Below are 57671 nucleotides of genomic sequence, written 5' to 3'. Positions count from 1 at the left end.
GTGCATGAGACGGACCCGCTAGGCGAACTCTCCGACTCCGAGCTTGATTACCAAACCTCCGACGAGGAGATCCTATACTCCCTCGCCATGCACATTCATCACGGGCCTGACCGCGGCAAGATGGTGCTGGTTCGCACCACCGCGGCCCACCTCAGCGTTTCTAAGCAGCGCGTTCTCAAGCTCCTGGAAGCGCATACCGGCGACGACCCGCAGAAATATTGTTGGCGCAAGGTCGTCCAAGCTCGAGGTCTCCACTCGTTCGCGCTGCATGGCGACGTCCCTGACCCTCCAGCCTGACTTTCCGGCCGGGGCGGCGGCAGCGTCCAGTTTTCAGTTTTTCGGGACCTGGACGCTCCGCCGCTTGGGATTGTTATCCCCTTGGAAAGTTTTAGGACTAAGCGAGCGCGACGTACCGCTACCCTCCTTCGCTGGTCCAGAAGCGTTCCACCCTGCTCGTGCGGCTGATCAAGTTGCCCGCACGCCCCGCTGCACCTCGTGGGCGGGATTTTCGAACCCCAGGGCGCGGATTGCGCCGCTTTGTACCCACCCCCCCGACCGCCGCCGGGCGCCCGTCTGCGCGCCTGCGCCGCCGGCCTTCCAGAAGGATATGCCGACATGCCAGTTTTGAAATTGGACGCCGCTACTGTCCAAGGACTCTATTGCCCACCCGGCAAGGCCAAGGAGGTCTTCCGGGACGAAGCTATCACGGGCTTCTGCGTCGAGATGCACCGCAGCGGCGCGGCCACCTACGCGCTCAAGTACCGCGACCCGAACGGCACCCAGCGCCAGTACAAGATCGCCAACGTCGCGGACCTCTCGTTCGCAGAGGCCAAAAAGGAGGCGATCCGCATCCGCTCGCGCGTGGTCGTAGGCAAGAACCCGGCAGAGGAGCGAAAGGTCGAACGCATCGTTCCGACCCTCAACGAACTGGCCGCGCGCTACCTCGACTACGTGAGGACGTACAAGCGCAGCCACGACATCGACGCGCGCTACCTCAAGCTGCACCTGCTGCCCAAGTTCGGCCGCCGCCGGATCAACCAGCTGGACCAAACCGAAATCATGGAGTGGCTAAACGACAAGGTGCGGAGGGACGGCTACGCGCAGGCGACCGTCAACCGCTGGCAGGTAATCCTCGGGCACATGCTGCGGATGGCGAAGGTGTGGGGCGTCCCCGGAGCGGAGGTCAACCCGCTTGAGGGCGTGAAGCAGAAGGACCCGAACAACAAGGTGGAACGGTTTCTAACGCCCGCCGAAACGCAGCGGCTCAAGCGCGCCGTGGAGGACAGCCCAAACCCGATGCTAGCGCCGATCGTCGCGCTGTTGCTGATGGCCGGCTGCCGCAAGCGCGAGCTGCTGGACGCCAAGTGGGAGGAGTTCCGGCTCGACCAGCGCTTGTGGCGCATACCGACGAGCAAGACGGGCAAGCCTCGGCACGTCCCGCTCAGCGAAGATGCGGTGGCGGTGCTGCAGTCACTGCCGCGGGTGGAGGGTTGCCCCTATGTCGTCCCGAACCCGAAGACCGGTCTGCCTTTTACTTCCATCTACAACTCGTGGAACACCGCCCGCATCGCGGCGAAGCTCCCCGACGTCCGGGTCCATGATCTTCGTCACAGCATGGCGTCGAACATGGCCAACTCGGGCCAGTCGCTGCTGGTCATCGGCGAGATACTCGGACACGCGCAGCCGAAGACGACCCTTAGGTACGCGCACCTGAGCAACGAAGCGCTGCACCGCGCCGCCAACGCCGCTTCCGCCGTCAGCGGTTGGGGAAGCTGACTACAGGCCGGCCTCTCGGGTGACCTAGCGGTCGCTCGGGAGGCCGGCATCCCTTCGCCAACCAATTTTTTTGCATTCTCCGCTACGTCGCTTACGCTCGATGCCCATAGAGCGTCGGTAAGCGACCTCAATTCTGCAAAACCTACGCGCAAGGGGGATGAGTTGGCGTCGCTGCAAGAAAAGTTTCCTCACGAAATCGACCGCGCCACTACCAGCCTTTCAGCTTCTGAGGATAGCTGGCAGCTGTACTGGACGTTGCACGGGCCAGATAGACGGTACAACTCGCGCCAGCTTACGATCCTGCCCGCTGGCCACAAGTACCAATCACTTTGTGGATTACCGGGATACATCTCACTTGAGAAGCTTGAGGAAGCCTGCCGCGCCGCTAACGACAAGCTGAAGCTGCTACTAAGTGATACCGACTTTAAAGACAGTGAGGTCGATCTGCCCATTGCGGACGGCATCATGGTGCGAATGGGTAGGTTTAAAAACGGGGTTTTTTACAGCTATCATTGTCTGTTTGGTCATAATGCGGGTTTCAACGCACTTATGAGTGCGTTCGCTTGGGCGCGGGAGCGCGGCCCAGTACTTATGAAGAAATGTCATCTTCTCAGCACCTGAAAAGGTAAGATAAATCTTCCATGTGCGCGACAGGTCTTTGCTGATGCTCTCACCCGTAACTCCGCGAGCAGTCCGGTACGTCAAGCTCGGCGAAGGCGGCATGTGGGAAAGCGACTGCTTCGCTCGCGGTGTGCTTCGAATGGGGTTCGGGTCTGATGCCGATCGTGGATTTGCCCTCTGCGAAGCTCGCGACTGGGACGGTTTTGCGGCGATGTGGCGCGAGTACGGGAAGGCTCCAGGCGTCGCGACACGCTTCGCTAATGAGACACGGCACTTTGTGGAAGACGACGGCTCGATCCTCTGGATCACGTTTTCGGGCCAGCGGCTGCTATGGGCGACATTAGAGCCCGGGAGTCCTCTACAACGCACCCACGACGGCGACAGCACGGCGCGTCCCGTGGTCGGCGGATGGCGCGACACAGACATAAATGGCCTGCCGCTCATCAAGGGAAACCTCGCCGGCGATCTCGTCAGCCTCGCCGCTTACCGGGGCACGTCGTGCAGCGTCCCGCGTGAGGATTATGTCGTCCGCAAGGTCAATGGGCGCCGAGCGGACGAGGTTGAAGCCGCCGAAATAGCCCTGTCTGCAATGCGCGATGCGACGCTCGCGCTGATCCGAAGCCTCCAGCCAGACGATTTCGAATTGCTTGTGGACCTCCTCTTCACGCAGAGCGGCTGGCGACGGGTCGGCATTCTCGGCCGCACGCAGAAGACGCTGGACCTCGATCTCGTTCTCCCGAGCACCGGAGAGCGAGCAATGGTCCAAGTGAAATCGCGCACCGACTCTCGAGAGTTGGCCGATTACGTCGCACAGCTCGAAGTGGACGGCCCGCACAAGCGGCTGTTCTATGCTTTCCACTCTGGCGAGGCGTTGACGGCTGACCCTCGGGTCAACGTGCTCGGCCCAGACAGAATCGCCGATATGACCCTCGACGCAGGCCTGATGCGCTGGGTCATGGAAAAGGTGGGCTAGACGCTCGCCCGATCGGAGTGGCCGGCGGGAGGCTGGATTTCGGCAGCCGATCAAGCCAAAGCGCCTCCGCTAGGAAACTCCGCCGCGGAGGCTTCAGCTAAAAGTGGGAGATCGTTAGGAGTGCGAGGAAGTCGTCACCGTAACGGACACAACTCATTGTTTTATATGAGATTTCTTTTCTCGCCGCAGGCTCTGTTCATGCTGGTATCGGCGCTGATGGGGCGGGAGCGGATGCAGGCGGCCTACGCGCATGCCATCGGACACGGCTATCGTTTCTATTCCTACGGGGATGCGTCGCTGTTGCTGCCATAGCGGTTGCCTCGCGCGGCCAGTCATGGGATCGATTGCGCGCGCCGATGATCGTGGCGCGGGAAGGACGGGGCCTTGTCCAAGCCGAGGAATCTGGCGGATATCGCGGTGCTCGCGGGCGTATCGACCGCGACGGTTTCGCGCGCGCTCGCCGATCATCCGTCGGTCAGGGCGGCGACGCGCGAACGCATCCTGGCACTGGCGCGCGAACATGACGTCCGCCCCAACCAGCTCGCGCGCAACCTGAGGCTGCGCCATACCGGCGCGATCGGGCTCGCCATGCCGCTCGGCCATGCGCGTACGCAGCATCTGACCGATCCGTTCTTCCTCACGCTGCTCGGCTTCCTCGCCGACGGGCTCGTCGAGCGCGGCTACGACATCCTGCTGTCGCGGGTGATCCCGAGCTGCGACGACTGGCTCGACCGGCTGGTCGACAGCGGTCGCACCGACGGGCTGATCCTGATCGGCCAGTCCGACCAATATGACACGATCGAGCGCGTCGCCGAACGCTATGCGCCGCTGGTCGTCTGGGGCGTCCACCGCGACGGGCAGAGACAGCTGACGATCGGATCGGACAATCACGGCGGCGGGCGCCTCGCCGCGGAGCATCTCGCCGCGCAAGGCCGGCAGCGGCTGCTGTTCGTCGGCGACCCCGCGCCGCCCGAATTCGCCGATCGCCTTGCGGGCTTCCGCACCGGTGCCGCCGCCGCGGGGGGCACGGTCGAGGTGCTGGCGACCGCGATGACCCCCGATCAGGCGCTGGCGGGCGTGCGCGCGCGGATCGCGGCGGGGGACGTGCCCGACGGCATCTTCGCCGCCTCCGACGTCGTCGCGATGAGCGTGCTGCGCGCGCTCGCCGAGGCGGGCGTCGCGGTGCCGGACGAGGCGACGGTGGTCGGCTATGACGACGTCACGCTCGCCGCGCAGACGGTGCCGCCGCTCACCACGATCCGTCAGGATCTGGCGAAGGGCGCAGGCCTGATGATCGAGGCGATGATGCGCCGCATCGCCGGCGAGCCCGCGACCTCGACTGTGTTGCCCCCCGAACTGATCGTCCGCGGATCGAGCCTGTCATGATGCTATTGCCCCTGCTGCTGCAAACCGCCGCGCCATTGCCCGCCGGCGCCGTCCCCGCCGCCCCGGGCCAGCCGCCCGCGACGCTGGTCGTCGCGCCGGTGGCGATGGCGATCGCCGCCTTCGACGCGAACGGCGACGGCCGCACCACCCGTGCCGAGCTGGAAGCGGGCGTCGCACGCAGCTTCGCCGCGATCGACACGGGCGGCAGCGGGTCGCTCGGCTATATCGCCTTCGCCGACTGGGCGGAGCGCTGGCTCGGCGACCGCAACGCGCTGCCCAGCCCGTTCGAGGTCGACACCGATGGCGACAACCGCATCACGCTCGCCGAACTGCAGGCGGCGTTCGCGCGCGTCTTCGCGCGCCTCGACGTCGACAAGGACGGCAGCGTCACGCGCAAGGAGGTGCTGACGATCCGCGCGATGGCGCCGCGCGAGCCCATCGATCGGGGGAAGAAGAAGCGGTAGCACCCCGTTTCACCGTCGCCGCGCTCACCCTCACCCTTCGCCGCCTCCGGCGGCTATTCCCTCTCCCGGCGGGAGAGGGAGGGAGCGGCATAGCCGCGGAAGGGTGAGGGCGATCGATGCATTTCATCCGGCTCGACACCGCCCGCCGCCTCCGCCAAAGCCCTCCCATGTCCCGTTTCGCCTTCACCATCGCCGCCACCGACGGCCGCGCGCGCACCGGCGCGATCGAAATGCAGCGCGGCACGATCCGCACCCCTGCCTTCATGCCGGTCGGCACCGCTGCCACGGTGAAGGCGATGAAGCCCGCCGACGTCGCCGCTGCCGGCGCCGACATCATCCTCGGCAACACCTATCATCTGATGCTGCGTCCCGGTGCCGAGCGCGTCGCGCGGCTGGGCGGGCTGCACGGCTTCATGGGATGGGAACGGCCGATCCTCACCGATTCGGGGGGGTATCAGGTGATGAGCCTCGCCGATCTCACCAAACGCTCCGAAGAGGGCGTGTCGTTCAAGTCGCACCTCGACGGCACCCGCCATCTGCTCAGCCCCGAACGCTCGATCGAGATCCAGCGGCTGCTCGGGTCCAACATCGTCATGGCGTTCGACGAGCTGGTGCCGACCACCTCGACGCGCGAGGTGCAGGCCGCCGCGATGGAACGCTCGATGCGCTGGGCGAAGCGCAGCCGCGATGCGTTCGACGCGGGCGGCGAGCATGCCGCGAACAACGCGATCTTCGGCATCCAGCAGGGTGCGCTCGACGAAGGCCTGCGAAAAGCGAGCGCCGACGCGCTGATCGACATCGGCTTCGACGGCTATGCGGTCGGCGGCCTCGCGGTCGGCGAAGGGCAGGAAGCGATGTTCGGCTGCCTCGACTTCGCGCCGAACCAATTGCCCGCCGACAAGCCCCGCTACCTGATGGGCGTCGGCAAGCCCGACGACATCGTCGGTGCGGTCGAGCGTGGCATCGACATGTTCGACTGCGTCATGCCGACGCGATCGGGGCGCACAGGGCAGGCGTTCACGCGCGAAGGGCCGATCAACCTGCGCAACGCGAAGTTCGGCGAGGATCGGGGGCCGCTCGACCCGGCATGCGACTGCCCGGTCTGCGCCACGTGGAGCCGCGCCTATATCCACCACCTCGTCCGCGCCGGCGAGATCCTCGGTGCGATGCTGATGACCGAACACAATATCCGCTTCTACGAGGCCTTGATGGCGGACCTGCGACACGCCATTGCGGCGGGAGAGTTGACCTCGTTCGCCGCCGGTTTTCGCGCGCGTTATCAGCGGGGCAAGGGAGAGTAAGCATGTCCGACCAGCCCAACGAGATCCTCGAAGCCGCCGCCGCCGCCAAGGCGCAGCAGGACGCCGCCAAATCGCGGGAACCTGCGAAGAAGAACCACTGGCCGATGCGGATCATCGGCGTCGGCATCGGATCGGCTGCGGTGGCGGCGGCGGTGCTGTTCGCCAATTCGGGGAAGACGAAGGACTAAGGGCCGCTCGTCACCCTCACCCTTCCCACTGCCTTCGGCAGCGGGCCCCTTCCCTCTCCCATCGGGAGAGGGAGGGAGGCGCGAAGCGCCGGAAGGGTGAGGGTGAGAGGGCCCCGTGATTGACACCGCCCCCATCCTCCGGTTCAACCCCGCGCATCCTTCGTTCCAAGCCGGAGCCTCCCATGCGCCTCGTCCGTGCCGCCCTTCTGCTCGGGGCCGCGCTCCTGCCCCTTTCCGCCACCGCCCAGACCGCGCGGCCCAACACCGCGGCGGTCAAGCCGATCGCCTATACCGAACGCACGCTGGCGAACGGCCTGCGCGTCTATGCGCTGCGCGACACGACGACGCCCAACGTCGCGGTGCAGGTGTGGTACGATGTCGGGTCGAAGGACGACCCGCAGGGCCGCTCGGGCTTCGCGCACATGTTCGAGCATCTGATGTTCAAGGCGACGCGCAACCTCGTCAGCGAACAGATGGACCGGCTGACCGAGGATGTCGGCGGCTATAACAACGCCTCGACCAACGACGATTACACCAATTATTACGAGGTGATCCCCGCCAACCACCTCCAGCGCCTGCTGTTCGCCGAGGCCGACCGGATGGCGAGCCTCGTCGTCGAACCCAAGAGCTTCGCCTCCGAACGCGACGTGGTGAAGGAGGAGCTGCGCCAGTCGACGCTCGCCCGCCCCTACGGCAAGCTGTTCTCCACCTATCTGTCCGCCGCCGCCTATACGACGCACCCCTATGCGCGCTCGACGATCGGCAGCATCGAGAATCTCGAGGCCGCGTCGATCGATGACGTCCGCGGCTTCCACGCGACCTATTACCGGCCCGACAATGCGATCCTCGTCGTTTCGGGCAATTTCGACGCGGCACAGCTGAACGCCTGGGTCGACCAGTATTTCGCCAAGATCGCCAGGCCCGCCACCGCGATCCCGCGCGTCGCCGTCACCGAACCGCCGCGCACGAAGGCGGTGAGCTACACCGTCTACGAACCCAACACGCCGCTGCCCGCGGTGCTGATGAGCTGGCACGTCCCCGCCGACCGCGATGCGGACATTCCGGCGCTGACCGTGCTCAACACGATCCTGTCGACCGGCGAGAGCAGCCGGATGTACGAAAGCCTCGTCTACCGCGACCAGCTCGCGCAGGACGCCTCGTCCTTCCTCGACAGCAAGCAGGGCACCGGCAACCTGATCGCCTACGCGATCCTCGCCGGCGGCAAGACCGTCGATCAGGGCGAGGCGGCGTTGAAGCGCGAGATCGCGCGCTTCCGCGACGCGCCGGTCAGCGCCGCCGAACTCGCCGAGGCGAAGAACGAGATCCTGACCGCGACGATCAAGAGCCGCGAGACCGCGGAGGGCAAGGCGCGCACGCTCGCCTCGTCGGTCATCATCGACGGCGATCCCCGCGCCGCCGACCGCCAGCTCGCCGCGATCGCACAGGTGACCGCCGCCGACGTCCAGCGCGTCGCGCGCAAATATCTGGCCGAGAACCAGTCGGCGACGATCCGCTACCTGCCCGACACCGCCAGGCCCGCGGGGCAGAGCGGCGACACGATCGCCGTCGCCTCCACCGTGCAGACCTCGCCGCTGAAAGCGCCCGCCCAGATCGCGATCGTCACCCCCGCGCCCGAGGGCCAGCGCGTCCAGCCCCCCGCCGCCGCCGCGCCGGTCAGGGCGAACCTGCCGCAGCCGGTCGAGACGCGGCTCGCCAACGGCCTGCGCGTCATCACCGTCGAGCGGCACGATCTGCCGATCGCCACCGCCTACCTCGTCGCGACCGGCGGGCAGGCGCTCGATCCGGCGAACCGCTCGGGGGTCAGCAACCTCGCCGCCGGCCTGATGACCAAGGGCACCACCACCCGCTCGGCGACCGAGATCGCGCGGCAGGTCGAAAGCCTCGGCGGCTCGATCGGCGCCGGTGCGGCGAGCGAAGGCGGCACGGTCGAAGTGACGGTGAAATCCGACCAGCTCGCGCCCGCGATGACGATCCTCGCCGACGTCGCGCAGCACCCCGTCTTCGCGCCGGAGGAACTGGAACGCGCCCGCGCGCAGCAGGTCGATGCGGTCACCGTCGCGTTCAAGAATCCGGCGCAACTCGCCGCGCTGGTCGCCGACCGTGCCGCCTTCGGTGCCTCGCCGCTCGGCGCGCCGGGCAGCGGCACGCCCGCGTCGCTGAAGGCGATCGTCCGCGGCGACGTCACCGCCGCCTATGCGCGGACGTGGCGCCCCGATCAGGCGGCACTGATCCTCGTCGGCGACGTCACCGCGGCACAGGCGAAGGCGCTCGCCGAGACGCAGCTCGGCGGCTGGAAGGCTCCCGCCGGTGCCCCCGCTGCGCTGCCCGCCTTCGGTACGCTCCCCTCGCCGCGGACGATCGTCGTCGACATGCCCGGCGCAGGGCAGGCCGGCGTCGTGGTCGAGCGGCCCGCGATTCCGCGCTCGGACGCGCGTTACTATCCGTTCGCGGTCGCCAATACCGTGCTCGGCGGCGGCTTCTCGTCGCGGCTCAACCAGGAAATCCGCATCAAGCGCGGCCTCGCCTACGGCGCGTCGAGCGGCGTCGATGCGATGCGCGGCACCGGCAGCATCGCCGCACGCACCCAGACGAAGAACCAGACCGCGGCGGAGGTCGTCACGCTGATGACCGCCGAAATGGCGCGGATGGGCGCCGCCCCGGTGCCCGAGGCGGAGCTGGCGACGCGCAAGGCGGTGCTGGTCGGCAACTTCGGCCGCACGGTGGAGACGACCGACGGCATCGCCGGCATCCTCGGCGAATACGTCCTCGACGGCGTACCGCTCGCCGAACTGCAAAGCTACACCGCCAAGGTCGAGGGCGTCACCTCGGCGGCGGTCCAGTCCGCGTCGGCCGCGCTGCTCGATCCCAAGGCAGCGAGCGTCGCGATCGTCGGCGACGCCAAGCAGTTCATCGCCCCGCTGAAGGCTGCACGGCCGGAAACGGAGACGCTGACCGAGACGCAGCTCAATCTCGATAGTGCGACGCTGAAATGATCGGCTGATCCCCTCTATTCGTCATCCCCGCGAAGGCGGGGAGCCATAATCACGACGGCCGCGGATAGAACCGTACCGTCAGCCAGTATGGATTCCCGCCTTCGCGGGAATGACGATCGTGTAGGGGAAGCGACGGCCCGCATATTCGGTGGGCTTCGACGAAACCCATCGTGCTCCCGCGACGGCGGGAGCCCAGGAGTCCCGCATACCACGGTCGCGGTCCTGCTGGACTCCTGGGTTCCCGCCTTCGCGGGAACACGATACCGGGTCCGGGTAGAGAGTAGAGCGCTCCACCACCCATTCCCTACCACCACCCCCATCCGTACCATCGCGGGACGCCGCCGAATCCGGGGCGGACGCTACACCTCTCATAAGCTATGCGGCGGCTATGCGGGTGCCGATGCAGACGATCCGGACGATGACGCGCGTGTGGGCGGCGCTGGTGGCGATCGGGCTCGCGCTCACCGTCGCGCTGTCCGCGCAGGCCGCGTGGCGCGCGATCGCCGCACACGGAAGCATGTCCACGCCGCCGCTCCCCGCCCCCGCCGGCTACGAAGCGGAGGAGCATTTTCCGGGCGCCGCGCTGCTCTACGCCGATTTCACACCCCCGGCGACGCAGGATGCCGCAGCCCCGGCGCAGGGCGTCACCGGCACTACCGCCCTCCCCGCACTCCCGGTATCGCTCGCCGCGGCCAGCGCCGCGCTGCGCGCCGATGCCGGCAGCGTCGCCGCCGCGCCCTTTTCGATGAAGACGGCGAGCGGCCTCGACCGTGCGCGCGCGCTCGAATGCCTGACCGCGGCGATCTATTACGAGGCGGCGTCCGAACCCGACGCCGGCCAGTCCGCGGTCGCGCAGGTCATCCTCAACCGCGCGCGCCACCCCGCCTTCCCCGCCACCGTCTGCGGCGTCGTCTATCAGGGGTCGGAACGGTCGGGCTGCCAGTTCAGCTTCGCCTGCGACGGTGCGATGGCGCGCGTGCCGTCGCGCACCGCCTGGGCACGCGCCGCGCGCAACGCGAGCATGGCGCTGGCGGGTTACGTCTACGCGCCGGTCGGCCTCGCGACGCATTACCACACCTATGCGGTCACCCCGGCGTGGAACCGCAGCCTGGTAATGACCGACGTCGTCGGCGCGCACCTGTTCCATCGCTGGAAGGGCTTCTGGGGCACCAGCGCCGCCTTCCGCCAGAGCTATCGTGGCGGCGAGCCGCTGCCCGGCCCGCACACGCCGGTGCTCCAGCCGCCGGTCGCCGCCAGCCCCGCGCTGATCGCCGCAGCCGCGCCGCTGCCGGTCGCGCCGGTGACGCGCGCCGCCGACGTCCGTCCCGCCTATGCCGAAAGCGGTAGCTACGTGACGCCGCCGCCCGCGCCCGCGCGCGCGCACGACAATCTGCCGCCTGCCTCGACCGTGCTCGACAAGTGGAAGGATTCGGGCAAGCCGCTGTTGTAGGACTGCGGAAGATCAAACCCGTTCGTGCTGAGCCTGTCGAAGCACAGGGGTCCACAAGCAAGCGCTGTATTGGCGGCGCGCTGTGCTTCGACAGGCTCAGCACGAGCAGTAAAAAGGGCGGTCGAACGTCAGGCATTCGTTTGAGCGAACGCTATGTCGTCGCAAACATTATTCCGCCGCCACAAGGACATCGTCACCCCGGACTTGTTCCGGGGTCCACCCGTCCGCAAGCCCGAACGTTCATGCTCGCGGAACGGTGGATGCCGGAACGAATCCGGCATGGCGACGATAACGACGGCGGCCCCGGTTACTTCGCCGCCTTCACATATTTGTCGAACCACGCGATCGCCCGCTTGCGCACGTCCGCCGACTGCTCCGGCCCGGTCACGCAATGGCCGGCGTCGGGATAGATCACGAGGCTCACCGGCACGCCTTGGTCCTTCAGCGCATGCCACCATTCGATCGACTGCGTCGGCGGCACCTCGATATCGCGTTCGCCGACGTAGATGAAGGTCGGCGTCTTCGCCTTCTTCGCCTGATAGACCGCAGACACGGCCTCATACGCCTTGATGTCGTCGTACATCGACTTGCCGAAGAACGGCAGCAGCCACTGGTCGATGCCGTTGGTGCCATAATAGCTGACCCAGTTGGACAGGCCGGCACCCGCGACGATGCCCTTGAACCGGTTGGTCTGCGTGTTCGCCCACATCGTCATGAACCCGCCGTAGCTGCATCCGCCGAGGCCGAGCCGGTTGCCGTCGACCGGCGCCACCCGCTCGACCGCGTCGATCCCGGCGAGAATGTCGCGCAGGTCGCCGCCGCCGAAGTCGCGCCGGTTGGCGACGGTGAACGCCTCGCCCTGTCCGAAGCTGCCGCGCGCATTGGGCAGGAAGACGTAATAGCCCGCCTTGACCAGTTCGCCGTTCATCGAATGGGGCGCGACATAGCCCGGCACCGATGCGGACGACGGCCCGCCATGGACCATCGTAATCATCGGCGCCTTGCCGCCCGCCGGCGCATCGCGGGGGCTGAGCAGCCAGCCCTGCACGTCATAGCCCTCGTTCTTCCAGCTGATGCTGCGCGCGGTGGCGAGCGCCGGCGCAGCGTCGTTGTCGTGGGTGATCTGCCGCACGCCGGCGATCGGCCCGGCATAGATGGCCGGCGCATGTTCGTAATCCTGCACCACCGCCGCGACGACGCGGCCGTCGGCGGAGAACACCGCGCGCCCATCGCCCGCAGCCGCGCTGGCCGGCTTGGCGAAGCCCGGCACCACCGGCTGGCCCGGGGTCAGCGTACCGAACTGGAGGCGGTCGCCCGCCAGCGTCACCGTGCGCAGCCCGCCCGCGGTCCAGTCGACCGTGGTGACCGTCGACTTCGCGCCCGCGGTGACGTTGGTCGGCGTACCGCCGGCGATCGGCACCGTGAAAACGTCGCCGCCGATCGAGCCGAAATCGCTCATCAGCCCGCCGACATAGGCGACCGTCCGCCCGTCCGGCGAGACACGCGGCTGGTTGAGCTGCGTCGTCGGCTTGGCTATCGATCGCACCGCGCCGGTCGCGGCGTCGATAGCGTCTAGCGTCGCCACCCACCAATTGTCGTCGCCATTGCCGAGCGCCGTCGTCGCGACGAAGCCGCGCCCGTCCGGCGTCCAGTCATATTCGTAGACGTAGCGTCCGGCGGGCGACAGCGGCGTCACGCTCGTCGCCGGGGTGGCGATATCGAACACCGCGAGACGCTGTTCGTCGTTCTTCTCGCCGATCTCGCCGATCATCCGCACGCCCGCCTGCGTCGCGCCCGCTTCCTTGGCGGCGCCCAGCGTCACCAGCAGCGCGATGCGCTTGCCGTCGGGCGACACGCGCGGCGTCTGCGCGATGCCGGGGATCGTCGCGATCGTCCGCGTCGTGCGTGCATCGGCATAGGTCAGCCGCACCGTCGCGCCATCACGCGCGAGGAAGACGAGGTCGCCGTTGGGCGCGAAGGTCAGCCCGGCATAGCTGCACGTCGGGCACGGATCGATCGTCCGCAGCACGCGCCCGTCGGCGACGCTGCGCAGCGTGACGACGCCATGGCCGCCCGCGCTCTCGATCGCCGCGACGCGGTCGCCGGTCGGCGCGATCGCCAGCGCACCATATTGACGAAGCCCCTGCGCGTTCGCGGGAAACGCGGTGGCGGCCAGCAGCAGGGCGGTGGCGAGGGTATGGCGCATCGGAACTCCGAAGAAAGACAAATCGTGGCGGGAGCTTAGCGGCTGGCCTGCCCGCCGCAAGCGGAACGGCAGGACGGCCCGGCCCGTTCATGCCTGCAGAGGAGCCTGCCATGACCGATCCCAAGACCGACGCCGACGCCCCGACCACCGAGACCCGCGACCCCAATCTGTCGACCGAGCATCAACGTCCCGGTGACGCGCGCCGCCCGAGCGAGACGCTCGACAAGGGCCAGCCGCAGGGCGAGACGATCCCGCGCAAATCCTCGCTGCTCGGCAACGACTGACGCGAAAAGGGGTGCGGGACCGATCGATCCCGCACCCCTTTCGTTTACGCTTCGGCGCGTGGCGTCAGCGACAGCGCACGTTGTTGCGATCGACCGACCGGCCGACCGCGGCACCCGCCGCGCCGCCAAGCAACGTGCCGAGCAGGCCCGACCCGCCCGGCGCGATGATGTTGCCGAGCACGCCGCCCGCGACGCCACCGACGATCAGCCCGGTCGTACCGTCGTTGCGGCGGCAATAGTAATTGCCGTTCTCGCCGCGATAGACGCGATCGCGGCTCGACAGCCGCCGCTCGCGATAGCGCGGGCCATCGACATAATAGCGATCGGCATAATAGCCGTTATAGGACGGATCGACGCGGTTGTAGTCGTAGGCCGAATAGCCGCGATAACGGCTGTCTGTGCCATACGTCGAACAACCGGCGAGCGTCGCCGCGGCGGCAACGGCCGCGATCATAGGTATCCGCATTGCATCCTCCCTGTAGCGGCAGCGCCGACGGGTATCGCCGCCGCTGCTGTGGTCATGACAGGAGAATGCCTGCCGCCGGTTATGGTTGCAGACCCGCGATCACGCCGCCCCTGCCGCCTCGCTGAAGCCGCTGCCGCGATCGGCGACCAGCGTCGGCGCAGGGCCGGTGGCGGGGCGCAGCGACTCCCTTTCAGCATCGGTCGGCACCGCGGTCGGATCGGGGCGGAACGCCTCGGCGGCGCGATCGCCGCTGCCCGGGTGCGTGTCGCCCATCAGGTCGGTCGGGACATGCTCGGCGGCAGGATTGCCGGCCCGCTCCTCGAAATGCTTCTCGGTTTCCGCCATGCCGACCGGCGCGGCGGCCATCGTCGCCGGCCGCGGCGTGACCGGGCTGGTCGTGCTGTCGCCCGGCACTGCACCCACGCCGTCGTCATCGCTCGACGCAGGCCGGCGCGCGCCCGGCTTCGGCCCGAACGCCGCCGTCGCCGCGGTCCATGCCGCCGCACCCGCCGCGAAGGCGCCGAGGCCGAAGCCGATCTTCCTGTAATCCATGGCTTTGTATCCCGATTGCTGGCTGTCGCTCCCCAACGGTGCGGCTCCGCGGCGGTTCCGGTTCACACACGATCGAGGTCCACGGCGCGACGGCGTCATTTCGCGTCGGGTGTCGACCCACGCGGCGGGGAACAATCGGTCGCCGCGCCCTCGTCGCGCATCCGCCGGACGGCGGCGGAGGCGATCGTGCGGCAACGGTACAGCTGGAACCGCACCTTCTTCGCGCCGAAATCGAGCGACACGCGGCGAAAGCTGCCCATCAGGTCGGTGCCCAGCAGCATCGCCGGCCGGTCGCGCAACCCGAACAGGCGGAACGGTGGCAGATCGGCGAAGCCGACGCGCACGCCACGCATCACGATGCCGCCGATCCGCAATTCGGGCACGATGGCGACCGGCACCGTCATCGCCTCCCCCGTCACGCTCACCAGCGTCGCCGACACCATCGGCGGCAATCCGCGGCGGAACAGCGCGTCGCGCAGCGCCAGATTACCCACCGTGATCTGCGATCCGGTATCGACAACCGCACGCACGCCGATGGTGCCGGCGCGCGCCTGCGTCAGGATCAGCTGGCCGCCGCTGCGCCGCGCGGTCACGACGATCTCGTCGGCCTGCGTCGTCACCGGCTGGCGCGTATCCTCGATCGTGATCGCCTGCGTCTCGAAATCCAGCCGCAGCCGCTGCCCGCGCAGCGCGTCGATCCCCACCAGCCCCTGCGCGCCGAGATAACGTTCGGGAAGCGTCGGTGCGGCGACGTCCGCCACCACGCTGCCGCCGATCCCCAGCCGCGCGATCCGCACCGTCGCCCGCGGACTGGCACCGGCGACGCCGTGCAGCGTCACCATCGGCCCCGCCGGCAGCCGCAGTTGCATCGCGAGCGCGCCGCCGATCACGCTGCGGTCGGCGCCGCTGTCAACGACGAAGCGATACGGCCCGTGCCCGTCGACCGTCACGTCGACCGCCATCCGCGTCTCGACCTGCGCGCCCGCGACGCTGTCGCCGGTGACCTCCAGCGTGTCGTCGAGCGTCGCTTCCTCGGGCCGGATCGTCGGCGCGCGTTGTGCCGGCGGCACCTCTTGCGCGGCGAACAGCAGCAGCGCGACCGGGACGAGGGCGGACGGGGCGACCATGACCGACGATAGCATCGCTGCCCGCCGGCGCCAGACCCTGCCCCTTGCCAAATCCTCCCCTTGCCAAATCGCTGGCCCGCCATATACTAACATCATTGTCAGTAAGGATCGGTTCGATGGCTCAACTGCCCCCCTTCCCCGGCACCACCGGCAAGCGCGCGTGGCGCACCGCGTTCGACGCGCTCGGCAAGCTGCTCGCCAATGGCGACGACACGGGCCAGGTGTTCCGGATCATGCGCGCGCTCAACGTCGGCGACACCGTGCACGCTTACGGCCGGCTGCTCGCGACCAGCGATGGCGGGCGGATCGCCTATGAGCGTATCGAACTGGCGCAGCGCTTCTCGGATCGCGACTGGGTGGCGGGCTTCGCGCCGGGCACGGTCGGCGCGGCGTATCGCGACTTCCTCGCCACCACCGGCTATTCGGCCGACGGCCTCGTGGAGGTCAGCCGCGTCGATCCCGGCGAGACCGACGTCGTCCACCCCTACGCCTGGATGGGCCGCCGCACCCGCGACGTCCACGACATCTGGCACGTCCTCACCGGCTACAAGGCGGACGAGACGATGGGCGAGGCATGCCTCGTCGCCTTCTCCTATGCGCAGACCCGCGGTCTCGGCTGGGCGTTCATCGCCGGCGGTGCGGCGCTCAAATCGCTGCGCGTCACCGGCGGCACGCTGTTCGCCAGGGCGGTGCGCGAAGGCTATCGCAACGGCAAGCGCGCCCGCTGGCTGCTCGGCGAAGATTACGAGGCGCTGATGCACGAACCGATCGACGCCGCCCGCGCCCGCCTCGGCATCGCCGAACCGGTGGTGTACAAACAGGCGCAGGCCACGCTCGGCGCGCAACTCGCCTCCTACGCCTCGGCGCAAAAGGAGCGCGCGCAGGCGGCACTCGCCTGACCGCCTCCCCCCGTTCGCTCTGAGCCTGTCGAAGGGCCTTGAGTCTCCGGCCGGATCGACATGCGGCGTCAGGTCGATCCGGGTTAAGAAGCAGGGATGGTTCACGCGGAGGCGCGGAGGGCACGGAGATGGATCGCACGGGGCAGCGGCTTCCCGTCATTCCTATGGCAAGATGGGGAGCGCCGTTGGCGCGGCAGGCGCGACACCTCTGCGTCCTCCGCGCCTCCGCGTGAACAAAAACGTTCGTTCGATCCGTACGCTTATGGCGCTCCACCCCAGGACGCTTCCATGGCAAACCGGCGAGCGGATTTTACTGCCCGCCACTTTGCTATAGGCGACCGCGATGCTTTCGCGCCTCGTCCTCACCGATTTCCGCAATCACGCGGGTCTGGTGCTGACCCCGGGTCCGGGCTTCGTCGTGCTCACCGGCGAGAACGGCGCGGGCAAGACCAACGTATTGGAAGCCGTGTCGCTGCTCGCCCCCGGCCGCGGTCTGCGTCGCGTGGCGCTTGCCGAGATGCAGCGACAGGGTGGCCCCGGCGGCTTCGGCATCGCCGCGACGCTGGCCGCCGAAGGGGGCGACGTCGAGATCGCCACCGGGACGATTGCCCCCGCGCCCGAACGCCGCCAGCTGCGCATCCAGGGCGCCGCCGCCACCGCCAACACGCTCGCCGAGTGGCTGACCGTGCTGTGGCTGACCCCGGCGATGGACCGGTTGTTCGTCGAGCCGGCGGGCGAGCGCCGCCGCTTTCTCGACCGCCTCACCCTCGCACTGTCGCCCGCCCACGCGCATCACGCCGCACGCTACGAAGCGGCGATGCGCGCGCGCAACCGGCTGCTCGCCGCCGACGAACCCGCCGACCCCGAATGGCTGACCGCGCTCGAGGCGCAGATCGCGCATCACGGCGGCACGATCGACGCCGCGCGCGCCGACACCGTCGCGGCGCTGGGCGAACGCCTCGCCGATCAGCCCGACGGCCCCTTCGCCCGCGCGGCCTTGGCACTGGAGGGCTGGCGCGGCGATGCCGGCCGGCTCGCCGCCGAACTGCGCACCGGTCGCGCCCGCGACGCCGCCGCCGGCCGCGCGCTCGCCGGGCCGCACCGCGCCGACCTCGCCGTCACCCATCTCGGCAAAGGCCAGGCCGCCGCACTCGCCTCGACCGGCGAACAGAAGGCGCTGCTGCTCGGTATCGTCCTCGCCCACGCTGAACTGGTCGCCGGCCGCACCGGCCACGCGCCGATCCTGCTGCTCGACGAAATCGCCGCGCACCTCGACCCCGTCCGCCGCGCTGCGCTGTTCGATCGCCTCGGCCACCACGGCCAGGTGTGGATGACCGGTACCGAACCCGCGCTGTTCGCCGGTATCGACGCCGCCGCGACGCGCATCGCGCTCGGCTGAACGCCGCCTGTCGGCGCGCGTCACGGAACGTTCAAGCGGCCCGCGCCATTCCACCGCCATCGGGCGGGGGAGATGGAGACAGACGATGATGAAGTCCTTCGTATTGGCCGCCGCTTTGGCCGGCACGCTTGCCACCCCCGCGCTGGCGCAGGATCGCTGGGACTGGAGCCCGGGGGATCGCCCCTATCGCCTCGTCGGCGCCGGCGTACAGGGCCTCTATCCCGAACTGCGCGGCACCCCGCGCGGCCGTGCCTTCGTGATGCGCAACTTCGACCGCAACCGCGACGGCCGCATCTCGCCACGCGAAGCCGCCGATGCCAACGAAGCCTTCGCGCAGATCGCCGGCCCACGCCGCGACCGCTTCGACTGGGCCGCGCGCGACCGCACCGTCGTGGTCGAGACGCGCGAGGTCGTCCCCGTCGGCCAGTGGGATCGCCGCGCGATGCACGATTACGGCTTCCGCCAGACCCCACGCGGCGCGACGCTGACCCTTTCGGAAGACGTGCTGTTCGCCACCGACAGCGACGTGCTGCGCCCCGGCGCGATCGACAAGCTGCGCCCGCTCGCCGGTTATCTGCGGTCCAACCCCGGCGTCCGCGTCGCGATCGACGGCTACACCGATTCGCGCGGGACGAATGCGCACAACCAGGACCTGTCCGAACGCCGCGCCGCCAGCGTCCGCGCCGCCTTCGACGCGATGGACGTCACCCGCGCGCGCTTCAGCGTCGCCGGCCACGGCGAAGCCAACCCCGTCGCTACCAATGCCACCGCCGCCGGCATGCGCCAGAACCGCCGCGTCGAGGTGACGCTGCTCGGTCGCCGCGCGACGGAGTTCGCGCGCTACTGACCCTTACCTCCTCCCTCGGCGACGCCGGGGGAGGACTTGGGCAACCCATTTCGCTTTCGTTACAGGCCGCCAATCCCTATATCGCCTGGATGGCAGAACCCCAGAATACGAACGACTACGGCGCCTCCTCGATCAAGGTGCTGAAGGGCCTCGACGCCGTGCGCAAGCGGCCGGGCATGTATATCGGCGATACCGACGACGGATCGGGCCTCCACCATATGGTGTTCGAGGTCAGCGACAATGCGATCGACGAGGCGCTCGCCGGCCATTGCGACCGGATCGATATCCAGCTCAACGCCGACGGCTCGGTTAGCGTCACCGACAACGGCCGCGGCATCCCGACCGGCATCCATCCTGAAGAGGGCGTCTCGGCAGCGGAGGTCATCATGACCCAGCTCCACGCCGGCGGCAAGTTCGAGAACACCAGCGACGACAACGCCTACAAGGTGTCGGGCGGCCTTCACGGCGTCGGCGTCTCGGTCGTCAACGCCCTGTCCGAATTCCTCGACCTCACCATCTGGCGCGACGGCGAGGAGCATTACATGCGCTTCGCGTTCGGCGACGCGGTCGCGCCCTTGAAGGTCGTCGGCAAGGCCGAGAGCAAGAAGGGCACGCGCGTCACCTTCCTGCCGAGCCCCGCCACCTTCAAGATCACCGAATTCGACTTCGACAAGCTCGAGCATCGCTATCGCGAGCTGGCGTTCCTCAACTCGGGCGTCCGCCTGTTCCTCACCGACGCGCGTCACGACGAGCCCAAGACGGTGGAGCTCTACTACGAAGGCGGCATCGCCGCGTTCGTGAAGTGGCTCGATCGCGCCAAGACCCCGCTCTTCCCCGAGCCGATCGCGATCAACGGCACCCGCGACGACGTGACGATGGACGTCGCGCTGGAGTGGAATGATTCGTACTACGAAAACGTCCTCGCCTTCACCAACAACATCCCCCAGCGCGACGGCGGCACGCACATGGCCGCGTTCCGCGCCGCGCTGACCCGCACGCTCAACAATTACGCCGAAAAGTCCGGCCTCCTGAAGAAGGAGAAGGTGACGCTGACCGGCGACGACATGCGCGAAGGGCTCACCGCGATCGTCTCGGTCAAGCTGCCCGATCCCAAGTTCAGCAGCCAGACCAAGGACAAGCTCGTCTCCTCCGAAGTCCGCCAGCCGCTCGAATCGCTGATGGCCGACAAGCTCGCTGAATGGCTCGAAGAAAACCCCGCGCACGGCAAGTCGATCGTCGGCAAGGTGATCGACGCCGCCGCCGCGCGCGAGGCCGCCAAGAAGGCGCGCGAGCTGACCCGCCGCAAGGGCGTGATGGATATCGCCAGCCTGCCCGGCAAGCTCGCCGACTGCCAGGAGAAGGACCCCGCCAAGTCCGAACTGTTCCTCGTCGAGGGCGATTCGGCCGGCGGCTCGGCCAAACAGGGCCGCGACCGCCATTTCCAGGCGATCCTTCCCCTGCGCGGCAAGATCCTCAACACCGAGCGCGCCCGCTTCGACCGGATGATCTCCAGCCGCGAGATCGGCACGCTGATCCAGGCGATGGGCACCGGCATCGGCCGCGACGACTTCAACGCCGACAAATTGCGCTATCACAAGATCGTCATCATGACCGACGCCGACGTTGACGGCGCGCATATCCGCACGCTCCTGCTCACCTTCTTCTACCGCCAGATGCCCGAGCTGATCGAGCGCGGCCACCTCTTCATCGCCCAGCCGCCGCTCTACAAGGCGACGAAAGGCCGGTCGGAGGTGTACCTGAAGGACGACGCCGCGCTCGACGAATATCTGGTCGAGGCCGGCGTGGCTGCGATGGTGTTCGAGACGCCGGGCGGCCCGCGCTCGGGTGCCGACCTGCGCCAGCTGGTCGATCACGCCCGCCGCATGCGCACGTTGATGCGCTACGTGCCGCGTCGCTACGACCCGGTCATCATCGAGGTGCTGGCATTGGCCGGCGCGCTCGACCCGAGCTTCACCCGCGACCAGCGCGCCGCGACCGTCGCGGAGGTCACCCGCCGCCTCGAATCGGGCGACGAGGAGGCACGCTGGTCGGCGCGGCTGACCGAGGATGGCGGCATCCATTTCGAGCGGCTGTGGCGCGGCGTCACCGACCACCACATCGTCGAGGCGACCTTCCTCGCCAGTGCCGAGGCGCGCAAGCTCCACGGGCTCGCCAGCGAACAGGCCGAAAGCTTCGCGCAGGCCGGCAAGCTGATGCCGAGCAAGGCCGCCGCCGCGGCCGCCGAAGCCGACACGCCGCCCGAGGCCACCGGCGAGGCCGGCGGCCAGATCGGCAGCGTCACCACCACCGTGTCGCGCGGCGAAAGCCTCGTCGCGCGTCCGTCGCAGCTGCTCGACGCCATCCTCGCCTCGGGCCGCAAGGGCCTCGCGATCCAGCGCTACAAGGGGCTGGGCGAAATGAACGCCGAACAGCTGTGGGAAACCACGCTCGATCCGTCGAACCGCACGATGCTGCGCGTCACCAGCGACGACGTCTCGGCGGCGGACATGATCTTCACCCAGCTGATGGGCGAAGTCGTCGAACCGCGGCGTGAGTTCATCCAGGACAATGCGCTGAACGTCGCCAACCTGGACGTCTGATCTTGTTGTTCGTCATTCCCGCGCAGGCGGGAATGACGAACGCGGACGACGGCTTACCCCAACACCGGCGTCACCCCGGACGTGTTCCGGGGTCCACCGTTCCACGCAGCCCACGCATGCGGATCGGTGGATGCCGGAACAAGTCCGGCATGACGAAGCGTGCGTAATCAGCGTTTCGCGCTGACCGACGCGCCCTACCCGAACCGCCCCCGCTGCGCCGCGACCAACCCGGTCAGCCACTCGCGAAACGCCCGCACCTTCTTCGTCCCCCGCGTATCCTGGTGCGTCACCAGCCAGAACGACCGCCGGATCGTCCGCTCCGGCAGCACGCGCCGCAGGCTCCGATCCGCATCGCCGATGAAGCGCGGCAGCACCCCCAGCCCCGCCCCCGCCGCGACCAGCCGGTATTGCGCGTTGATGCTCGAACTGCGGATGCGCGGCTCCAGCCCGTCGTGGATCTCCGCGAGATAGCGCAGCTCGGGTGCGTAGAGCAGGTCCGGCACATAGCCGATCAGCGGATGATCGCGCACCGCCGCAGGCTCGACCGGCAACGGATGCCGCGCCGCATACAGGTCCGCCGCATACAACCCCAGCGCGTAATCGGTCAGCTTGCTGCTGACCAGCGGCCCGGTCTGCGGCCGGGCGAGCAGGACCGCGATGTCCGCCTCACGCCGCGACGGGCTCAAAAAGCCGCTGCTCGCGACGAGATCGACCGTCAGGTCGGGATGCGCCGCGGTGAAATCGCGCAGGTGATGCGCGACGAACCACGTTCCGAACCCCTCCGACACGCTCACCCGCAGCACGCCCGACAGACGGTCGGGATCGGCATCGGTCGCGACGATGCCGCTCGCCGCCTGCTGCATCGCTTCCGCCGCGACCAGCAGCGCCTCGCCCGCCGCGGTCAGCACCTGTCCCTCGCGCGATTGCTCGAACAAGGTCTGGCCCAGCGTCGCCTCCAGCCGCCGCAGATGCCGCGCCAGCGTCGTCGCGTCGATCCCCGCCGCCGCCGCGGCGCGCGCGATCTGCCCGGCGCGCGCTACGCGCAGAAAATCCTGAAGGTCGTCCCAGCGCGGCTGCATATCTGCAGGTCGCACTCGCACTTTCGGCCCTTGCCTGCAATCCTGTCCGGGTCGATCTTGCCCACGAGAACGGAGAGGTTCATGCGCACCATCGATCATGCCATCGTCGGCCACACCGGCGACGACGCCAGCCGCTACGGCGACGTCTTCGACCCCAACAGCGGCGAGGTGCAGGCCCGCGTCGCGCTCGGCACGACCGCCGACCTCGACCGCGCGATCGCCGCGGCGCAGAAGGCACAGCCCCGCTGGGCGGCGACCAATCCGCAGCGCCGCGCCCGCGTCATGTTCCGCTTCAAGGAACTGGTCGAGGCGAACATGGACGCGCTCGCCCGTCTGCTCTCCTCCGAGCACGGCAAGGTCATCGCCGATTCGAAGGGCGACATCCAGCGCGGGCTCGAGGTCATCGAATTCTGCTGCGGTATCCCGCACGTGCTGAAGGGCGAATATACGCAAGGGGCAGGCCCCGGCATCGACGTTTATTCGATACGCCAGCCGCTCGGCATCGGTGCAGGCATCACGCCGTTCAACTTCCCGGGCATGATCCCGATGTGGATGTTCGGCGTCGCGATCGCCACCGGCAACGCCTTCATCCTCAAGCCCTCCGAGCGCGATCCGTCGGTGCCGGTGCGCCTCGCCGAATTGATGCTGGAGGCGGGCGCGCCCGAGGGCATCCTGCAGGTCGTCCACGGCGACAAGGAGATGGTCGACGCGATCCTCGACCATCCCGCGATCAGTGCGGTCAGCTTCGTCGGCTCGTCCGACATCGCCCATTACGTCTATCGCCGCGGTGTCGCGGCGGGCAAGCGCGTGCAGGCGATGGGCGGCGCCAAGAACCACGGCATCGTCATGCCCGACGCCGACCTCGATCAGGTCGTCGCCGACCTGTCGGGCGCCGCGTTCGGCTCGGCGGGCGAGCGCTGCATGGCGTTGCCCGTAGTGGTGCCGGTCGGCGACAAGACCGCCGACGCGCTGCGCGAAAAACTGATCCCCGCGATCGCGGCGCTGCGCGTCGGCGTCTCGACCGACGACCAGGCGCATTACGGCCCCGTCGTGAACGCCGCGCACAAGAGCCGCGTCGAGAACTGGATCCAGACCGGCGTCGACGAGGGCGCCGAACTGGTCGTCGACGGCCGCGGCTTCACCCTGCAGGGGCATGAGAAGGGCTTCTTCATCGGCCCGACGCTGTTCGACCGCGTGACGCCCGACATGTCGGCGTACAAGGAGGAGATCTTCGGCCCCGTCCTTCAGATCGTCCGCGCGCAGAGCTTCGAGGATGCCGTGCGCCTGCCGAGCGAGCACCAATACGGCAACGGCGTCGCGATCTTCACCCGCAACGGTCATGCCGCGCGCGAATTCGCCGCGCGCGTCAACGTCGGCATGGTCGGCATCAACGTGCCGATCCCGGTGCCGGTCGCCTATCACACCTTCGGCGGCTGGAAGCGCAGCGCGTTCGGCGACACCAACCAGCACGGCATGGAGGGCGTCAAGTTCTGGACCAAGGTCAAGACGATCACGCAACGCTGGCCCGACGGCTCTGCGCTCCCCGGCGGCAGCGAGGACGGTGGACCCAGTCGCATCCAGGATGCGTTCGTCATTCCCACCATGGGATGATCCATATGCGTCTGACGGTCCTTGCCATCGCTGCCCTGAGCCTCGCCGCTTGTTCAGGCGGCGAATCGGCCAACAATGAATCGAGCGGCGGCAGCGCCGCGGTCGAGCCGACGCCCGGTAACCTCTCGATCGACCCGCAGAACACGGTCGTGCCGCTCGACCCGCCGGGCAATGCCGCGGTCCAATCGCCGGTGCCGCTGCCGACCGCCAGCCCCGTGGCGCTGACGGCGCTGCCCGCCGGCTTCGAGGGCCGCTGGGGCATGGTGCCCAACGATTGCGATCCGAAGCGCGCCGACAACAAGGGCCTGCTGACCATCGCTGGCGACCGCCTGTCCTTCTACGAATCGCGTGGGACGGCCGGCAGCATCCGCCAGACCCAGCCGACGCAGGTCGCCTTTGCCCTCCCGATGAGCGGCGAGGGGCAGACCTGGTCCGAACCTACCACGCTAACCCTGCTCGACGACGGCAAGACGCTGGTCCGCGAGGCCAAGGGCTCGCCCGACCGCGCCGGCTCGTTCCGCTACAGCCGCTGCCCGGCCTGAGGATTTCATGGAAAACCAGTTCGACCTCACCGACGATCAGCGCGAGATCCAGGATCTCGCGCGCCGCTTTACCGCCGACCGTATCACGCCGTTCGCGGCCGAATGGGACGAGCGGCACATTTTCCCGCGCGAGACGATCAAGGCGGCGGCCGAGTTGGGCTTCGCCGCGATCTACGTGTCGGAAGAGAGCGGGGGCATCGCGCTCGGCCGGCTGGAGGCGGCGCTCATCATGGAGGCGATGGCCTATGGCTGTCCCTCGACCAGCGCGTTCGTCTCGATCCACAACATGGCGTCGTGGATGATCGATCGCTTCGGCTCGCCGGCGGTGAAGGACAAATACCTGCCGAGCCTCGTCACGATGGACCGGCTGGCGAGCTATTGCCTGACCGAACCCGGCTCGGGCTCCGACGCCGCCGCGCTCAAGACGCGCGCAGTGAAGGACGGCAATGATTACCTCGTCACCGGCTCGAAGCAGTTCATCTCCGGCGCCGGCGAGAACGAGGTGTACGTCACGATGGTCCGCACCGGCGAGGACGGGCCCAAGGGCATTTCCGCGCTGGTGATCGAGAAGGACATGCCCGGCGTGTCGTTCGGCGCCAACGAACGCAAACTGGGCTGGCATTCGCAACCCACCCGGCAGGTGATGTTCGACAACGTGCGCGTGCCGGCGGAAAATCTCGTCGGTGCGGAGGGCGAAGGCTTCCGCATCGCGATGATGGGCCTCGACGGCGGCCGGCTCAACATCGGCGCGTGCAGCCTCGGTGGCGCGCAGCGCTGCCTCGACGAGGCGGTGCGATATACCAAGGATCGCAAGCAGTTCGGCCAGGCGATCGCGGATTTCCAGAACACGCAATTCACCCTCGCCGACATGGCGACCGAGCTCGAGGCGGCGCGCGCCTTGCTCTACATGGCCGCGGCCAAGGTCACCGCCAACGCCCCCGACAAGACGCGCTTCGCCGCGATGGCCAAGCGGCTCGCCACCGACATGGGATCGTCGGTGGTCGATCGCGCGCTCCAGTTGCACGGCGGCTACGGCTATCTGATGGATTATCCGGTCGAGCGCTTCTGGCGCGACCTGCGCGTCCATTCGATCCTGGAGGGCACCAACCAGGTGATGCGGATGATCGTCGGCCGCGATCTGCTGCGGCAGTAATACCAGCGGGAGGGTCGATCCCATCAGAACAGGAGAGCAAGACATGGCACGCGTCGCCTTCATCGGCCTCGGCAACATGGGTGGCGGGATGGCCGCCAACCTCGCGAAGGCGGGGCACGACGTCCGCGCCTTCGACCTCAGCGCCGATGCGCTGGCCAAGGCGAAGCAGGCCGGCTGCCTCCCCGTCGCTTCCGCCGCCGAGGCGGTTGAGGGCGCGGAGGCGATCGTCACCATGCTCCCCGCCGGTGCCCATGTCGAAAGCGTCTATGCCGACGCGGTCTTCGGCCACGCGCCGCCTGCGGCGATCCTGATCGATTGTTCGACGATCGACGTCGCCACCGCGCGCCGCGTCGCCACCGCCGCCGGCGCGAAGGGGCTCGCCGCGGTCGACGCCCCCGTCTCTGGCGGGATCGCGGCGGCACAGGCCGGCACGCTCACCTTCATGGTCGGCGGGCCGCAGGACGCGTTCGACCGCGCGCAGCCGTTCCTTGCGCAGATGGGCAAAGCGGTGATCCACGCCGGCACCAGCGGCGCCGGCCAGGCCGCGAAGATGGCGAACAACATGCTGCTCGGCGCGACGATGATCGCGACGTGCGAGGCGTTCCGGCTCGCCGAACGGCTGGGGCTCGACCTGCAGACCTTCTACGACATCTCCTCGGTCAGTTCGGGGCAGAGCTGGTCGATGACCAGCTATTGCCCCGTCCCCGGCGTCGGCCCCGAGACCCCCGCTGACCGCGATTACCAGGGCGGGTTCGCCGCGGCGCTGATGCTCAAGGACCTGCGGCTGGCGATGCAGGCGGCGCAGGAGGCCGGCGCCACCACCCCGCTCGGCACGCACGCGACGGAGCTATACGAGGCGTTCGTCGCGCAAGGCCACGGCACGACCGATTTCTCGGGGATCATCCGGACGTTGTAGGGCGCGCGCCGCTCTACCCATCGTCATTCCCGCCTCCGCGAGGATGACGCGGAAGGAAACGGCATCCGCCCTCACCCGTCTCCGCGTCTCCGCGCCGTCGCGCGAACCCGTCGCACCGCGCCCACCGCCGCGGAGCCGAGCAGCGTCCCCAGCCCCGCATAGCCCAGCCCGAGATGCGGCGGCCGCGCCGCGAGCACGTCCCCCAGCCCGACCGCACCCGAGCGCAACCCCGCGCGCCCGATCGCGCCCCAGCGCCGCGCCGTTTCCCAGCGGATCAGCTTCGCACTCTCCGCATCGGGCCGCGCCTCGGCGAGGAACGCCGCCTGCAGCGCCGCGATCCCCTCGCCCAGCCGCACCAGCGTCGCGCGGTCGGGCACCGGCACCCCGCCCATGTTGTGCAGCACCAGCAGCCGCGCGAGCGCCGCCGCCGCCTCTTCCCCCAGCAGCGCCGCATGCCGCTCGGCCAGCACCCGCATCGCTGACGCGCGCATCGTCTCGGTGAACCGCTTCGACGCGCCACCGTCATGCTGGCGGTACAGCAGCAACGGCGTATCGATCCGCGCCACCCGCCCGAAGGCCGCCACGCGATGGTACAGGTCGAAATCCTCGGCATAGAGGATCTCGGGCCGGGTGAACGGATCGAGCGCATGCGCCACCGTGGCGCGCACCATCACCGTCGACCAGACCAGCGGATTTTCGATCCAGCCGAGCCACGCGATCAGATCGGGCGTGGTATGCGGGGCATAATGCATCGCCGACACGCGCGTGCCGCGCAGCTGCTGCGCCTGCGCACCGACCAGCACGACGTCGGGATGCGCCTCCAGATACGCGACCTGCATCGCCAGCCGTTCGGGCAGGCACAGATCGTCCTGGTCGAGCCCCGCGACATAGCGCCCGCGCGCTTCGCCCACGCCACGGTTGCGGGTGCGCACCGGGCCGCCGTTCACCTCGTTTTCGATCAGCCGCACGCGGGGATCGGGCCAGCCGCGCACCAGCGCGCGCGTGTCGTCGGCGGAGCAATCGTCGACGACGATCGCCTCCCAATCGGTCAGCGTCTGGCGCTCGAGCGATTCCAGCGTCTCGCCGATGAACGCCGCCCCGTTGTAACCGGGGATGACGACCGAGACGATCGGCGCGCCGGTCATGCCGCCGGTCATGCCGCCGCCTGGGCCTCCCGCTCGAGCAACTGGTCGACGATCATCTGCCCGACGTCGTTCTGCCACAGCCACAGCCCATTCGCCTGGCCCGTAAAGCTCGCCTCGCCGCCCAGCTTGCCCCACGGCACGAACCCCGCCGACAGGCCGATGCCATAGGCGCCCGGCACCGGCCGGTCCTGCGCATCGAGGATCCGGCAGTGCCGGTCGACCATCGGCCGTCCCGCGTGATGCGCCAGCGCCAGCGGCGCGCCATCGACGCCGAGCAGCGACACCGCCCGCGGCCGATAGCCGAGCGCGCCGACGACCAGATCGGCGCCTTCGATGATCTCCCGCGCCGCCGCATCCTCATCGCCGCCGATCCGGTGCGACGTGACGCGCGGATCGGGCGTCCGCCCGCCCAGCGCCAGCATCCGCAACACGAGCTCGCGCGATTCGAGCCGCAGGCCCGCCAGCCGCAGCACGAAGCCGCTGACCGGGCAGATGTCGTTCTCGTCGAAATCGTGGAAGCCGTCGGCATGCGCCGCCGCGATCGTCGGATAGAAGGGCTTTAACGGCTGACGATGCAGGATCGTCACCGCCCCCGCGCCGAAGGCGAAGCCCGGCTGACTCTTGAGCAGCAGCACCGCCGCAGCGATCGCGCTGGTCGACGCGCCGACGATCGCGATTCGCGGTGACGGCACCCCACGCAGCCGCTCGTGCACCGCCTCGACCCCGCCCTGGCGCAGCAGCACGTCCGACCGCATCAGCCGCCGCCCCGCCAGCACGCCGAGCGGCATCCCCGCGACGCGCTTGCCCGCGACCTGCGCATCGGTCTGATACCCCCCAGTCGCCACCACGACGTTGCGCGACACCAAGGTCCGCACCGCCCCCGCGCCATCGCGGACGCTCGTCGCCCAGCGGCCATCGGCGGTGCGCTGCACCTGCGTCGCGTCATGGCCGGTCAGTACCTCTCCGCCGTGGCGCGTGACGATCGCCTTCAGCCGATCCGCGGTCGCGGTCAGCAGCGGCGCGGTATCGGCGAGCGGCGCGCCCAGTTCGCCGACATAGCGTTCCATCAGCTGCCCGGCGGGATGCTGCGCCAGCGCGGCGAGTTCGGGATGCGGGTTGTCCTTCACCGCCGACAGGAACGTCTCCGCGGTCGTGTCCGAGCGGATCGCATAGGAGCCGAGCTCGCCCGCCCCCATCCGCGTCCGCCGCTCGACGATCGCCAGCCCCGCCTCGGCCAGCGGCACCAGTTTGTCCTGCTTGCTCGCCGACGTCAGCATCGCGGTGCCCGCCGGCCCGCCGCCGATCACCACCGTCGCCAGATCCGTCGCCACGCTACGCTCCTCCGTCCTCAGGCCGACACGCCCCGCCGCGCCATCGGCGACGCGCTCGATCGCCGCGATCAGCCGCGCGGCGATCACCGGCGCATCCGCCGGCGTCATCGCATCGGTGATCGGCAGGCTCAGCATCCGCGCGGCGACGTCGTCGGCGACCGGCGTCGGCTCGACCAGGCCATGGTCGCGGAACAGCGGCTGTTCGCCGATATGCGGGCTGAAATATTGGCCGACGCCGACGCCGTCCTCGGCGAGCGCGGCGACGATCGCGGAGCGGTGCGCGGCGAGGTCGCGCGGCAACAGCACCGGCATGAACTGCGTCGCCTGCCGCCGCCCCGTCGCCACCTGCATCGTGAACGCCGGCAGCGCCGCGCGATACGCCGCGTCGATCGCGGCGCGCGCGTCGCACACCGCGTCGATCTCGGCGAGCTTCGCCCGCGCCATCAGCGCGATCACCTCGGGCAATTTGGCGTTGATCCCGGGCAAGGTCGCGCTGCGCCCGGCCTCGAACCCGAAGTTGATCATGCCGCGCAATTGGTCGATCAGCGTGGCATCGCCGCTGTAGACCAGCCCGCCCTCGGCGACCGAGAAGGTCTTGGTGGCGTGCATCGAATAGACGATCGTGAACGGCGCGCCCGTCCCGAAACCGCGTCCCCCCTCGTCGATCGTGCCGAGCGACGCTGCCGCGTCGATCACCACGCCGACGCGATGGGTCCGCGCCAGCCACGCGTAGCGATCGAGATCGATCGCCGTCCCGAACGTCGCATAGGGCACGATCACCCCGATCCGCTCGCCGTAGCGGGCCAGCAATTCCTCCTCGTGACGCGGATCGGCGGTCCAGCCATCGGCCTCGACGTCGCAGACCAGCGGCGTCAGCCCCGCCCACAGCGCCGCCTGCGCGGTCGCGGCAAAGGTCAGCGCCGGCATCAGCGCCAGCGTGCCCGGCCGCGGGTGCATTCCCGCCGCCTGCCGGATCGCCACCATCAGCCCCAATGTCGCATTGCCGACCGCCAGGCTTGCGCCCTCGCCGCCGAACAGCTGCGCGGTGATCTCCGCCTCGAAGCCGCGCACTTCGGGGCCGTTGTTGCTGAACACGCCCGACGCCTCGATCCGGCGCAATCCTTCGGTCAGGGCGCTCAGCCGGGGCGGCCGCGGCGCGATCAGCGGGAATTCCATGGGCAACGGTCCTGAAAAGTCGAACCGCACGCCTACGTCACCGCTCCTAAGAACCCGTTAGCGATGACCGCCAAAGGACCGGGACAGCGTCCGCCCCGCCCCACCGTTCGTGCCGAGCCTGTCGAAGTACGATGAGTCTCACCGCCCTTCGACAGGCTGAGGGGCGAACGGAGGAAGAATGCACGCCTCAAAGCGCAGCAACATTCCGCAACAAAGCATTGACTGCCGCGGCAACCGTTGCCATGGCAACCATATGGCCTTCTATTCCGACTCGAACTTTCATCCGGAAAACTCGATCGGCTATCTGCTCCGCCGGTCGGAGCAGCTCGGCGCCGCCGCGCTCGAACCGATCTTCGCCGCCGCCGACATCACCAAGACGCAATGGAGCGCCCTGGTCGCGCTGCATTTCAATCGTGCGACCACCTGCGCGGAGATCGCGCGCGACCTGTGTTACGACAAGGGCGCGACGACGCGGCTGGTCGATACGCTCGAGGAGCGCGGCTGGGTGGTGCGCGACCGCGACGGCGACGGGGACCGGCGCGTCGTCCGCCTCGCGCTGACCCCGGCGGGCGACCGCATCGCCGCCGAGGTCCGCGACCGGGTGATCCGGGTATGGAACGTCTGGGTCGGCGATTGGGACGACCAGGACATCCGCGATCTGACCCGCCTCCTCCAGCGGCTCCGCGACACCCTCCAGCAGCCCCTCGACCAAGGCGTCCTCGCGTGAAGATCACCCGATTGTCCCCCGCCGCGCTGCTGCTCGCCAGCGCCTGCGCGATTCCCGCCAGCCCGCCCGCGGTGACACCCGTGGCACCGACCGCGCTCGGCCTCGCGCCCGAAGCCGCACCGGCGATTTCCGACAACTGGTGGACGGCGTTCGGCGATCCGCAGCTCGACCGCCTCGTCGCCGATGCGACCGCGGGCAATCCCACGCTCGACGCCGCGCTCGCCCGCGTGGCGCAGGCGCAGGCGGTGCTCGCCAGCCGCGACGCCGCCAATGGCCCCGACGTCTCGTTCGACGGCTCGGCGCAGGTCAGCCGCCTGTCGGGCCGCTACACCATCCCGCCGCCCTATGCCGGCACCGTCCGCTTCATCGGCCAGGCGCAGGCGAACCTGTCGTGGAACCTCGACCTGTTCGGGCGGCAGAAGGCGGCGATCGAAGGCGCGCGCGCCTCGACCCGCGCCGCGGGCCTCGACCTCGCCGCCGCGCGGCTCGCGATCGCCGGCTCGGTCGTCCAGACCTATATCGACCTCGCCCGTGCCGAGGCGCAGGCGGCGATCGCCCGCCGCACCATCGCCACGCGCACCGATTCGCTGCGCCTCGTCAACGTGCGCATCCGCAACCGGCTGGCGAGCAACCTGCAGGCGGTCGCCGCGCAGACCCTGCTCGCGCAGGCGCAGACCGCGCTGGTCCGGGCCGAGGGTGCCCGCGCGCTCGCCACCAACGCGCTCGCCGCGCTGGCGGCCCGCGGCCCCGATTATGCCGCCGCGATCCGCCCGGCGACGCTGCGTCTCGACACCGCCTTGCCGCTGCCTGCGCGCGTTCCCGCCGACCTGCTCGCCCGCCGTCCCGACATCGCCGCGGCACAGGCGCGGATCGAGGCCGCCGCCGCCGGCCGTCAGGTCGCGCGCCGCGCCTTCTATCCGAACGTCAACCTCGCCGCGCTGGCCGGTTTCCAGGCGGTCGGCCTCGGCAATCTGCTCAGCCTCGACGCCGGCACCGTCGGCGCCGGGCCGGCGATCCATCTGCCGCTGTTCGACAACGGCCGGCTGAAGGCCGACCTCGCCGGCGCCACCGCAGGCCTCGACCTCGCCACCGCCGATTACAACGACCGCGTCATCGGCGCGGTGCGCGAGGCGGCGGACGCCATCGCGCTGATCGGCAACCTCGCGCAGCAGCGCGCGCGCACCGCAGAGGTCGTGCGCGGCTTCGGCGAAACCAACCGCCTCAACGCGATCCGCGTCTCGAGCGGGCTCGATAGCAAGCTCGACCTCGTCGACAACGACGTCCGCCTGCTCGACGCCGAGCTCGCCCAAGCCAATCTCGTCGCCGATGCGGCCCGCCAGCGCGTCGCGCTGGTGCTGGCGCTCGGCGGCGGCGTCCCGTCCGCCCAGGAACCCGCCCGATGACCGATACGCAAGCCCCCGCTCCCCAACCCGCGCCCGAAATGGCCCCCGATACGGCCAAACCCAAGGCGCGCCGCCGCGGCCTGACTATCCTCGCGATCGTCGTGGTGATCGGCCTGATCGTCTGGGCGGTCTTCCACTTCCTGCTCGCCAAGCCCGAACAGGAAACCGACGACGCCTATGTCGCCGGCGACGTCGTCGCGATCACCGCGCGCGATCCCGGCCAGATCACCGCGATCCACGCCGACAATACGCAGACGGTGAAGGCGGGCGACCCGCTGCTCGACCTCGATCCCGCGACGGCCGATGTCGCGCTGTCGTCCGCCGAAGCGGAGCTCGCCCGCGCCGTCCGCGCCACCCGCGCCGATTTCTCGAAGGTCGGCGAAAGCGGCGCAGCGGTCGTCCAGGCGCGCGCGCAGCTCAGCGCCGCGACCGCCGATTACGCCCGCCGCCAGGGTGCCGCCGCGCAGGGTGCGATCTCGGGCGAGGAACTCGCGCACGCCGCCGATGCGGTGAAGGTCGCGCGCGCCAACCTCACCCTCGCACAAAGCCAGCAGACGCAGGCGCGCTCGACCGTGCAGGGCACCGACACGTCCACCAACCCCGCGGTGCTCGCCGCCGCCGCCGCCTATCGCCGCGCCGCGATCACGCGCAGCCACATGCACATCGTCGCGCCGATCGACGGCGTCGTCGCGCAGCGCACGGTGCAGATCGGGCAACAGGTCGCCGCCGGCACGCCGCTGATGGCGGTCGTGCCGCTGTCGAAGGTGTGGGTCGACGCCAATTTCCGCGAGACGCAATTGAAGGACCTGCGCATCGGCCAGCCCGCGACGGTGACCGCCGACATGTATGGCGGCGACGTCGTCTTCCACGGCCATGTCATCGGCGTCGGTGCCGGGTCGGGCAACGCCTTCGCGCTGCTGCCGCCGCAGAATGCGTCCGGCAACTGGATCAAGATCGTCCAGCGCGTGCCGGTGCGTATCGGCCTCGATCCCAACGAACTGGTCCGCAATCCCTTGCGCGTCGGCCTGTCGGTCAATGCGACGGTCGATACCGCGAACCTCGGCGGCCAGCGCCTCGGCCGGCCGGCGGCGCAGGCCTATGGCAACAAGCCCGTCGATGGCGGCGACCCCGCGGTCGAGGCCCGCATCCGCCAGATCATCGCCGCCAACCGTTGACGCCCGCGTCGCCCTCACCCTTCGCCGCCTGCGGCGTCTTTTCCCTCTCCCGCCGGGAGGGGGAGGGAGCGGCGCGGCCGCGGAAGGGTGAGGGCGAACCGACACCCCGGAACACCATCTGATGGCCGCCCCCACCCAACCCCAGGGTCCCGCCCCGCTCGTTGGCGGACAACGCGCGCTGATCGCGTTCGCGCTCGCGCTCGGCACGTTCATGATGGTGCTCGACAGCACCATCGCCAACGTGTCGCTGCCGACGATCGCGGGCAACCTCGGCGTCTCGTCGGACAATTCGACCTGGGTCATCACCGCCTTCGCGGTCGCCAACGGCGTCGCGGTGCCGCTGACCGGCTGGCTGATGGGCCGGTTCGGCGTCGTGCGCACCTTCTGCACCGCGGTGGCGGCGTTCACCGTCGCCTCGTTCCTGTGCGGCATCGCCTGGGACCTGCCCTCGCTGATCGTCTTCCGCATCCTGCAGGGCGCCTGTTCGGGGCCGATGATGCCGGGCAGCCAGGCGCTGCTCATCTCGATCTTCCCGCCCGACAAGCGTTCGACCGCCCTGGGCGTCTGGTCGATGACGACGCTGGTCGGGCCGGTGATGGGGCCGATCCTGGGCGGCTATATCAGCGACAATTACCATTGGAGCTGGATCTTCCTCATCAACATCCCCTTCGGCATCTTCACGACATTGATCTGCTGGAACGGTCTGAAGAGCCGCGAGACGCCGACGCGCAAGCTGCCGATCGATACCGTCGGGCTGATGCTGCTCGTCCTCTGGGTCGGTTCGCTGCAGGTCATGCTCGATCTCGGCAAGAACGCCGACTGGTTCAACGATCCGGCGATCTGCGTGCTCGCGGTCGTCGCGGCGGTGGGCTTCGTCGCCTGGATCATCTGGGAACTGACCGACGCCAATCCGGCGGTCGACCTGTCGCTGTTCCTCAACCGCAATTTCGCGATCGGCACGCTCGCCTTCTGCCTCGGCTATGCGGTGTTCTTCGCCAACACGCTGATCCTGCCGCTCTGGCTGCAGACGCAACTGGGCTATACCGCGACCTGGGCGGGCCTGATCGCCGCGCCGAGCGGCGTGGTGGCGGTCGTCATCTCGCCACTCGCCGCGCGATTGTCGGGCAAGGTCGATGCGCGCATCCTCGCCACCATCTCGTTCCTCGCTTTCGCCACCTCCTACTGGATGCGCTCCAACCTCGTCACCGGCGCGAGCATGTTCGACTTCATGGCACCGCTGCTGGTGCAGGGCATCGCGATGAGCATCTTCTTCCTCGCGATGGTAACGATCCTGCTCGACGGCATCGCGCCGCCACGCATCCCGTCGGCGACCGGCATCTCCAATTTCGCGCGGATCGTCGCCGGATCGTTCGCCGCGTCGATCATCACCACCGCCTGGGACCGGCGCGAGGGGCTGCACCAGAGCCGTCTCGCCGAGGCGATCGGTAACGGCGTGCCTTTGCAGATGGCGACCGACGCGCTGCAACGGATGGGCGCGACCTCGACGCAGGCCGCCGCCGCGATCACCCGCCAGATGGTGGGGCAGGCCTATCTGCTCGCCTCGACCGATCTGTTCCGCGTCTCGTCCTGGCTGTGCGCGGCGATGGTGGTGATCGTCTGGTTCACCCGCCGGCCGAAGGGCGGTCACGGCCCGATCGCCGCGGATTGATATTGCCGGGACGTTTCCCGACCGTCTCCAAATCTGCGTCCGTTCCGGGCGCGGTTGACCGCTACGGCCGCCTTGCCTAACTCCATGCCATGACCGCCCCCACCATCCTCCTGGTAGAGGACGATCCCGCTCTCCGCACGCTGACCACCCGCGCGTTGCAGGAGAACGGCTATCTCGTCCGCCCCGCCTCCGCCGCGCCCGAGATGTGGCTGGCGCTGGAGGCGGGCCCGGTCGACCTCATCCTGCTCGACATCATGCTGCCCGGTACCAGCGGCATCGATTTGTGCCGCGCGCTGCGCCAGAAGAGCGAGGTCCCGATCATCTTCATCAGCGCCAAGGGGTCGGAGACCGATCGCGTCGTCGGCCTCGAACTCGGCGCCGACGATTACATCGCCAAGCCGTTCGGCACGCGTGAGCTGATCGCGCGCATCCGCGCCGTGCTGCGCCGCGGCTCGCTCGAACGCAGCCCTGGCGAGCGCGAGGAGGGCGTGCTGACCTTCGACGGCTGGCAGGTCACGTTGCCGCGGCGCGAGCTGACCTCGCCCACCGGCGCGGTCGTCGACCTGACCGGTGCGGAGTTCGACCTGCTCGTCAGCCTCGCCGAACATGCCGGTCGCGTCATCGCGCGCGAACGGCTGATCGAACTGTCCCGCACGCGGCTGGGCGACAGCTCCGACCGCAGCATCGACGTGCTCATCAGCCGCCTGCGCCGCAAATTGTCGAGCGCCGGCAAGGACGCGCCCATCATCACCGTTCGCGGCGTCGGCTACATGCTCAACACCGAGGTGACGCGCCGTTGAGGCGGGGTTCCCCACCCCACCCCCAAACCCCGTTCACCCTGAGCTTGTCGAAGGGCCGGTTTCCCCAAGCGACGTCTTCGCTCGTGGAAACGCGTGCTTCGACAGGCTCAGCACGAACGGGGGCGGGGGCACATCCGCCGGTCATCTCATGAAACGCCGCCCCCAAACCCCGTTCGCCCTGAGCTCGTCGAAGGGCCGGTCTCCACGGGCGACGCCTTCACTTGCGGAAACACGTGCTTCGACAAGCTCAGCACGATCGGGGGTGGGCGCACGTTCCGTGGCCACCACTCCATGAAACGCCTCCTCCAGCCCTCGATCGGCCTGATCGGCCAGATCGTCGCGATCCTGCTCCTCACGATGGTCATCGAATTCGGCGCGAGCACGCTGCTTTACGAGCGCGCCAGCCAGTTCTCGGTGCGCGACGACGAGGCGCGGCGGCTCGCCGAGCATCTCGTCATCGCCCGCCGGCTGATCGCCGAACAGCCGCCCGCGCGCCGTGGCGACATGGCCGCCGACCTCACCACCGAACGCTATGCGCTGCACTGGCAGCAGGACCTGCCGCCGCCGCCGCCGATCACCCCCGCGCTCGACGGCATGCGGCATCAGGTGGTCGATTGGGAGCCCTCGCTCGCCGTCACCGACCTCCGGCTGAAGCTGACCTCGCCGGGCCGCAGCTCGGTGGTCACCGGCGGGCTGCGGCTGCCCGATCGCAGCTGGCTGTATTTCCGCACGCTCGAACCGCTGCACAACCTCAATCTCGCCGCCGAGCGCATCTTCCTCGCGCTGGTCCCGGCGCTCGCACTGATGGTGATCGGCGGGCTGCTGATCCGCCGCGCGCTCCGCCCGATGCGCCAGCTCGCCGACGCCGCCGACACGTTCGGCGACACCGAGCACGATCCGATCCCCGAAACCGGCCCGCGCGAGGTGCGCCACGTCGTCGTCGCGTTCAACCGCATGGCGGCGCGCATCCAGCGGCTGATCGCCGACCGGACGCAGGCGCTCGCCGCGGTTGGCCACGACCTGCGCACCCCGCTCGCCCGGCTGCGGCTGCGCGCCGAGGGCGTCGGCGATACGCCGATGCGCGAGGCGATCCAGCGCGACATCGGCGAGATGGAGGCGATGGTCACCTCGCTGCTCGCCTTCCTCGGCGGCGACAGCGATCCCGAGACGCCCGTGCTCATCGACCTCGCCGTGCTGTGCGCGACGCTGATCGACGACGTCGAGGACCGCGGCCTGCCCGGCGTCTACGAAGGCCCCGCGCATTGCGAGGTCACCGCGCGCCCCACCGCGCTGAAACGCGCGCTCGCCAACCTCATCGAAAACGCGCTCCATTACGCCGGCAACGTCACGCTACGGTTGGAGAGCATTGACGACGGCGTGACGCTGACCGTCGAGGACGACGGCACCGGCATCCCCGAGGACCAGCTGCGCCGCGTCCTCGAACCCTTCGTCCGCCTCGACACCGCCCGCCCACGCGACACCGTCGGCTTCGGCCTCGGCCTGCCCATCGTCGCGCGCATCGTCGAGACGGAGGGCGGCACGCTGACCCTGTCCAACCGCCCCGAAAGCGGTCTGCGCGCGGCGATCACCCTGCCGGTGTAGGCGAGGCCCGCCGTTCCACCCTTCTACCGTTCGCCCTGAGCCTGTCGAAGGGCTGGTTTCCGCGAGCCACGTCGCCCCTTGGAGAGACAGGTGCTTCGACAGTGAACAGGTGAAACATCCCCCGGACGTTTCAGCCGAGCCTGGGAGGCTCGGCGACCTGTTCACCAGCACGAACGGGTCTTTAGAGGAGTCGCGATTCCGCCACCCACCCAAGCAACAAAACAAAACACTCCCGCGGCGCTGCAGCAAAACCGTGCGCGTACATATCCTGTCCAATGCGGCTCATGCCGCCCGCCACAGGAGTATCCGCACCGTGAACGAATTGATCGGCCGCGTCGTGAGTTTCGAGAAGAAGGTCTTCGCGGACCAGCACGCGCTCTATTCCACGCTCGCCCACCATGGCCAGTTCCCCAAGGCGCTGATGATCTCCTGCGCCGATTCGCGCATTGTGCCCGAACACATCATGCAGGCGCAGCCCGGCGACCTGTTCGTCTGCCGCAACGCCGGCAACATCGTTCCCCCCTTCTCCGCGCACACCGGCGGCGTCTCGGCGACGGTCGAATATGCGGTCGCGGTTTTGGGCGTGCGCGACATCATCGTGTGCGGCCATTCCGATTGCGGCGCGATGAAGGGCCTGTCGGGCGATCCCGAGAAGCTGGCGGGCGTGCCCACGGTCGCCAACTGGCTCAAGCACGGCGCCGCCGCGCGCGCGGTCGTCGACCAGAGCTACCCCGAACTGACCGACGGCGAGCGCATCCGCGCCTTGAGCCTCGAAAACGTCATCGCCCAGCTCGCGCACCTGCGCACGCACCCGTCGGTCGCCGCCGGCATCGCACGCGGCGAGATCACGCTGCACGGCTGGTTCGTCGACATCCACGAAGGCGTCGTGCTCGGCTTCGACAACGAAGCGGGCCGCTTCCGCGCGATCCGCGAGGGCGAAAGCTTCCCCGTCGCGCTGCAGGCCGGCCAGCGCCGCGCCTCCGACGTCGAATTCGCGGCGGCCGCGGAATGACCAACCTGCTGGGCGCCCTGAAGCTCCCGTCCCCAAGATTACCTTCAGGGCCGGTCCTCACCCGGGACCTCACCGCATCGATCGTCGTCTTCCTCGTCGCCATGCCCTTGTGCATGGGGATCGCGGTGGCGTCCGGCGTGCCTCCTGAAAAGGGGCTCATCACCGGCATCATCGGCGGCATCGTCGTCGGTGCGCTGGCGGGATCGCCGTTGCAGGTCAGCGGCCCCGCCGCCGGCCTCGCGGTCGTCGTGTTCGAACTGGTCCGCGATCAGGGCCTGTCGGCGCTCGGCCCCATCCTGATCCTCGCCGGCATCATTCAGGTCGTCGCCGGCATCGCGCGGCTGGGCGGCTGGTTCCGCGCGATCAGCCCCGCGGTCGTCCACGGCATGCTGGCCGGCATCGGCGTGCTGATCGTCGTCGGCCAGTTCCACGTCCTGTTCGACGCCAAACCATTGCCGAGCGGCCTCCAGAACCTCGCCGCCGCCCCCGGCCGCCTGTTCGGCCTGTCGCCCGACAATATCCAGGCGACCGAGATCGCCTTCGGCATCGGCATCCTGACCATCGTCGCGATGCTCGGCTGGGAAAAGCTGCGGCCCGCCGCGATGAAGCTCGTCCCCGGCGCGCTCGTCGGCGTACTCACCGGCACGGCGCTCGCGATGGCGTTCGGTCTCGACGTCGCGCGCGTCAACGTGCCGCAGTCGATCGCCTCGGCGATCACGCTGCCCGGACCCGAACTGCTGTCCAAGTGGATGGACCCGTCGATCATCGCCGCGGCGCTCGCCATCGCCTTCATCGCCAGCGCGGAGACGTTGCTGTCGGCGGCGGCGGTCGATCGCATGCACGACGGCGTGCGCACCAACTACAACAAGGAATTGCGCGCGCAGGGCATCGGCAACCTCCTGTGCGGCCTCGCCGGCGCGCTGCCGATGACCGGCGTCATCGTCCGCTCGTCCGCCAACGTGCAGGCGGGCGCGACCACACGCCTGTCGACGATGTTCCACGGCATCTGGATCCTCGGCTTCGTCGCGCTGCTTCCCTTCGTGCTGCGCGAGATTCCGATGGCGGCGCTGGGCGCGATCCTCGTCGTCACCGGCTGGCGCCTCGTCAGCCTCGCCCACGCCCGCCACCTGCTGTCGCACTACGGCCCGCTGCCCGCCTTCATCTGGCTGGCGACGCTCGTCACCGTCGTGTCGAAGGACCTGCTCACCGGCGTGCTCGTCGGCATCGGCCTGTCGATGCTCGAGCTGGTGCCGCACCTCAGGCGCCTCGGCCTCAACGTGTCCGAAGGCGACACCGGCGGCGTGCATGCGATCGGCCTGTCGGGATCGGCGACCTTCGTGTCGCTGCCCAAGCTCTCCGACACGCTGGAACGCGCGCCGGTCGGCACGCCGGTGCGGCTCGACGTCACCAACCTCGGGACGGTCGACCATACCTGTGCCGAGCTCATCAAGGACTGGTTCCAGCGCCGCCGCGCCGCCGGCGACATCGTCGAGCTGTTCGGCGCGCGTGGCAAGACTGCCGCACTCGCCCACTGATCGACCTTCGATACCGAAAAGACCATTGTCTCGACGATAATGCTGCGATAGCGAAGTTGCGTCCGGGAAGGATCGGCGCCCCTCCACGCAGGAGCGAGCGCGCTGGCGGCCCGGACGCAGGAGGGACCCTCCAATTGGTTCGAAAGGGGTCCCATGAAGTATCTGTATCCGGTCGCCGCCACGCTCGCGGCCGTCATCGCCCTCCCTGCCGCCGCGCAGGAGACCGCACCGCCCAAGGCGGTCACCGTCACCGGCAGCGTCGCGCTCGTGTCCGACTATCGCCTGCGCGGCGTATCGCAGACCGACGAGGAAGCCGCGATCCAGGGCGGCATCACCATCGCGCACGAAAGCGGCATCTACGTCGGCGCCTGGGCGTCGAACCTCGCCGGTTGGGGCACGTTCGGCGGCTCGAACATGGAGCTCGACCTGATCGGCGGCTACAAGGTGCCGGTCGGCGGCGGCGCGCTCGATGTCGGCCTGACGTGGTACATGTATCCGGGCGGCGCGTCGAAGACCGACTTCGCCGAACCCTTCGCCAAGCTGTCGGGGACGATCGGCCCGGTCAACCTGCTCGCCGGCGTCGCTTATGCGCCCAAGCAGCAGGCGCTCGGCAAATATTACAACAGCGGTGCCGCCTACGCGACCGGCATCCCCAACAACCCGGGCAAGAAGAACGACAACCTCTACCTGTGGGGCGACTTCAGCAGCGCCGTGCCCAACACGCCGCTGACCGCCAAGGCGCATATCGGCTATTCGAGCGGCAATTCGGGCCTCGGCCCCAACGGCACCTCGGCCGCGCCGACCGGCAAATACTGGGACTGGATGCTCGGCGCCGACTATGCGATCAAGGGCACGCCGCTGACGCTCGGCATCGCCTATGTCGACACCGACATCACCAAGCGCGAATCGGCCTACCTCCAGCCGAACTTCTCCTCGACCAAGGACGGCAGCAGCATCGCCGCCAGCCAGGTCGTGTTCGCGCTGACCGCCGCGTTCTGACCCTCCAATTCCTCCCCGCTCCGCGGGGAGGGGGACCGCCCGGCGCAGCCGGGTGGTGGAGGGGTGCTTCCGCAAGCGACATCGCGCGTGGAAGCCCCCTCCGTCACCGCCCGCCGATGATCGCGTGACCAACGGACTGCCACAAATCCTCCGTCACCCCGGACTTGTTCCGGGGTCCACGGTTCGGCAGGCGGTAACCTCGAGCCTCTTGTCCTACGCCTGCGGACCAGTGGACCCCGGAACAAGTCCGGGGTGACGGAGGGAGAGGACGCCGTGATGACCCGGATAATCGGCGCCAAGCAATAGCCCACGCCATATCGCAGCGAACCCGACAGGGAACCACATCCCCTCATCCGCGCTACCACCTGCATGCACGATGCGCTGATCTTCACCCCCGACCACGTCGACCTCACCCGCTCGCCGCTCCGCCGCGGGATCGCCGAACCGACGTACGTCCTCGGCGCCTTCAACCCCGGCTTCACCCGCCTTCCCAGCGGCAACCTCCTGCTGATGGTCCGCATCGCCGAAGCGCTGTCCGACCCAATCCGCGACAACCACGTCCACGCGATCCGCTGGACCCCCGCCGGCTACGTCCGCGACGCCTGGCCGCTCGCGCAGATCGACATGACCGACCCCCGCCAGTTCGAGCTGAAGGGCAGCCGCCACCGCATCCTCGCGCTCACCTCGCTGTCGTGGCTGTTGCCGGTCGAGCTGGACCCCGATGGCGAAACGATCGTCGCGGTCCACTACGACGCCGCGATCGAACCCGCCGCGAACTACCAATGCTACGGCGTCGAGGACGCGCGCATCACCCGCATCGGCGACGTCTGGTACATGACCACCTGCTCGGTCGGCGCCGAACGCCATTGCACCACGCTCCACACCTCGCGCGACGGCCTCCATTACCGGCTGGAGGGGATCGTTCTCGACCACCAGAACAAGGACATGATCCTGTTCGAGGGGCTGGTCGGCGACCGCTTCATGGCGCTCACCCGTCCCTTGGGCGAGGTCTATTTTGCCTATCCGCCCGACAGCCCCTATGTCGGCGGCCCGTCGATCAACTTCGCGGCATCCCCCGACGCGCTCCACTGGAAACCGCTCGACGCTCCCGGTTTGCGGGCGCGCAAGGCATCGGCCTCGGCGATGAAGATCGGCGGCGGCACCCAGCCGGTCCTGACCCCGCAGGGCTGGCTGATGATCTACCACGGCGTCGAGGCACGCGAGAGCGTCGGCATCTACCGCAGCTTCTGGGCGCTGCTCGACCGTAACGACCCCGCGCACATCCTGCGTGTCGAGGACGAGACGCCGCTGCTCGAGGCAAACCCCGCGCTCACCGTCCCCATCGCGCACCAGATGTACCTGCCGACCCCGGTGGTCTTCTCCACCGGCCTCGTCGACACCGGCGACGATTACCTCGTCGCCAGCGGCGAGGCCGACCTAGCCTGCCGCATGACCCGGATGTCCAAGGCGCGTTTCGCATGACCGCGTGGTGGCAGTCGGGCACGATCTACCAGGTCTATCCTCGCTCGTTCCAGGACAGCGATGGCGACGGCATCGGCGACCTCAAGGGGATCGAAGCGCGCCTCGACCACCTCGTCGCGCTCGGCGTCGATGCGCTCTGGATCTCGCCGATCTTCCCCTCGCCGATGCGCGACTTCGGCTATGACGTCGCCGATTATTGCGGCATCGACCCGCGTTTCGGCACGCTCGCCGATTTCGACGCGCTGCTCGCCGCCGCGCATGACCGTGGCCTCAAGCTGCTGCTCGATTTCGTCCCCAACCACAGCTCGACCGACCACCCCTGGTTCCGGGAAAGCCGCTCGTCGCGCGACAACCCGAAGCGCGACTGGTACATCTGGCACGATCCCGCGCCGGATGGCGGCCCGCCCAACAACTGGATCAGCGATTTCGGCGGCTCCGCGTGGGAATACGACCCCGCCACCGGCCAATATTATTATCACGCCTTCCTGAAGGAACAGGCCGACCTCAACTGGCGCAACCCCGATCTGCGGGCCGCGATGATGGACGCGCTGCGCTTCTGGTTCGACCGCGGCGTCGACGGCTTTCGCATCGACGTGCTCTGGCACATGGTCAAGCACGCCGGCTTCCCCGACAACCCGCCCAACCCCGCCTATCGCCCCGAGATGGGCGAGATGCACGCCGTCCTCCAGCTCCACTCCACCGACCAGCCCGACGTCCACGCCATCGCCGCCGACATGCGCGCCATCGCCGACAGCTACGACGGCGACCGGGTCCTGATCGGCGAAATCTACCTGCCCGTCGAACGCCTGATGCACTATTACGGCCTCGACGCCCCCGAAGTGCATCTCCCCTTCAACTTCCAGCTGATCGACGCGCCATGGGACGCGCGCCACCTTGCGCAGATGATCGCGGAATATGAAGCCGCACTACCGCCCGGCGGCTGGCCGAACTGGGTGCTCGGCAATCACGATCGTCCGCGCATCGCCACCCGCGTCGGCTTGGGCCAGGCGCGCGTCGCCGCGGTGCTGCTGCTGACGCTGCGCGGCACGCCGACGCTCTATTATGGCGACGAGATCGGCCTGACCGACGTCGCCATCCCGGCAACCCGCGTACAGGACCCGCGCGAACTGCGCGAACCCGGCCTCGGCCTCGGCCGCGATCCGGTACGTACGCCGATGCCGTGGAACGCCAGCGACCATGCCGGCTTCTCGACCGGTGAACCGTGGCTGCCACTCAACCCCGACTGGCCGACGCGCAACGTCGCCGCGCAGAGCGGCGATGCCGGCTCGATGCTGGCGCTGCACCGCGACCTCCTCAACCTGCGCCGCAAGCATGACGCGCTCGCGATCGGCGACTTCGCGCTGATCGAGGCGGCCGGCGACGTGCTCGCCTACGAACGCCGCCACGGCGACGAACGCATCGTCGTCGCGCTCAACCTCGGCGCGACGCCGCAGCCGGTGACATTGCCGGCCGGCGACATCTTGCTCGGCACCTTGCCCGGCCGCGGCGAGCCCGGTCTGCTCCGCCCAGACGAAGCTGTCATCCTCCTCATAACCCGCTAAGCCCACCTCCATGAAGATCGCGATGCTCGCCCCCATTTCGTGGCGCACCCCGCCGCGCCACTATGGTCCGTGGGAGTTGGTCACCAGCCTGCTCACCGAGGCACTGGTGACGCGCGGCATCGACGTGACGCTGTTCGCAACACAGGACAGCCTCACCGCCGCCACCCTCGCCGCGGTCGTCCCCGCCCCCTATTCCGAAGACCCGAGCATCGACGCGAAAGTCTGGGAATTCCGCCACCTCGCCCACCTGTTCGAACGCGCCGGCGAATTCGACCTCATCCACAACCAGGCCGATTTCCCCGCCCACGCCTTCGCGCACCTCGTCGACACGCCGATGGTCACCACCATCCACGGTTTCTCGTCGGATCGCATCCTGCCGATGTACCAGCCTTATCAGGACCGCGTGCACTACGTCGCGATCAGCGACGCCGATCGCTCGCCCAAGCTGAACTACGCCGCGACGATTCATCACGGCATCGTCCTCAACGACTTCCCCTTCGACGCGAGCGGCAGCGACGACCTCCTCTTCTTCGGCCGCATGCATCCCGACAAAGGCGCCGCCGAAGCGATCGCGGTCGCGCAGGCTACGGCGCGCGACCTTGCCATGTACGGCATCGTCCAGGATCAGGGCTATTACGAGCGCGCCGTCGTGCCGCACCTCGGCGACCGGATCCGCCACCCCGGCGCGGTCGGCGGCGACGAGCGCACCACCGCGCTCGGCAAGGCGGCGGCGCTCCTCCACCTCATCGGCTTCGACGAGCCCTTCGGCCTGTCGGTGATCGAGGCGATGGCCTGCGGCACCCCCGTCATCGCGATTCGCCGCGGCTCGATGCCCGAACTGATCGACGACGGCGTCACCGGCTTCCTCGTGAACAGCGTCGACGAAGCGATCGCCGCGGTCGCGCGCCTGCCCGAGATCGACCGCGCCGCCTGCCGCCGCGCGGTGGTCGAACGGTTCAGCGTCGAGCGGATGGCCGACGCCTATATCGCGCTGTACCGAGACATATTGGGTGGCTGAACCGCGACGGCGAACCGTCGAGAGGGTCCGACGCATCGCCCCACTCCCTGCGTCACCCCGGACTCGTTCCGGGGTCCACCGGGCCGCAGGCCAGCGGTCGCTCCTCGGGCCCTATGCCTCGCCGCAGAGTGGACCCCGGACCAAGTCCGGGGTGACGGAGCGGGTGAAACAGGCGTCTGACACCATTGCACCCCATACCGCGATCGCGCGTATAGCAGCATCATGATCGCCCGCCTGCGCCGCTTCCTGTCCGAAGAAGACTGGACGTTCGCCACCCACGAACTGCCCGTCCTCCCCGGCTCGCCGGGATCGGTCGAGCACCGCACCCGCCACCGCATCGCTTACGGCGCGATCGCCATCCTGCTCGGCCTGACCGGCGGGTTCGGCAACGCGCTGATCTCCGCCAACACCTATACGCTGCAGGGTGCGCTCGGCCTCGACCCGGCCGAGATCGCCTGGCTGCCGACGGTCTATGTGATGACCAACGTCAGCATCAACCTGCTGCTCATCAAGTTCCGCGCGCAATTCGGGCTCAGGCCCTTCGCGATGATCTTCCTCGGCATCTATGCCGCGCTCACCTTCGCGCATCTGTTCGTGCGCGGCTTCGACACCGCGATCCTCGTCCGCGCGGCGAGCGGCATGGCCGGCGCCGCCGTTTCCAGCCTGTGCCTCTATTACATGATGCAGGCGCTGCCCGCGAAATGGCGGCTGAAGGCGGTGGTGGTCGGCATCGGCATCCCCCAATGCGCGACGCCGCTCGCCCGCCTGTTCTCGCCCGACCTGCTCGCCATGTCGCAATGGCGCACGCTCTACCTGTTCGAACTCGGCCTCGCGCTCTTGAGCCTCGCCGCGGTCGCCTTCCTCCGCCTGCCGCCGACGACGCGGTCGAAGGCGTTCGAGCGGCTCGACTTCCTCACCTTCCCGTTGTTCGCCGGATCGATGGCGCTGTTCGCCGCGGTGCTGGGGCTGGGGCGGATCGTCTGGTGGACCAACGCAGCCTGGATCGGCTGGGCGCTGATCGCCGCGATCCCGATGCTCGCCGCGGCGCTGCTGATCGAGCATCACCGCGTCAATCCCTTGCTCAACACCCGCTGGCTGGGCAGCGCCGACATCGTCCGCTTCACGATCGTCACGATCATGGCGCGCATCGTGCTGAGCGAACAAAGCTATGCCTCGGTCGGCCTGCTCACCGTGCTCGGGCAGAACAACGACCAGCTCGTTCCCTTCTTCACGATCATCTTCCTCGCCTCGGTCGCCGGCGTCGCGCTCAGCGCGATCACGCTCGACGTCACCCGCCTGTCGCACCCGATCATGCTGGCGATCGGCCTCGTCGCGATCGCCGCCTTCGCCGACAGTCACGCGACCAGCCTCACCCGCGCACCGCAGATGTACGCCAGCCAGGCGCTGATCGCCTTCGCCGCGACCTATTTCCTCGGACCCGCGCTCTTGTTCGGCATGACCCGCGCGCTGCAACAGGGCACCGGGCATATCATCAGCTTCATCGCCTTGTTCGGGATGATAAATTCGATCGGCGGCCTCGCCGGCACCGCGTTGCTGGGCAGCTATCAGCAGATCCGCGAAAAGGCGAACAGCGCCGCGCTGGTGCAAAGCATCGACCCGACCGATCCGATCGTTGTGCAGCGCCTGCAGGCGGGCGGCGCGGCGGTGTCGCGCGTCGTCGGCGATCCCGCGCTGCGCAGCGCGGAGGGCGGCGCGATCCTGTCGCAGACCGCGACTCGCGAGGCGAACGTGCTCGCCTATGACGACGTCTTCCGGTTGATCGCAGGTCTCGCCGCGCTCACCTTCTGCTATCTCGTCTTCCTCATGATCCGCCGGACGCGTCGCGAACGCCGCGCCGCGCTGGCACAGGGCCCCGCATGACTGACACCCGCAGCCCCGTCGATTCCACCCCCGCGACCGAGGAGGCGCAGGCCGAAGCCGTGCCCGCTCCACCCTCCGCGCCACCCGCCGGATCGGGCTGGCGACCGCAGCCGGTCAGCCGCACCGCGCTGGTCGTCATCGTCGCGCTCGCGTTGGGCGGCGTACTCGCGGTGCTCGCCGCGTGGCGGCTGCCGCCCTTCGCCAACGCCAACCAGTCGACCGACAACGCCTATGTCCGCGGCCGCACCACGGTGATCGCGCCGCAGGTGTCGGGCTATGTCACGCATGTGTACGTCCGCGACTTCATGGACGTGAAGCCCGGCGACCCGCTGGTCCAGATCGACGACCGCATCTACCGCCAGCGCGTCGACCAGGCGCAGGCGCAGGTCGATGCACAGAATGCGACGCTCGCCAACGCCCGCCAGACCGAGCGCAGCCGCACCGCCAGCCTCGCCGCACAGTCCGCCGCCGTCGCCAATGCCGAGGCGCAGCTGATGCGCGCGCAGGCCGACATGAACCGCGTCAACGACCTCGTCACCGATGGCTCGGTATCCTTGCGCGAACGCGACCAGACGCTCGCCGCGCTCCGCCAGGCGCAGGCCGCGGTGCAGCAGGCGCGCGCCGCGCGCGAGATCGCGCGGCAGGATATCCGCACCGTGCAGGTCGGCCGCGGCGGCCAGCAGGCCGGCGTCTCGGGCGCCGAAGCCGCGCTGCACCTCGCCCAGATCGACCTCGCCAACACCGTCATCCGCGCGCCCGAACGCGGCCGGCTGAGCGAGGTTGGCGTCCGCGTCGGCCAGTACGTCACCGCCGGCTCGCAGCTGATGTTCCTCGTCCCCCCCGAAACCTGGGTCATCGCCAATTTCAAGGAAGCCCAGACCGCACGCATGACCATCGGCCAGCCCGCCAGCTTTACCGTCGACGGCCTCGCCAACGCCCGCCTGACCGGCCATATCGAACGGATCTCCCCCGCCGCCGGCTCCGAATTCGCAGTCCTCAAATCCGACAATGCGACGGGCAATTTCACCAAGGTCCCGCAACGCATCGCGGTGCGCATCCGCATCGATCCCGGCCAGCCGCTGATCCAGCGCCTGCGTCCCGGCATGTCGGTCCAGGCCCGCATCGACACCGCCGACGGCCCGGTGGTGCAGTGATGCGTGTTCACGCGGAGGCGCGGAGGCGCGGAGAAGACGCGCGCGCGGCGGCGCAGCCGCCCCTCGAAAACCCGGCCGATGATGAAGCCACGGCAGAGGCCAAAAGCACGACACCTCCGCGCCTCCGCGCCCCCGCGCGAACCCATATCTCCCTGTCCCCGCGCCCCCCCGTTGGTTGTCACGCGAAGACGCAAAGACGCGAAGAGGTCAGCCCCTCGGCGACGGAACCGCGTCCCAACTCGGTCGATGATGACGGGGCCGCTGGCGCGGCAGGCGCACCCTCTTCGCGTCTTCGCGTCTTCGCGCGAACAACCCTTCTATCGCTGACGCTGGCCGCCTGCATCGGCCCCCGCCCGCCAGCCCCCGCCGCCAGCGCCGTCGTCGCCCCACCCGCATGGCGCACCGCGCTGGGCCAGGGCCAGCCGATCCGCGCCGACTGGTGGAACGCGTTCGGCGATCCTGTGCTCACCGACCTCGTCGCCCGCGCGCTCGCCAACAACGTCGACCTCGCCGCCGCCGCATCCCGCATCGACGAGGCCCGCGCCGCGGCCCGCCTCGCCGCCGCGCAGCGCACGCCGACGCTCGGCGGCACGCTGCCGGGCACCACCGGCCAGACCGTCAGCCCGTTCGGCACCCCCAGCGACGCATTGGGCGCGCAGCCCGCGATCACCGCCAGCTACGACCTCGACCTGTTCGGCCGCCTGCGGCAGGCGAGCCGCGCCGCACAGGCGCAACTGCTCGCCAGCGAAGCCGCGCGCGACACCGTCCGCCTCGCCATCGCCAGCGGCGTCGCCACCAATTACATCACGCTCCGCGCGCTCGACCTTCGCCTCGACGTCGCCCGCCAGACGCTCGCCGCGCGCACCGAAGCGCTGCGCATCGCCCGCCGCCGCGCCGAGGCGGGCTATACCTCCAACCTGGAACTGCGGCAGGCCGAAGCCGAATATCGCGCCACGCAGCAACTCGTCCCCGCCGCCGAGCTCGCGATCCTCCGGCAGGAGAATGCGCTCAGCCTCCTCCTCGGCACCGCCCCCGGCCCGATTCCCCGCGGCCTGCCGCTCGACCGCCTGCTCGCCCCCGCCATCCCCGACGGCCTGCCCGCCGACCTGCTGCGCCGCCGCCCCGACCTGTTCCAGGCGGAACAGACGCTGGTCGCCGCCGATCGCAGCCTCGACAGCGCGCGCGCGGCGATGCTGCCCAATCTCGCGCTCACCGGATCGGCGGGCGTCGTGCTGTCGACCGCGCTCGCCAATCCGATCGCGGTCTTCTCGCTCGGCGCCAGCATCCTGTCGCCGATCTTCGACGGCGGCCGCCTGCGCGCGCAGAGCGACATCGCCACCGCGCGCCGCGATCAGGCCGCCTTCGCCTATCGCCGCACCGCATTGGTCGCCTTCCAGGAGGTCGACAACGCGCTCGCCGGCGTCCAGCGCTCCGCCGAACAGGCGACCGCGCTGGGGCTGCAGGTCGACGCGCTCGCCGCGGCGCTGCGCAACGCCAGCAACCGCTATCGCGCCGGCTATACCTCGTACATCGAACAGCTCGACGCGCAGCGCGGCCTGCTCACCGCCGAGCTCGCGCTGGTGCAGGCGCGCGCCGATCGTCTCGCCGCCTATGCCGCGCTGTATCAGGCGATGGGCGGCGGCTGGACGCGCGAGGATGTCGCGGCGACGACGCGCTGACGCGGGCGCAGGATCACTCCGTCGCGCAATGCGTTGGACCGGCCTCACAGGAGTGATCGCCATGCCGACCGACCAGCCCAGCAACGCCCCCGACGCCCCGACCCCGCGCGAACCCGACACCGCCGCGGCGGTGCTGCACGACGAGAGCTTCGACACCGCCCCCGGCGGCGGTGGCCTCGGCCCGCGGTCGGCGAGCACCGGCACGCCCCCGCACGGCACTACGCCCAGCGCGCCGATCGACACCGGCCTTCCTGCCGAAGACCCCGTCACCGAAGCGGGCCAACGGGCGACCGAGCCGCGCTGACGCACTCGGCTTTACCTGCCACCGCCAGAGAGTATGACGCCGCCGATGGCCGATGAAGACCTGCAGACCGCCGGCGCGATCAGCGTCGGCAGCTGGGACTGGGACGTCCCCGCCGACCGCGTCACCGCCGATCCCGCCTTCGCGCGCCTCTACGGCGTCGATCCCGCGGTGGCGCGCGACGGCGCCGCGATCGCCGCATTCTTCGGCGCGATCCACCCCGACGATTTGCCGCGCGTGCAGGCGGAGATCGCCGCGGCGCTGGACAGTGGCGCACCGTTCGAAAGCGACTATCGCCTGCGCCAGCCCGACGGTCGCGCCCGTTGGGTCGCGGCACGCGGCCGCGCCACGCTCGGCGCCGACGGCCGCGCGATCCGCTTCCCCGGCGTCAGCTTCGACATCGACGCACGCAAATCCGCCGAGCTGCGGCTGCAGGCGCTCGTCGCGCTCAGCGACAGGCTGCGCGCGCCGGGCGATCCCGCCGACCTCGCGCACGCCGCGGTCGAGATCCTCGGTCGGTTGTTCGACGTCAGCCGCTGCGGCTACGGCACGATCGACCGCGCGGCGGAGACGATCGTCACCGAACGCCCGTGGTGCGCACCGGGCATCGATCCCCTTCCGCCGATCCTCCACTTCCGCGACTACGGCTCGTATATCGAGGACCTGAAGCGCGGCGAGACGGTCGCGATCGACGACGTCCGCGACGATCCCCGCACCCGCGACACCGCCGAGGGGCTGAAGGGCCTCGCCGCGATGGCGTTCGTCAACATGCCGGTGACCGAACAGGGCGGCTTCGTCGCGCTGCTCTACCTCAACAACGCGGTGCCGCGGGTTTGGCTCGCGGAGGAGGTCGCCTTCATCCGCGACGTCGCCGAACGCACCCGCGACGCGGTCGAACGCCGCCGCGTCGAACAGGAATTGGCCGCGCTCACCGCCAGCCTCGAACAACAGGTCGAGGCGCGCACGCAGGAGCTGATGGTCGCCGAATCGCACCTGCGCCAGGCGCAGAAGATGGAGGCGGTCGGCCAGCTGACCGGCGGGCTCGCGCACGATTTCAACAACATGCTGACCGGCATCTCGGGCGCGATCGAGATGATGCAGGTGCGCATCCGCCAGGGCCGGATCGGCGAGCTCGATCGCTACGCCAATGCCGCGCACGGCGCCGCCCGCCGTGCCGCCGCGCTCACCCACCGCCTGCTCGCCTTCTCGCGCCGGCAGACGCTCGATCCCAGGCCGACCGACATCAACCGGCTGATCGGCGGCCTGCGCGACCTCATCCAGCGCACCGTCGGCCCCGGCATCTCGGTCGAGGTGGTCGGCGCCGGCGGGCTGTGGCCGGCGATGGTCGATCCCAACCAGCTCGAAAATGCGCTGCTCAACCTGTGCATCAACGCGCGCGACGCGATGCCCGACGGCGGCCATATCACGATCGAGACCGCCAACCGCTGGCTCGACGAGCGCGGCGCGCGCGAACGCGACCTCGAACCCGGCCAGTATCTCTCGCTGTGCGTCACCGACACCGGCACCGGCATGACGCCGGAGGTGCAGGCGCGCGCCTTCGACCCCTTCTACACCACCAAGCCGATGGGCGAGGGCACCGGGCTCGGCCTGTCGATGATCTACGGCTTCGCGCGCCAGTCGGGCGGACAGGTGCGGATCTATTCGGAGATCGGGCAGGGCACGACGATGTGCATCTATCTGCCGCGCCATTACGGCGATGCCGAGGGCGAACCCGACGACGCGCTTCCCGCCGCCACGCTGTCCGCGACGGCGGAGGGACGCCACGCGGTGATGGTCGTCGACGACGAACCGACGATCCGCATGCTGGTGGTCGAAATCCTCGAGGAGATGGGCCATACCGTGCTCGAAGCCGGCGACGGCCCGTCGGCGCTGCGCCTGCTCGGCACCGGCGCACACGTCGACCTGCTCGTCACCGACGTCGGCCTTCCCGGCCAGATGAATGGCCGCCAGGTCGCCGACGCAGCGCTCGCGCTGCTCCCCGATCTCAAGGTGCTGTTCATCACCGGCTATGCCGAAAATGCGGTGATCGGCAACGGCCCGCTCGCCCCCAACATGGCGCTCGTCACCAAACCCTTCGCGATGGACGTCATCGCCGACCGCATCCGCACGATCCTGGAGGGGTAGGCGCGGGGTGAGCAGCGCTCGCCTGCCCCAAGCGCCCCGTCACCCCGGACGTGTTCCGGGGTCCACTCCGCGGCGGGGCGTACGGCTGGAGGCGAAAGGGCACGCCTGCGGCCCGGTGGACCCCGGAACAAGTCCGGGGTGACGGCGTGTGTGGGGAAACGGACTGACGCAAGCAAACCGCCCTCCCGGCGGGCACGACCGTTACCCCGCCAGCGCCAGCAACCGCTCCGCCTCGGCCAGATGCAGCCGCTCGACCATCGCGCCGTCCAGCCGGATTGCCCCCTTCTCCGCCGCCTCGGGCGCGGCGAACGCCGCCACCACGCCCCGCGCCCACGCCAGCTCTTCGTCGGACGGCCCAAACGCCGCATTCGCCGCCGCGATCTGTGCCGGATGGATCAGCGTCTTGCCGTCGAACCCCAGCATCGCCCCCTGCGCGCACTCCGCCGCGAACCCGGCCGCGTCGCCGATCGCGTTGTAGACGCCATCGAGCACCACCAGCCCCGCCGCGCGCGCGCCGATCACCAGCTGCGCCAGCGCCGGCACCAGCGGCGCCCGATCCACACCGGATCGACACCGCATCTCCTTCGCCAGATCGTTCGTCCCCGCGATCAGCAATTCGGTACGCGTCGCCGCCGCCGCGCCGACGATCTCCGCCAGCCGCAGCATCGCCCCGCACGTCTCGATCATCGCCCACACCGGCGGCCCGTCCGTGCCCAGCGCCGCGCGCACCGCGACCAGATCGGCGGCCGACGCCACTTTGGGCACCACGACCGCCGCCACGCCCGACGCACGGCTCGCGGCGACTGCATCGCCCTGCCCCCAAGGCGTATCGAGCGCATTGATCCGCACCGCACAGGTCCGCCCGCCGAACCCCTCCGCCGCCTCGGCCAAGGCCGCCTCCCGCCCGCGGGCCTTCGCTTCGGGCGCCACCGCATCCTCGAGGTCGAGGATCACCGCATCGCAGTCCAGCCCCCGCGCCTTGGCCATCGCGCGCGGGTTGGAGGCGGGCATGAACAATACGCTGCGCCGGCGGCTGGTGGGATGATCGTCGCTCATGCCGCGATCCTAGCCCGGCGATCAGGCACTCACCAGCCGCGCCAGGTCGATCAGCGCACGCGGCATCGCCACCCCCGACGGCGTCGCGATATAGCGCGACACCCAGTCCGGCCCGTATTTGGCCTTGAACGCGCGCAGGCCCGCAAAACCGTACAACCGCTCGCCATTGGCGAACAGGGCATGGCCCAGCCGCGCCCACACCGGCGCCAGCCGTCCGCTCGGCATGCCCGACAGCGGCGCCATCCCCAGGTTGAACCGCTCGTAGCCCTCGCCCCGCGCCCATTCGATCAGCCGCACGACCATCGCCTCCATCGTGCCATAGGGCGCGTCGGGGCGATGCCGCATCAGGTCGACCGACGCCTCCTCGCCATCGCCCGACGTCCAAATGTTGGCGAAGGCGACGATCCGCCCCTCCACCCGCACCAGCGCCACCGGAAAGCGCGACAGATAGCCGGCGTCGAACACCCCCAGGCTGAACCGTTTCTCGCGCCCCGCCTTTTCCGCGAGCCACGCCGCCGACACCTCGGCCAGCTCCGCCATCAGCGCCGGCACCGTGGCTGCCGGCTCGACCGAGAACACCGCCCCCGCCGCCTCGGTGCGCCGCACCGCATGGCGCAGCGACTTGGCCTTGGGCCCCGCCAGCGCGAACCCGGCGAGCGCGACATGCGCCTCCTCACCATATTTGATCGCCTGCAACCCCAGTTCGACGAACAGCGGCAGCATCCGCTCGCTCGCCTGATAGAAGCACAATCGCCCGGCGCGCGCGTCGCAGGCGCGGCGGATGCTCCAGACGAGCTCGCTCCACGCCGCCACCGGGCCGACCGGATCGCCCATCACCACCCAGCTGCGCCCCTGCACGCGATACATCAGGAACGCATCGCCCGCCGCCGACACGACGAAGCTCTTGTCCCCGGTGAACGCCAGCGCCGCATCGGTGCGCGTACTCGCCGCCAGCGCCGCGTCGAGCACGCCCTCGGGCGGCAGCGCATCGGGCAGCGTCCGCGTCCGGCTCGCGGTCAGCAGCTGCCACGCCGAGGCCGCGGTCAGCAGCACGCCCGCCGCGAAGCTCGCGCGCAGGAAGCGCGGCGCATTGCCGTCGAGCGCGAAGCGCCACCACAATTCGTCGCTGTACGGCGTGCGCTGATAGGCGAAGAACCCCGCCCACAGGCTTAAGCCCAGCGCCGCGGCGGCGGCGATCAGCCACGGCCAGCGCGGCCGGTCGGTCAATATGCCGCCCTCGCGATAGAAGCTCGCGCGGCAATATTGCAGCACCCCGGCGACGACCAGCTGCAACGCCGCCTCTTCGTAGTCGAGCCCCTTGAGCAGCGAGAAGATCGCCCCCCCGACCAGCAGCAGCCGCGCCGCCGCCCACCCCGACCGCAACCGCGCGTTGAGCGCCGGCGCGACCAGCAGCATCGCGGTGCCGATCAGGCTGCCCGCCATGTGCGACCCTTCGATGAACGGCAGCGGCACCATGTCGTCGAGATCGGACAGGCGGTCCTTCACCCCCGGCAGCGCCCCCGACACCAGCAGCACGAACCCCGCGACGAAGACCAGCACGGTCACCGCGGTCGGCGCCAGCAGCTGCCCGGCGCGATCGACATAGGACAGGCCGCGGCGGATCGGATGGCGCAGCCGCCACCCCTCCGCGCCCGCGATACCGATCGCCGCGACCAGCAGCGGCAACAGATAATAGATCAGCCGATACAGCAGCAGCGCCGCGAACAGCGCCGGCCGGTCGCCCGGCACGCTCGCCAGCACCACCGTCTCGAACACGCCGAGCCCGCCGGGGACGTGCAGCAGCAGCGCGACGACCACCGCCACCGCATAAGCGACGACGAACCCGGGGAATGCCCCCGGCGCCGCGGCCGGCACCAGCACGAACAACGCCGCCGACGCCACCGTCAGGTCGGCGAGCGACAGCGCCCCCAGGCTCGCCATCTGCTTGAGGGAAGGCAACGCGACGCCGAAGCGCTCCGGCCCCAGCGTCGTGATCCCGCGCGTGCGCAGCAGCGGCAGCACCGCGAGCAGGCCGATCAGCACCGCCCCCAGCCCGCGCGACAGCCCCGGCCCCAGCGTCACCGGCCCCAGCACCACACCGTCGCCGACGATCAGCCCGACCCCGGCCGCACCCGCCACCCCCGCCCAGAAGGCGAGGCCGCAGATCGCCGCGACCTGCGCGATCTCGCCGAACGCCAGCCCCGCCGCGCCGTACAATCGCAGCCGCGCCGACCCGCCGGTAATCAGCGACAGCCCCAGATTGTGGCTCAGCGTATAACTGGTGAACGACCCCGCCGCCGCGATCCGCCACGGCAGCGGCCGCCCGACGCTGCGCAACGCCACCCAGTCGAGCCCGGTCAGCAGCAGATAGCTCGTCGTGGTCAGCGCCAGCGCCGCCGCGATCCGCGCGCGCGGCACCTCGGCCAGCGCCGCACGCACATCGCTCAGATGCACCTCGCGCAGCACCAGCCGCAGCGCCGCGAAACCGATCCCCGCGACCAGCAGCACCATCGCGACGGTCAGGCTGCGCCGATGCCGCGTCGCCAGCGCCAGTGCCGCGTCGATTCGGCCCATCGGCCGGCTCATCGGCCGGCTCACCGGAACGCGCCCGGCGCTGCCCGCCGGATCGCGGCGAGGATATGCCCGAACAGCCTCGCGTGATCGTCGTTCAGATAATGCCCGCCCGGCATCGCCACGATTCTCGCACCCGGCAAATGCACGTCGGGACAGGCGCTGTCCGTCTCCTCGACGCCATAGATGCAGGTGAGCGGCGCCCAGTCGAGCCGCGCCAGCGTCGCCGCGGCGATGCCGTCGGGCGTGCCGCGATAGGAAAGCCCCGACGGGTCTGCACGCAGGAACACGGTATCGCCCGGCACCACCAGCACCACCCCCGCGACATGCGCGCGCAAGCGCGCCGGCAGGGCGGCCAGCCCGGTCTGCAGCATGTCCGCGCCATAGCTCTGCCCGATCAGCACCAACCGCCCCGCCCCCGTCCGCGCCAGCGCCGCCCGTACACCATCGGCGACGATCCGGTCGACCTCACCGCGCGTCCGCCGCCTCGCGAACAGCGTCGGCGCGTTGAGCGCGACGACACCGATCCCCGCATTCGCGAGCGCCCGCACCGTATCCGGCGCCGGCCCGAACCGCAGCCCCATGTCCCCCGACAGATACAGCACGCCGACCGGCCGCTTCTTGCCCTCTGCCGCGAAGACATGCACCGGATCGCGATCGAAGAACCCCGCCACCCCCGCGACCGCGACCAGCACGACGAACGCCCCCACAGCCACGCCCGCGATCCCGACCAGATGCCGCCGCAGGGATCGAATAAAAGTCGCACGCATCCCCCACCATGCACCCCGCCCGCTATCGCCGCGATGGCATGCCCATGAACTTTTCGTCACCCGCCGGTCATGCGCGACGACGACATCGCTTGTTTTACCCGCCCTCGCCAAACCTCCCCCGTCACCCCGGACGTGTTCCGGGATCCACGGTCCCGCAAATCCAACGGACAGCAGGAGCGCGGCGAGGTGCCCCCCAAACACGTCGACGCTTATCCACTCCGGCAAGCAAGGCGGTGCTCCCGCGCAGGCGGGAGCCTGGGGCCAAGCAGAGCCACGTCTGATCGCGCATGTAACCCTAGGCTCCCGCCTGCGCGGGAGCACAACCCAAAGGTGGCGCATTCCATGGCTTGCTCGAAACGGATGGCTGCCGGCTTGTTCGAAGGTCCACAGCGGACAGCAGGAGCGCGGCACGGTGGACCCCCCTGAGTTCACAAACGAAGTGCAACACCTGAGACAGGTGCTGCCATGTCGACCTATCGCCAGCTATCGCTTGAAGAACGATGTTCGATTGCCCGGCTTCATGAAGCCGGGCAATCGATCCGGCAAATCGCTGCAACTCTGGATCGCCAGCCGTCGACCGTCTCGCGCGAGCTGAAGCGCAATGCCGGCGCGACGATCGGCTAC

At 69.4% G+C, this 57671-nt stretch carries 47 protein-coding genes and 1 pseudogene (1 of these 48 running past the window's edge); 38 read left to right on the top strand and 10 right to left on the bottom strand.

Going from position 1 to position 57671, the window contains the following annotated elements; genetic code table 11:
- From M9979_RS13195 to M9979_RS13145, 11 genes and pseudogenes are all read left to right on the top strand, one after another.
- Nucleotides 1-297: the 3' portion of an AAA family ATPase gene (locus M9979_RS13195; protein ID WP_254289828.1), read on the top strand. It extends 762 nt beyond the left edge of the window; the window shows 297 of its 1059 coding nt (coding positions 763-1059); its start codon lies off the left edge, out of view; its stop codon occupies nt 295-297.
- A gap of 318 nt (nt 298-615) precedes the next feature.
- The gene (locus tag M9979_RS13190; protein ID WP_254289827.1) at nt 616-1776 is read left to right on the top strand and encodes a tyrosine-type recombinase/integrase; all 1161 of its coding nucleotides are present in this window, start codon (nt 616-618) and stop codon (nt 1774-1776) included.
- Between the two features lie 162 nt (nt 1777-1938).
- Entirely contained in the window at nt 1939-2397 is a 459-nt protein-coding gene (locus M9979_RS13185) for a hypothetical protein (protein WP_254289826.1), read from the top strand.
- Nucleotides 2398-2419: 22 nt separating this feature from the next.
- The gene (locus M9979_RS13180; protein ID WP_254289825.1) at nt 2420-3370 is read left to right on the top strand and encodes a hypothetical protein; all 951 of its coding nucleotides are present in this window, start codon (nt 2420-2422) and stop codon (nt 3368-3370) included.
- Nucleotides 3371-3559: 189 nt separating this feature from the next.
- Nucleotides 3560-3682: pseudogene (locus M9979_RS13175) on the top strand (S-adenosylmethionine:tRNA ribosyltransferase-isomerase); the annotation flags it as partial.
- Nucleotides 3683-3754: 72 nt separating this feature from the next.
- Complete coding sequence (locus M9979_RS13170; RefSeq protein ID WP_254289824.1) at nt 3755-4756, top strand: LacI family DNA-binding transcriptional regulator; 1002 nt, start codon at nt 3755-3757, stop codon at nt 4754-4756.
- Nucleotides 4756-5220 carry an EF-hand domain-containing protein gene (locus tag M9979_RS13165; RefSeq protein ID WP_254289854.1) on the top strand — a complete coding sequence of 155 codons (465 nt, stop codon included), beginning with the start codon at nt 4756-4758 and terminating at the stop codon, nt 5218-5220. Before M9979_RS13170 ends, M9979_RS13165 begins: the two co-directional genes overlap by 1 nt.
- A 167-nt stretch (nt 5221-5387) precedes the next feature.
- The gene (gene tgt / locus M9979_RS13160; RefSeq protein ID WP_254289823.1) at nt 5388-6521 is read left to right on the top strand and encodes a tRNA guanosine(34) transglycosylase Tgt; all 1134 of its coding nucleotides are present in this window, start codon (nt 5388-5390) and stop codon (nt 6519-6521) included.
- A 2-nt stretch (nt 6522-6523) separates the two neighbouring features.
- Complete coding sequence (locus M9979_RS13155) at nt 6524-6709, top strand: hypothetical protein (protein WP_254289822.1); 186 nt, start codon at nt 6524-6526, stop codon at nt 6707-6709.
- Nucleotides 6710-6891: 182 nt separating this feature from the next.
- On the top strand, nt 6892-9723 hold the full coding sequence (locus M9979_RS13150; RefSeq protein ID WP_254289821.1) for a M16 family metallopeptidase: 2832 nt from the start codon (nt 6892-6894) through the stop codon (nt 9721-9723).
- Nucleotides 9724-10123: 400 nt separating this feature from the next.
- Complete coding sequence (locus tag M9979_RS13145; RefSeq protein ID WP_254289820.1) at nt 10124-11173, top strand: cell wall hydrolase; 1050 nt, start codon at nt 10124-10126, stop codon at nt 11171-11173.
- Between the two features lie 307 nt (nt 11174-11480).
- Here M9979_RS13145 and M9979_RS13140 read toward each other — a convergent pair whose 3' ends face one another.
- Nucleotides 11481-13379 (bottom strand): S9 family peptidase, encoded by a 1899-nt coding sequence (locus M9979_RS13140; RefSeq protein WP_254289819.1) that lies wholly within the window; start codon nt 13377-13379, stop codon nt 11481-11483.
- Between the two features lie 110 nt (nt 13380-13489).
- Here M9979_RS13140 and M9979_RS13135 point away from each other — a divergent pair, with 110 nt between their 5' ends.
- Nucleotides 13490-13663 carry a hypothetical protein gene (locus M9979_RS13135; RefSeq protein WP_254289818.1) on the top strand — a complete coding sequence of 58 codons (174 nt, stop codon included), beginning with the start codon at nt 13490-13492 and terminating at the stop codon, nt 13661-13663.
- A gap of 64 nt (nt 13664-13727) precedes the next feature.
- Here the strand turns inward: M9979_RS13135 and M9979_RS13130 are convergent, their stop codons facing one another.
- The 3 genes from M9979_RS13130 to M9979_RS13120 all read right to left on the bottom strand — a co-directional run bounded on the left by M9979_RS13130 (nt 13728) and on the right by M9979_RS13120 (nt 15808).
- Nucleotides 13728-14117: a glycine zipper 2TM domain-containing protein gene (locus M9979_RS13130; RefSeq protein ID WP_422922092.1), complete on the bottom strand. Its 390-nt coding sequence runs from the start codon at nt 14115-14117 to the stop codon at nt 13728-13730.
- Nucleotides 14118-14228: 111 nt separating this feature from the next.
- Nucleotides 14229-14681, bottom strand: coding sequence for a hypothetical protein (locus tag M9979_RS13125; RefSeq protein ID WP_254289816.1), 453 nt, complete (start codon nt 14679-14681; stop codon nt 14229-14231).
- 95 nt (nt 14682-14776) lie between these two features.
- On the bottom strand, nt 14777-15808 hold the full coding sequence (locus tag M9979_RS13120) for a retroviral-like aspartic protease family protein (RefSeq protein WP_254289815.1): 1032 nt from the start codon (nt 15806-15808) through the stop codon (nt 14777-14779).
- Nucleotides 15809-15924: 116 nt separating this feature from the next.
- Here M9979_RS13120 and M9979_RS13115 point away from each other — a divergent pair, with 116 nt between their 5' ends.
- The 4 genes from M9979_RS13115 to gyrB all read left to right on the top strand — a co-directional run bounded on the left by M9979_RS13115 (nt 15925) and on the right by gyrB (nt 21553).
- The gene (locus tag M9979_RS13115) at nt 15925-16707 is read left to right on the top strand and encodes a Coq4 family protein (RefSeq protein ID WP_254289814.1); all 783 of its coding nucleotides are present in this window, start codon (nt 15925-15927) and stop codon (nt 16705-16707) included.
- A 343-nt stretch (nt 16708-17050) separates the two neighbouring features.
- Entirely contained in the window at nt 17051-18106 is a 1056-nt protein-coding gene (gene recF, locus M9979_RS13110; RefSeq protein WP_254289813.1) for a DNA replication/repair protein RecF, read from the top strand.
- 85 nt (nt 18107-18191) lie between these two features.
- Nucleotides 18192-18953, top strand: coding sequence for an OmpA family protein (locus M9979_RS13105; protein WP_254289812.1), 762 nt, complete (start codon nt 18192-18194; stop codon nt 18951-18953).
- An 89-nt stretch (nt 18954-19042) separates the two neighbouring features.
- Entirely contained in the window at nt 19043-21553 is a 2511-nt protein-coding gene (gene gyrB / locus M9979_RS13100; RefSeq protein ID WP_254289811.1) for a DNA topoisomerase (ATP-hydrolyzing) subunit B, read from the top strand.
- A gap of 194 nt (nt 21554-21747) precedes the next feature.
- On the opposite strand, the gene M9979_RS13095 is transcribed toward gyrB, so the two are convergent.
- Complete coding sequence (locus M9979_RS13095) at nt 21748-22632, bottom strand: LysR family transcriptional regulator (RefSeq protein WP_254289810.1); 885 nt, start codon at nt 22630-22632, stop codon at nt 21748-21750.
- Between the two features lie 81 nt (nt 22633-22713).
- Between M9979_RS13095 and M9979_RS13090 the strand changes: the two genes are divergently transcribed.
- The 4 genes from M9979_RS13090 to mmsB are packed head-to-tail and all read left to right on the top strand — an operon-like array spanning nt 22714 to nt 26854.
- The gene (locus tag M9979_RS13090) at nt 22714-24243 is read left to right on the top strand and encodes a CoA-acylating methylmalonate-semialdehyde dehydrogenase (protein WP_254289809.1); all 1530 of its coding nucleotides are present in this window, start codon (nt 22714-22716) and stop codon (nt 24241-24243) included.
- A gap of 5 nt (nt 24244-24248) precedes the next feature.
- Complete coding sequence (locus M9979_RS13085; protein WP_254289808.1) at nt 24249-24785, top strand: hypothetical protein; 537 nt, start codon at nt 24249-24251, stop codon at nt 24783-24785.
- 7 nt (nt 24786-24792) lie between these two features.
- Nucleotides 24793-25938 carry an acyl-CoA dehydrogenase family protein gene (locus tag M9979_RS13080; protein ID WP_254289807.1) on the top strand — a complete coding sequence of 382 codons (1146 nt, stop codon included), beginning with the start codon at nt 24793-24795 and terminating at the stop codon, nt 25936-25938.
- Between the two features lie 43 nt (nt 25939-25981).
- Nucleotides 25982-26854 carry a 3-hydroxyisobutyrate dehydrogenase gene (mmsB, locus tag M9979_RS13075; RefSeq protein ID WP_254289806.1) on the top strand — a complete coding sequence of 291 codons (873 nt, stop codon included), beginning with the start codon at nt 25982-25984 and terminating at the stop codon, nt 26852-26854.
- Nucleotides 26855-26925: 71 nt separating this feature from the next.
- On the opposite strand, the gene M9979_RS13070 is transcribed toward mmsB, so the two are convergent.
- Nucleotides 26926-28011: a glycosyltransferase family 2 protein gene (locus tag M9979_RS13070; protein ID WP_254289805.1), complete on the bottom strand. Its 1086-nt coding sequence runs from the start codon at nt 28009-28011 to the stop codon at nt 26926-26928.
- A complete protein-coding gene (locus tag M9979_RS13065) occupies nt 28008-30506 on the bottom strand; it encodes a DegT/DnrJ/EryC1/StrS family aminotransferase (protein ID WP_254289804.1) in 2499 nt (832 codons plus the stop codon). The genes M9979_RS13070 and M9979_RS13065 overlap by 4 nt, the downstream gene beginning before the upstream one ends.
- 253 nt (nt 30507-30759) lie before the next feature.
- Between M9979_RS13065 and M9979_RS13060 the strand changes: the two genes are divergently transcribed.
- The 17 genes from M9979_RS13060 (at nt 30760) to M9979_RS12980 (ending at nt 52650) form a co-directional block, all read left to right on the top strand.
- Nucleotides 30760-31233: a MarR family winged helix-turn-helix transcriptional regulator gene (locus M9979_RS13060; RefSeq protein ID WP_254289803.1), complete on the top strand. Its 474-nt coding sequence runs from the start codon at nt 30760-30762 to the stop codon at nt 31231-31233.
- A gap of 2 nt (nt 31234-31235) precedes the next feature.
- Nucleotides 31236-32636, top strand: a complete 1401-nt coding sequence (locus tag M9979_RS13055; protein ID WP_422922116.1) for an efflux transporter outer membrane subunit — start codon at nt 31236-31238, stop codon at nt 32634-32636.
- The gene (locus tag M9979_RS13050; protein ID WP_254289801.1) at nt 32633-33811 is read left to right on the top strand and encodes an HlyD/EmrA/EmrK family protein; all 1179 of its coding nucleotides are present in this window, start codon (nt 32633-32635) and stop codon (nt 33809-33811) included. The genes M9979_RS13055 and M9979_RS13050 overlap by 4 nt, the downstream gene beginning before the upstream one ends.
- A 121-nt stretch (nt 33812-33932) precedes the next feature.
- Nucleotides 33933-35480 (top strand): DHA2 family efflux MFS transporter permease subunit, encoded by a 1548-nt coding sequence (locus M9979_RS13045; protein ID WP_254289800.1) that lies wholly within the window; start codon nt 33933-33935, stop codon nt 35478-35480.
- A gap of 89 nt (nt 35481-35569) precedes the next feature.
- Nucleotides 35570-36280, top strand: coding sequence for a response regulator (locus M9979_RS13040; RefSeq protein WP_254289799.1), 711 nt, complete (start codon nt 35570-35572; stop codon nt 36278-36280).
- A 291-nt stretch (nt 36281-36571) separates the two neighbouring features.
- Nucleotides 36572-37882 (top strand): ATP-binding protein, encoded by a 1311-nt coding sequence (locus tag M9979_RS13035; protein ID WP_254289798.1) that lies wholly within the window; start codon nt 36572-36574, stop codon nt 37880-37882.
- Between the two features lie 313 nt (nt 37883-38195).
- Nucleotides 38196-38894, top strand: coding sequence for a carbonic anhydrase (locus tag M9979_RS13030; RefSeq protein ID WP_254289797.1), 699 nt, complete (start codon nt 38196-38198; stop codon nt 38892-38894).
- The gene (locus tag M9979_RS13025; RefSeq protein ID WP_254289796.1) at nt 38891-40429 is read left to right on the top strand and encodes a SulP family inorganic anion transporter; all 1539 of its coding nucleotides are present in this window, start codon (nt 38891-38893) and stop codon (nt 40427-40429) included. Before M9979_RS13030 ends, M9979_RS13025 begins: the two co-directional genes overlap by 4 nt.
- A gap of 153 nt (nt 40430-40582) precedes the next feature.
- Nucleotides 40583-41428, top strand: a complete 846-nt coding sequence (locus tag M9979_RS13020) for a TorF family putative porin (protein WP_254289795.1) — start codon at nt 40583-40585, stop codon at nt 41426-41428.
- Between the two features lie 369 nt (nt 41429-41797).
- Nucleotides 41798-42910 carry a glycoside hydrolase family 130 protein gene (locus M9979_RS13015; protein WP_254289794.1) on the top strand — a complete coding sequence of 371 codons (1113 nt, stop codon included), beginning with the start codon at nt 41798-41800 and terminating at the stop codon, nt 42908-42910.
- Nucleotides 42907-44472 carry an alpha-amylase family glycosyl hydrolase gene (locus tag M9979_RS13010; protein ID WP_254289793.1) on the top strand — a complete coding sequence of 522 codons (1566 nt, stop codon included), beginning with the start codon at nt 42907-42909 and terminating at the stop codon, nt 44470-44472. Before M9979_RS13015 ends, M9979_RS13010 begins: the two co-directional genes overlap by 4 nt.
- 10 nt (nt 44473-44482) lie before the next feature.
- The gene (locus M9979_RS13005) at nt 44483-45490 is read left to right on the top strand and encodes a glycosyltransferase family 4 protein (protein WP_254289792.1); all 1008 of its coding nucleotides are present in this window, start codon (nt 44483-44485) and stop codon (nt 45488-45490) included.
- Nucleotides 45491-45712: 222 nt separating this feature from the next.
- Nucleotides 45713-47371: an efflux MFS transporter permease gene (locus M9979_RS13000; protein WP_254289791.1), complete on the top strand. Its 1659-nt coding sequence runs from the start codon at nt 45713-45715 to the stop codon at nt 47369-47371.
- Nucleotides 47368-48525 (top strand): HlyD family secretion protein, encoded by a 1158-nt coding sequence (locus tag M9979_RS12995; RefSeq protein WP_254289790.1) that lies wholly within the window; start codon nt 47368-47370, stop codon nt 48523-48525. The genes M9979_RS13000 and M9979_RS12995 overlap by 4 nt, the downstream gene beginning before the upstream one ends.
- Nucleotides 48526-48848: 323 nt before the next feature.
- Nucleotides 48849-50204 carry an efflux transporter outer membrane subunit gene (locus M9979_RS12990; RefSeq protein ID WP_422922114.1) on the top strand — a complete coding sequence of 452 codons (1356 nt, stop codon included), beginning with the start codon at nt 48849-48851 and terminating at the stop codon, nt 50202-50204.
- 61 nt (nt 50205-50265) lie between these two features.
- Entirely contained in the window at nt 50266-50508 is a 243-nt protein-coding gene (locus tag M9979_RS12985; protein WP_254289788.1) for a hypothetical protein, read from the top strand.
- Nucleotides 50509-50553: 45 nt separating this feature from the next.
- Nucleotides 50554-52650 (top strand): ATP-binding protein, encoded by a 2097-nt coding sequence (locus tag M9979_RS12980; RefSeq protein ID WP_254289787.1) that lies wholly within the window; start codon nt 50554-50556, stop codon nt 52648-52650.
- A gap of 201 nt (nt 52651-52851) precedes the next feature.
- On the opposite strand, the gene M9979_RS12975 is transcribed toward M9979_RS12980, so the two are convergent.
- From M9979_RS12975 to M9979_RS12965, 3 genes are read right to left on the bottom strand one after another with little or no spacing between them, the layout of a single operon-like run.
- The gene (locus M9979_RS12975) at nt 52852-53706 is read right to left on the bottom strand and encodes an HpcH/HpaI aldolase/citrate lyase family protein (RefSeq protein ID WP_254289786.1); all 855 of its coding nucleotides are present in this window, start codon (nt 53704-53706) and stop codon (nt 52852-52854) included.
- A 21-nt stretch (nt 53707-53727) separates the two neighbouring features.
- Nucleotides 53728-56292 carry a bifunctional lysylphosphatidylglycerol flippase/synthetase MprF gene (mprF, locus tag M9979_RS12970; RefSeq protein ID WP_254289785.1) on the bottom strand — a complete coding sequence of 855 codons (2565 nt, stop codon included), beginning with the start codon at nt 56290-56292 and terminating at the stop codon, nt 53728-53730.
- Nucleotides 56293-56300: 8 nt separating this feature from the next.
- Nucleotides 56301-56993, bottom strand: coding sequence for a virulence factor (locus tag M9979_RS12965; protein WP_254289784.1), 693 nt, complete (start codon nt 56991-56993; stop codon nt 56301-56303).
- A gap of 519 nt (nt 56994-57512) precedes the next feature.
- Here M9979_RS12965 and M9979_RS17430 point away from each other — a divergent pair.
- Nucleotides 57513-57671: helix-turn-helix domain-containing protein (locus M9979_RS17430; protein ID WP_422922112.1), on the top strand; the 159-nt coding region annotated here is incomplete at its 3' end.

Source organism: Sphingomonas liriopis, from assembly GCF_024211255.1.
In the GTDB taxonomy this organism is placed as follows: Bacteria; Pseudomonadota; Alphaproteobacteria; order Sphingomonadales; family Sphingomonadaceae; genus Sphingomonas; species Sphingomonas liriopis.
Note: the sequence above shows the minus strand (reverse complement) of the source record. Positions and strands in the feature narration are given on the sequence as shown.

Bases quoted from the DNA above. Each gene is read 5' to 3' on its own strand.
- M9979_RS13095 (WP_254289810.1), bottom strand. From the start codon at position 22,632: ATGCAGCCGCGCTGGGACGACCTTCAGGATTTTCTGCGCGTAGCGCGC.
- mprF (WP_254289785.1), bottom strand. From the start codon at position 56,292: ATGAGCCGGCCGATGGGCCGAATCGACGCGGCACTGGCGCTGGCGACG.
- M9979_RS13155 (WP_254289822.1), top strand. From the start codon at position 6,524: ATGTCCGACCAGCCCAACGAGATCCTCGAAGCCGCCGCCGCCGCCAAG.
- M9979_RS13045 (WP_254289800.1), top strand. From the start codon at position 33,933: ATGGCCGCCCCCACCCAACCCCAGGGTCCCGCCCCGCTCGTTGGCGGA.
- M9979_RS13070 (WP_254289805.1), bottom strand. From the start codon at position 28,011: ATGACCGGCGGCATGACCGGCGCGCCGATCGTCTCGGTCGTCATCCCC.
- M9979_RS13165 (WP_254289854.1), top strand. From the start codon at position 4,756: ATGCTATTGCCCCTGCTGCTGCAAACCGCCGCGCCATTGCCCGCCGGC.
- M9979_RS13135 (WP_254289818.1), top strand. From the start codon at position 13,490: ATGACCGATCCCAAGACCGACGCCGACGCCCCGACCACCGAGACCCGC.
- mmsB (WP_254289806.1), top strand. From the start codon at position 25,982: ATGGCACGCGTCGCCTTCATCGGCCTCGGCAACATGGGTGGCGGGATG.
- M9979_RS12975 (WP_254289786.1), bottom strand. From the start codon at position 53,706: ATGAGCGACGATCATCCCACCAGCCGCCGGCGCAGCGTATTGTTCATG.
- M9979_RS13145 (WP_254289820.1), top strand. From the start codon at position 10,124: ATGCAGACGATCCGGACGATGACGCGCGTGTGGGCGGCGCTGGTGGCG.
- M9979_RS13080 (WP_254289807.1), top strand. From the start codon at position 24,793: ATGGAAAACCAGTTCGACCTCACCGACGATCAGCGCGAGATCCAGGAT.
- tgt (WP_254289823.1), top strand. From the start codon at position 5,388: ATGTCCCGTTTCGCCTTCACCATCGCCGCCACCGACGGCCGCGCGCGC.
- gyrB (WP_254289811.1), top strand. From the start codon at position 19,043: ATGGCAGAACCCCAGAATACGAACGACTACGGCGCCTCCTCGATCAAG.
- M9979_RS13025 (WP_254289796.1), top strand. From the start codon at position 38,891: ATGACCAACCTGCTGGGCGCCCTGAAGCTCCCGTCCCCAAGATTACCT.
- M9979_RS13130 (WP_422922092.1), bottom strand. From the start codon at position 14,117: ATGATCGCGGCCGTTGCCGCCGCGGCGACGCTCGCCGGTTGTTCGACG.
- M9979_RS13060 (WP_254289803.1), top strand. From the start codon at position 30,760: ATGGCCTTCTATTCCGACTCGAACTTTCATCCGGAAAACTCGATCGGC.
- M9979_RS13040 (WP_254289799.1), top strand. From the start codon at position 35,570: ATGACCGCCCCCACCATCCTCCTGGTAGAGGACGATCCCGCTCTCCGC.
- M9979_RS13150 (WP_254289821.1), top strand. From the start codon at position 6,892: ATGCGCCTCGTCCGTGCCGCCCTTCTGCTCGGGGCCGCGCTCCTGCCC.
- M9979_RS12985 (WP_254289788.1), top strand. From the start codon at position 50,266: ATGCCGACCGACCAGCCCAGCAACGCCCCCGACGCCCCGACCCCGCGC.
- M9979_RS12980 (WP_254289787.1), top strand. From the start codon at position 50,554: ATGGCCGATGAAGACCTGCAGACCGCCGGCGCGATCAGCGTCGGCAGC.
- M9979_RS13140 (WP_254289819.1), bottom strand. From the start codon at position 13,379: ATGCGCCATACCCTCGCCACCGCCCTGCTGCTGGCCGCCACCGCGTTT.
- M9979_RS13090 (WP_254289809.1), top strand. From the start codon at position 22,714: ATGCGCACCATCGATCATGCCATCGTCGGCCACACCGGCGACGACGCC.
- M9979_RS13000 (WP_254289791.1), top strand. From the start codon at position 45,713: ATGATCGCCCGCCTGCGCCGCTTCCTGTCCGAAGAAGACTGGACGTTC.
- M9979_RS13085 (WP_254289808.1), top strand. From the start codon at position 24,249: ATGCGTCTGACGGTCCTTGCCATCGCTGCCCTGAGCCTCGCCGCTTGT.
- M9979_RS13125 (WP_254289816.1), bottom strand. From the start codon at position 14,681: ATGGATTACAGGAAGATCGGCTTCGGCCTCGGCGCCTTCGCGGCGGGT.
- M9979_RS13120 (WP_254289815.1), bottom strand. From the start codon at position 15,808: ATGGTCGCCCCGTCCGCCCTCGTCCCGGTCGCGCTGCTGCTGTTCGCC.
- M9979_RS13005 (WP_254289792.1), top strand. From the start codon at position 44,483: ATGAAGATCGCGATGCTCGCCCCCATTTCGTGGCGCACCCCGCCGCGC.
- M9979_RS13115 (WP_254289814.1), top strand. From the start codon at position 15,925: ATGGCTCAACTGCCCCCCTTCCCCGGCACCACCGGCAAGCGCGCGTGG.
- M9979_RS12995 (WP_254289790.1), top strand. From the start codon at position 47,368: ATGACTGACACCCGCAGCCCCGTCGATTCCACCCCCGCGACCGAGGAG.
- M9979_RS13050 (WP_254289801.1), top strand. From the start codon at position 32,633: ATGACCGATACGCAAGCCCCCGCTCCCCAACCCGCGCCCGAAATGGCC.
- M9979_RS13190 (WP_254289827.1), top strand. From the start codon at position 616: ATGCCAGTTTTGAAATTGGACGCCGCTACTGTCCAAGGACTCTATTGC.
- M9979_RS13065 (WP_254289804.1), bottom strand. From the start codon at position 30,506: ATGGAATTCCCGCTGATCGCGCCGCGGCCGCCCCGGCTGAGCGCCCTG.
- M9979_RS13035 (WP_254289798.1), top strand. From the start codon at position 36,572: ATGAAACGCCTCCTCCAGCCCTCGATCGGCCTGATCGGCCAGATCGTC.
- recF (WP_254289813.1), top strand. From the start codon at position 17,051: ATGCTTTCGCGCCTCGTCCTCACCGATTTCCGCAATCACGCGGGTCTG.
- M9979_RS13105 (WP_254289812.1), top strand. From the start codon at position 18,192: ATGATGAAGTCCTTCGTATTGGCCGCCGCTTTGGCCGGCACGCTTGCC.
- M9979_RS13010 (WP_254289793.1), top strand. From the start codon at position 42,907: ATGACCGCGTGGTGGCAGTCGGGCACGATCTACCAGGTCTATCCTCGC.
- M9979_RS13015 (WP_254289794.1), top strand. From the start codon at position 41,798: ATGCACGATGCGCTGATCTTCACCCCCGACCACGTCGACCTCACCCGC.
- M9979_RS13020 (WP_254289795.1), top strand. From the start codon at position 40,583: ATGAAGTATCTGTATCCGGTCGCCGCCACGCTCGCGGCCGTCATCGCC.